Annotated in this window: 59 protein-coding genes and 1 riboswitch (2 of these 60 only partly in view); of the genes, 40 read left to right on the forward strand and 19 right to left on the reverse strand. The window is 68.3% G+C overall.

Translation table 11 applies throughout. The features are described 5' to 3' along the window. On the forward strand, positions 1-976 hold the 3' portion of the coding sequence (locus ACZYYX_RS06745) for an adenylate/guanylate cyclase domain-containing protein (protein ID WP_463813657.1). 533 nt of this gene lie to the left of the window's left edge; 976 of the gene's 1,509 nt are visible here — the last part of the coding sequence; the start codon falls outside the window, past its left edge; the stop codon is at positions 974-976. On the opposite strand, the gene ACZYYX_RS06750 is transcribed toward ACZYYX_RS06745, so the two are convergent. The 6 genes from ACZYYX_RS06750 to ACZYYX_RS06775 all read right to left on the reverse strand — a co-directional run bounded on the left by ACZYYX_RS06750 (position 973) and on the right by ACZYYX_RS06775 (position 5,926). Continuing rightward, the gene (locus ACZYYX_RS06750) at positions 973-1,869 is read right to left on the reverse strand and encodes a crotonase/enoyl-CoA hydratase family protein (RefSeq protein ID WP_463813658.1); all 897 of its coding nucleotides are present in this window, start codon (positions 1,867-1,869) and stop codon (positions 973-975) included. The genes ACZYYX_RS06745 and ACZYYX_RS06750 overlap by 4 nt on opposite strands. A gap of 10 nt (positions 1,870-1,879) precedes the next feature. Next, positions 1,880-2,122, reverse strand: coding sequence for an anti-sigma factor family protein (locus ACZYYX_RS06755; protein WP_463813659.1), 243 nt, complete (start codon positions 2,120-2,122; stop codon positions 1,880-1,882). Next, complete coding sequence (locus tag ACZYYX_RS06760) at positions 2,119-2,754, reverse strand: RNA polymerase sigma factor (protein WP_463813660.1); 636 nt, start codon at positions 2,752-2,754, stop codon at positions 2,119-2,121. The genes ACZYYX_RS06755 and ACZYYX_RS06760 overlap by 4 nt, the downstream gene beginning before the upstream one ends. Before the next feature lie 160 nt (positions 2,755-2,914). Beyond that, a complete protein-coding gene (locus ACZYYX_RS06765) occupies positions 2,915-3,220 on the reverse strand; it encodes a hypothetical protein (RefSeq protein WP_463813661.1) in 306 nt (101 codons plus the stop codon). Then, positions 3,217-3,894, reverse strand: coding sequence for an LpqN/LpqT family lipoprotein (locus tag ACZYYX_RS06770; protein ID WP_463813662.1), 678 nt, complete (start codon positions 3,892-3,894; stop codon positions 3,217-3,219). The genes ACZYYX_RS06765 and ACZYYX_RS06770 overlap by 4 nt, the downstream gene beginning before the upstream one ends. Position 3,895: 1 nt before the next feature. Continuing rightward, on the reverse strand, positions 3,896-5,926 hold the full coding sequence (locus ACZYYX_RS06775) for a prolyl oligopeptidase family serine peptidase (protein ID WP_463813663.1): 2,031 nt from the start codon (positions 5,924-5,926) through the stop codon (positions 3,896-3,898). Positions 5,927-6,019: 93 nt separating this feature from the next. Here ACZYYX_RS06775 and ACZYYX_RS06780 point away from each other — a divergent pair, with 93 nt between their 5' ends. After that, positions 6,020-7,087, forward strand: coding sequence for a GGDEF domain-containing protein (locus tag ACZYYX_RS06780; RefSeq protein ID WP_463813664.1), 1,068 nt, complete (start codon positions 6,020-6,022; stop codon positions 7,085-7,087). A gap of 1 nt (position 7,088) precedes the next feature. On the opposite strand, the gene ACZYYX_RS06785 is transcribed toward ACZYYX_RS06780, so the two are convergent. Together ACZYYX_RS06785 and ACZYYX_RS06790 are read right to left on the reverse strand one after the other, a co-directional pair. Beyond that, a complete protein-coding gene (locus ACZYYX_RS06785; protein ID WP_463813665.1) occupies positions 7,089-8,921 on the reverse strand; it encodes an NAD(P)-binding domain-containing protein in 1,833 nt (610 codons plus the stop codon). Positions 8,922-8,977: 56 nt separating this feature from the next. Then, positions 8,978-10,255 carry an NAD(P)/FAD-dependent oxidoreductase gene (locus ACZYYX_RS06790; protein ID WP_463813666.1) on the reverse strand — a complete coding sequence of 426 codons (1,278 nt, stop codon included), beginning with the start codon at positions 10,253-10,255 and terminating at the stop codon, positions 8,978-8,980. Between the two features lie 93 nt (positions 10,256-10,348). On the opposite strand from ACZYYX_RS06790, the gene ACZYYX_RS06795 reads away from it, so the two are divergent. From ACZYYX_RS06795 to ACZYYX_RS06880, 18 genes are all read left to right on the forward strand, one after another. Further along, positions 10,349-10,966 carry a TetR/AcrR family transcriptional regulator gene (locus ACZYYX_RS06795; protein ID WP_463813667.1) on the forward strand — a complete coding sequence of 206 codons (618 nt, stop codon included), beginning with the start codon at positions 10,349-10,351 and terminating at the stop codon, positions 10,964-10,966. Between the two features lie 59 nt (positions 10,967-11,025). After that, positions 11,026-12,078 carry a 2,3-butanediol dehydrogenase gene (locus ACZYYX_RS06800; RefSeq protein WP_463813668.1) on the forward strand — a complete coding sequence of 351 codons (1,053 nt, stop codon included), beginning with the start codon at positions 11,026-11,028 and terminating at the stop codon, positions 12,076-12,078. A gap of 1 nt (position 12,079) precedes the next feature. Beyond that, complete coding sequence (locus tag ACZYYX_RS06805; RefSeq protein ID WP_463813669.1) at positions 12,080-12,859, forward strand: acetoin reductase; 780 nt, start codon at positions 12,080-12,082, stop codon at positions 12,857-12,859. A gap of 23 nt (positions 12,860-12,882) precedes the next feature. Beyond that, on the forward strand, positions 12,883-14,166 hold the full coding sequence (locus ACZYYX_RS06810; RefSeq protein WP_463813670.1) for a GAF domain-containing protein: 1,284 nt from the start codon (positions 12,883-12,885) through the stop codon (positions 14,164-14,166). A 1-nt stretch (position 14,167) separates the two neighbouring features. Next, the gene (locus ACZYYX_RS06815; protein WP_463813671.1) at positions 14,168-14,653 is read left to right on the forward strand and encodes a DUF779 domain-containing protein; all 486 of its coding nucleotides are present in this window, start codon (positions 14,168-14,170) and stop codon (positions 14,651-14,653) included. Positions 14,654-14,728: 75 nt separating this feature from the next. Next, positions 14,729-15,964 (forward strand): acyl-CoA dehydrogenase family protein, encoded by a 1,236-nt coding sequence (locus tag ACZYYX_RS06820; protein WP_463813672.1) that lies wholly within the window; start codon positions 14,729-14,731, stop codon positions 15,962-15,964. Further along, the gene (locus tag ACZYYX_RS06825) at positions 15,964-17,178 is read left to right on the forward strand and encodes a GNAT family N-acetyltransferase (protein ID WP_463813673.1); all 1,215 of its coding nucleotides are present in this window, start codon (positions 15,964-15,966) and stop codon (positions 17,176-17,178) included. The genes ACZYYX_RS06820 and ACZYYX_RS06825 overlap by 1 nt, the downstream gene beginning before the upstream one ends. Before the next feature lie 178 nt (positions 17,179-17,356). Continuing rightward, entirely contained in the window at positions 17,357-18,076 is a 720-nt protein-coding gene (locus ACZYYX_RS06830; protein WP_463813674.1) for a sulfite exporter TauE/SafE family protein, read from the forward strand. 96 nt (positions 18,077-18,172) lie between these two features. After that, the gene (locus tag ACZYYX_RS06835) at positions 18,173-19,228 is read left to right on the forward strand and encodes an LLM class flavin-dependent oxidoreductase (RefSeq protein ID WP_463814830.1); all 1,056 of its coding nucleotides are present in this window, start codon (positions 18,173-18,175) and stop codon (positions 19,226-19,228) included. Further along, positions 19,225-20,619, forward strand: a complete 1,395-nt coding sequence (locus ACZYYX_RS06840) for an NtaA/DmoA family FMN-dependent monooxygenase (RefSeq protein WP_463813675.1) — start codon at positions 19,225-19,227, stop codon at positions 20,617-20,619. The genes ACZYYX_RS06835 and ACZYYX_RS06840 overlap by 4 nt, the downstream gene beginning before the upstream one ends. Beyond that, positions 20,616-21,383, forward strand: coding sequence for a DUF1684 domain-containing protein (locus ACZYYX_RS06845; RefSeq protein ID WP_463813676.1), 768 nt, complete (start codon positions 20,616-20,618; stop codon positions 21,381-21,383). The genes ACZYYX_RS06840 and ACZYYX_RS06845 overlap by 4 nt, the downstream gene beginning before the upstream one ends. Positions 21,384-21,463: 80 nt before the next feature. After that, positions 21,464-22,774 carry an NtaA/DmoA family FMN-dependent monooxygenase gene (locus ACZYYX_RS06850; protein WP_463813677.1) on the forward strand — a complete coding sequence of 437 codons (1,311 nt, stop codon included), beginning with the start codon at positions 21,464-21,466 and terminating at the stop codon, positions 22,772-22,774. A gap of 157 nt (positions 22,775-22,931) precedes the next feature. After that, positions 22,932-24,491: an APC family permease gene (locus ACZYYX_RS06855; RefSeq protein ID WP_463813678.1), complete on the forward strand. Its 1,560-nt coding sequence runs from the start codon at positions 22,932-22,934 to the stop codon at positions 24,489-24,491. A 49-nt stretch (positions 24,492-24,540) separates the two neighbouring features. Then, on the forward strand, positions 24,541-24,819 hold the full coding sequence (locus ACZYYX_RS06860; protein WP_463813679.1) for a putative holin: 279 nt from the start codon (positions 24,541-24,543) through the stop codon (positions 24,817-24,819). Beyond that, positions 24,812-25,189 (forward strand): hypothetical protein, encoded by a 378-nt coding sequence (locus tag ACZYYX_RS06865; RefSeq protein ID WP_463813680.1) that lies wholly within the window; start codon positions 24,812-24,814, stop codon positions 25,187-25,189. The genes ACZYYX_RS06860 and ACZYYX_RS06865 overlap by 8 nt, the downstream gene beginning before the upstream one ends. Before the next feature lie 43 nt (positions 25,190-25,232). Then, entirely contained in the window at positions 25,233-26,633 is a 1,401-nt protein-coding gene (gene lpdA, locus ACZYYX_RS06870) for a dihydrolipoyl dehydrogenase (RefSeq protein ID WP_463813681.1), read from the forward strand. Further along, a complete protein-coding gene (locus ACZYYX_RS06875) occupies positions 26,634-26,912 on the forward strand; it encodes a hypothetical protein (protein ID WP_463813682.1) in 279 nt (92 codons plus the stop codon). It abuts the gene before it with no gap. 25 nt (positions 26,913-26,937) lie between these two features. Beyond that, positions 26,938-28,035, forward strand: a complete 1,098-nt coding sequence (locus ACZYYX_RS06880; protein WP_463813683.1) for a GGDEF domain-containing protein — start codon at positions 26,938-26,940, stop codon at positions 28,033-28,035. Here ACZYYX_RS06880 and ACZYYX_RS06885 read toward each other — a convergent pair. Next, a complete protein-coding gene (locus ACZYYX_RS06885) occupies positions 28,018-29,130 on the reverse strand; it encodes an FAD-dependent oxidoreductase (protein WP_463813684.1) in 1,113 nt (370 codons plus the stop codon). The genes ACZYYX_RS06880 and ACZYYX_RS06885 overlap by 18 nt on opposite strands. 81 nt (positions 29,131-29,211) lie before the next feature. Between ACZYYX_RS06885 and ACZYYX_RS06890 the strand changes: the two genes are divergently transcribed. Then, positions 29,212-29,877 carry a TetR/AcrR family transcriptional regulator gene (locus ACZYYX_RS06890; RefSeq protein ID WP_463813685.1) on the forward strand — a complete coding sequence of 222 codons (666 nt, stop codon included), beginning with the start codon at positions 29,212-29,214 and terminating at the stop codon, positions 29,875-29,877. Here the strand turns inward: ACZYYX_RS06890 and ACZYYX_RS06895 are convergent. Together ACZYYX_RS06895 and ramB are read right to left on the reverse strand one after the other, a co-directional pair. Beyond that, a complete protein-coding gene (locus ACZYYX_RS06895; RefSeq protein ID WP_463813686.1) occupies positions 29,874-30,413 on the reverse strand; it encodes a carboxymuconolactone decarboxylase family protein in 540 nt (179 codons plus the stop codon). The two genes, ACZYYX_RS06890 and ACZYYX_RS06895, sit on opposite strands and share 4 nt — an antisense overlap. Next, positions 30,410-31,852, reverse strand: coding sequence for an acetate metabolism transcriptional regulator RamB (gene ramB / locus ACZYYX_RS06900; RefSeq protein WP_463813687.1), 1,443 nt, complete (start codon positions 31,850-31,852; stop codon positions 30,410-30,412). The genes ACZYYX_RS06895 and ramB overlap by 4 nt, the downstream gene beginning before the upstream one ends. Positions 31,853-31,933: 81 nt before the next feature. Between ramB and ACZYYX_RS06905 the strand changes: the two genes are divergently transcribed. The 3 genes from ACZYYX_RS06905 to ACZYYX_RS06915 all read left to right on the forward strand — a co-directional run bounded on the left by ACZYYX_RS06905 (position 31,934) and on the right by ACZYYX_RS06915 (position 35,194). Continuing rightward, on the forward strand, positions 31,934-32,728 hold the full coding sequence (locus ACZYYX_RS06905; RefSeq protein WP_463813688.1) for an acyl-ACP thioesterase domain-containing protein: 795 nt from the start codon (positions 31,934-31,936) through the stop codon (positions 32,726-32,728). 238 nt (positions 32,729-32,966) lie between these two features. Further along, positions 32,967-34,259: an isocitrate lyase gene (gene aceA, locus ACZYYX_RS06910; protein WP_046365109.1), complete on the forward strand. Its 1,293-nt coding sequence runs from the start codon at positions 32,967-32,969 to the stop codon at positions 34,257-34,259. A 71-nt stretch (positions 34,260-34,330) separates the two neighbouring features. Beyond that, complete coding sequence (locus tag ACZYYX_RS06915) at positions 34,331-35,194, forward strand: 3-hydroxybutyryl-CoA dehydrogenase (protein ID WP_463814831.1); 864 nt, start codon at positions 34,331-34,333, stop codon at positions 35,192-35,194. Between the two features lie 97 nt (positions 35,195-35,291). On the opposite strand, the gene ACZYYX_RS06920 is transcribed toward ACZYYX_RS06915, so the two are convergent. Together ACZYYX_RS06920 and ACZYYX_RS06925 are read right to left on the reverse strand one after the other, a co-directional pair. After that, complete coding sequence (locus ACZYYX_RS06920; RefSeq protein WP_463813689.1) at positions 35,292-36,158, reverse strand: polyphosphate kinase 2 family protein; 867 nt, start codon at positions 36,156-36,158, stop codon at positions 35,292-35,294. A 4-nt stretch (positions 36,159-36,162) separates the two neighbouring features. Continuing rightward, positions 36,163-36,867, reverse strand: coding sequence for a TetR/AcrR family transcriptional regulator (locus ACZYYX_RS06925; protein ID WP_463813690.1), 705 nt, complete (start codon positions 36,865-36,867; stop codon positions 36,163-36,165). Positions 36,868-36,950: 83 nt separating this feature from the next. On the opposite strand from ACZYYX_RS06925, the gene ACZYYX_RS06930 reads away from it, so the two are divergent. From ACZYYX_RS06930 to deoC, 6 genes are all read left to right on the forward strand, one after another. Beyond that, on the forward strand, positions 36,951-38,276 hold the full coding sequence (locus ACZYYX_RS06930) for a DUF445 domain-containing protein (protein ID WP_463813691.1): 1,326 nt from the start codon (positions 36,951-36,953) through the stop codon (positions 38,274-38,276). Positions 38,277-38,371: 95 nt separating this feature from the next. Then, complete coding sequence (locus tag ACZYYX_RS06935; protein ID WP_463813692.1) at positions 38,372-38,839, forward strand: helix-turn-helix domain-containing protein; 468 nt, start codon at positions 38,372-38,374, stop codon at positions 38,837-38,839. Positions 38,840-38,850: 11 nt separating this feature from the next. Then, complete coding sequence (locus ACZYYX_RS06940; protein ID WP_463813693.1) at positions 38,851-39,483, forward strand: heparin-binding hemagglutinin; 633 nt, start codon at positions 38,851-38,853, stop codon at positions 39,481-39,483. A gap of 70 nt (positions 39,484-39,553) precedes the next feature. Continuing rightward, positions 39,554-39,835, forward strand: coding sequence for a DUF2516 family protein (locus ACZYYX_RS06945; protein WP_463813694.1), 282 nt, complete (start codon positions 39,554-39,556; stop codon positions 39,833-39,835). A gap of 11 nt (positions 39,836-39,846) precedes the next feature. Next, positions 39,847-40,257 carry a DUF2599 domain-containing protein gene (locus ACZYYX_RS06950; protein ID WP_463814832.1) on the forward strand — a complete coding sequence of 137 codons (411 nt, stop codon included), beginning with the start codon at positions 39,847-39,849 and terminating at the stop codon, positions 40,255-40,257. After that, positions 40,257-40,928, forward strand: a complete 672-nt coding sequence (gene deoC, locus ACZYYX_RS06955; RefSeq protein WP_463813695.1) for a deoxyribose-phosphate aldolase — start codon at positions 40,257-40,259, stop codon at positions 40,926-40,928. Before ACZYYX_RS06950 ends, deoC begins: the two co-directional genes overlap by 1 nt. Before the next feature lie 12 nt (positions 40,929-40,940). Here the strand turns inward: deoC and ACZYYX_RS06960 are convergent, their stop codons facing one another. From ACZYYX_RS06960 to ACZYYX_RS06980, 5 genes are all read right to left on the reverse strand, one after another. Further along, positions 40,941-41,762 (reverse strand): LmeA family phospholipid-binding protein, encoded by an 822-nt coding sequence (locus ACZYYX_RS06960; protein ID WP_463813696.1) that lies wholly within the window; start codon positions 41,760-41,762, stop codon positions 40,941-40,943. Next, the gene (locus ACZYYX_RS06965) at positions 41,759-42,574 is read right to left on the reverse strand and encodes a carbon-nitrogen hydrolase family protein (protein WP_463813697.1); all 816 of its coding nucleotides are present in this window, start codon (positions 42,572-42,574) and stop codon (positions 41,759-41,761) included. Before ACZYYX_RS06965 ends, ACZYYX_RS06960 begins: the two co-directional genes overlap by 4 nt. A gap of 13 nt (positions 42,575-42,587) precedes the next feature. Continuing rightward, the gene (locus tag ACZYYX_RS06970; protein WP_463813698.1) at positions 42,588-43,751 is read right to left on the reverse strand and encodes an agmatinase family protein; all 1,164 of its coding nucleotides are present in this window, start codon (positions 43,749-43,751) and stop codon (positions 42,588-42,590) included. A 10-nt stretch (positions 43,752-43,761) separates the two neighbouring features. Further along, a riboswitch (guanidine-III (ykkC-III) riboswitch) is annotated at positions 43,762-43,825 on the reverse strand. 56 nt (positions 43,826-43,881) lie between these two features. Further along, positions 43,882-44,673: a class I SAM-dependent methyltransferase gene (locus ACZYYX_RS06975; RefSeq protein WP_463813699.1), complete on the reverse strand. Its 792-nt coding sequence runs from the start codon at positions 44,671-44,673 to the stop codon at positions 43,882-43,884. A gap of 8 nt (positions 44,674-44,681) precedes the next feature. Further along, complete coding sequence (locus ACZYYX_RS06980) at positions 44,682-45,188, reverse strand: DUF2505 domain-containing protein (protein WP_463813700.1); 507 nt, start codon at positions 45,186-45,188, stop codon at positions 44,682-44,684. On the opposite strand from ACZYYX_RS06980, the gene ACZYYX_RS06985 reads away from it, so the two are divergent. Beyond that, a complete protein-coding gene (locus ACZYYX_RS06985; RefSeq protein WP_463813701.1) occupies positions 45,176-46,276 on the forward strand; it encodes a UDP-N-acetylmuramate dehydrogenase in 1,101 nt (366 codons plus the stop codon). The two genes, ACZYYX_RS06980 and ACZYYX_RS06985, sit on opposite strands and share 13 nt — an antisense overlap. Before the next feature lie 15 nt (positions 46,277-46,291). After that, positions 46,292-47,584, forward strand: a complete 1,293-nt coding sequence (locus ACZYYX_RS06990; protein WP_463813702.1) for a L,D-transpeptidase — start codon at positions 46,292-46,294, stop codon at positions 47,582-47,584. Between the two features lie 9 nt (positions 47,585-47,593). Here ACZYYX_RS06990 and ACZYYX_RS06995 read toward each other — a convergent pair whose 3' ends face one another. Continuing rightward, positions 47,594-48,352 carry an SDR family oxidoreductase gene (locus ACZYYX_RS06995; RefSeq protein ID WP_463813703.1) on the reverse strand — a complete coding sequence of 253 codons (759 nt, stop codon included), beginning with the start codon at positions 48,350-48,352 and terminating at the stop codon, positions 47,594-47,596. Between the two features lie 192 nt (positions 48,353-48,544). Here ACZYYX_RS06995 and ACZYYX_RS07000 point away from each other — a divergent pair, with 192 nt between their 5' ends. From ACZYYX_RS07000 to ACZYYX_RS07035, 8 genes are all read left to right on the forward strand, one after another. Beyond that, positions 48,545-49,849, forward strand: a complete 1,305-nt coding sequence (locus ACZYYX_RS07000; protein ID WP_463813704.1) for an ROK family protein — start codon at positions 48,545-48,547, stop codon at positions 49,847-49,849. Between the two features lie 54 nt (positions 49,850-49,903). Beyond that, positions 49,904-51,208 (forward strand): D-inositol-3-phosphate glycosyltransferase, encoded by a 1,305-nt coding sequence (gene mshA, locus ACZYYX_RS07005; RefSeq protein WP_463813705.1) that lies wholly within the window; start codon positions 49,904-49,906, stop codon positions 51,206-51,208. Then, on the forward strand, positions 51,205-51,720 hold the full coding sequence (locus ACZYYX_RS07010) for a type III secretion system chaperone family protein (RefSeq protein ID WP_463813706.1): 516 nt from the start codon (positions 51,205-51,207) through the stop codon (positions 51,718-51,720). The genes mshA and ACZYYX_RS07010 overlap by 4 nt, the downstream gene beginning before the upstream one ends. 19 nt (positions 51,721-51,739) lie before the next feature. Next, positions 51,740-52,492: a phosphoglyceromutase gene (locus ACZYYX_RS07015; protein WP_463813707.1), complete on the forward strand. Its 753-nt coding sequence runs from the start codon at positions 51,740-51,742 to the stop codon at positions 52,490-52,492. 138 nt (positions 52,493-52,630) lie between these two features. Continuing rightward, the gene (locus tag ACZYYX_RS07020) at positions 52,631-53,824 is read left to right on the forward strand and encodes a sensor histidine kinase (RefSeq protein WP_463813708.1); all 1,194 of its coding nucleotides are present in this window, start codon (positions 52,631-52,633) and stop codon (positions 53,822-53,824) included. A 7-nt stretch (positions 53,825-53,831) separates the two neighbouring features. Continuing rightward, the gene (gene regX / locus ACZYYX_RS07025; RefSeq protein ID WP_463813709.1) at positions 53,832-54,518 is read left to right on the forward strand and encodes a two-component sensory transduction protein RegX; all 687 of its coding nucleotides are present in this window, start codon (positions 53,832-53,834) and stop codon (positions 54,516-54,518) included. 561 nt (positions 54,519-55,079) lie between these two features. Further along, a complete protein-coding gene (locus ACZYYX_RS07030) occupies positions 55,080-55,919 on the forward strand; it encodes a glycosyltransferase family 2 protein (RefSeq protein ID WP_463813710.1) in 840 nt (279 codons plus the stop codon). A 23-nt stretch (positions 55,920-55,942) separates the two neighbouring features. Further along, positions 55,943-56,095 carry the beginning of a glycosyltransferase family 2 protein gene (locus ACZYYX_RS07035; RefSeq protein ID WP_463813711.1) on the forward strand. Its footprint extends 834 nt past the window's final position, so the window shows 153 of its 987 coding nt (coding positions 1-153); it begins with the start codon at positions 55,943-55,945; the stop codon falls past the right edge of the window.

Here is a 56,095-nt window from a genome sequence, read left to right on the forward strand (position 1 = left end):
GTCGCGACCGACATTCGCGTCCTATGCCACCGTGAGCCTCGTTGCCGCGATATTCCAATTCACGATGGGCGGCGCGATGCTGGCCTCCGTCGTCTCGCGGGCTGCCGACGTCCCGGCCCTGTCCGCGGTGTTCGCGATGCTGATCGCGCTTCTCTACGGAATCCCCCTCGCGGTCGGCAGCGGACTGGCTCCGCGGTTGCGTCCGATCCGCGATCTCGCGCTCGGCGCGGATCGAGTGGCGGCCGGCGATTACAGCCGGCGGCTGCCGGTGGCCCAGGATGACGACCTCGGTGCGCTGGTGGGTTCGTTCAACCGCATGCAGGCGGGTCTGATCGAGCGGCAACGGCTTGCGGGTGCTTTCGGTGCTTATGTCGACCCGGCGTTGACCTCGCGGCTGCTCGAACAGGGCGACGACGTGTTCACCGGTGAGCGGCGCGTGGTAAGCGTGATGTTCCTCGACGTACGGGATTTCACCCCGTTCGCCGAGGCGAACAGCGCCGAGGACACAGTGGCCCGGCTCAACGATCTCTTCGGCATCGTAGTGCCCGAGGTGGTGGACGCCGGGGGGCACGTGAACAAGTTCATGGGCGACGGAGCCATGGCCGTCTTCGGCGCACCCAACATCCTCGACCACCATGCCGACGCCGCACTCGCTGCAGCTGTGTCGATCCAAGAGCGTGTCCATGCGCGCTTCGCCGGCGAGGTGCGCATCGGAATCGGCATCAACACCGGCGAGGTGATCGCCGGAACGATCGGTACAGCAGGTCATCTCGAGTTCGCGGTGATCGGTGACACGACGAACGTGGCCGCGCGGGTGGAACAGCTGACCAAGGCCACGGGGGACGCCATCTTGCTCACCGGGCATTGTGTCGAGGCGCTGAAGTCTCCACCGGAGGGTCTCAGGGACCGGGGTGAGCACGCCCTCAAAGGCAAATCCGCTGCGACTCGTGTCTACGGATTGTCGGAGCTCGACTAGGGCTCGATCACGTTGTCCGGATTGGGTTTCCGGTTATCGGGCGCCTGGCTGTAGTCGCCCCACGGCCCGTCGCGCTGCTCCACGGCGGCGCGCACGCCGTCGCGCTCGGCGGTGTCGACGAAACGCAGCGCATCGGGGGTGTTGCGCATCAGCCCGTCGAGGATGCCGCCGAGGGTCTGCGTCGACGCCAACCCCATGTTCTCGTAGGCCTGGTTGACGATCAGCTTCTGTGCCTGCAGCTGTGACAGCGGAATCGTCGCGAGCCGGGCCGCGATCTCGGCCACGCGCGCTTCGAGCCGCTCGAACGGCACCGACTCGTTGATCAATTCGACTGCCGCGGCTTCCTTTCCGGTCAGTGGCTCACCGGTGAGCGCATGCCACTTCACCTTCGCCAGACTCAGCCGGTAGAGCCACATCCCGGTCAGATACGCGCCCCACATCCGGGCGTACGGGGTCCCGATCACCGCGTCGTCGCTGGCGATCACCAGATCCGCGCACAGCGCGTAATCGCTCGCGCCTCCGACGCACCAGCCGTGCACCTGCGCGATCACCGGCTTGGATGCCCGCCAGATCGCCATGAACTTGTGTGTCGGGCCGGTCTCCCGGGAGCTGACCATCGCGAAGTCCTTGCCGGGGTCCCACCGCCCGTCGGTGTTCATCGCCTCGCCCCAGTGGTCGAATCCACCGCCGAAGTCGTAGCCGCCCGAGAACGCGCGCCCCGCCCCGCGCAGCACGATCACCTTGACGGCCGGATCCCGTTCAGCCAGGCCGATGGCGGCCTCGATCTCGTCGGGCATCGGCGGCACGATCGTGTTGAGCCGTTCAGGGCGGTTCAGCGTGATGGTCGCGACGGGCGGTTCGGCGCGGTAGAGGACCGTCTGGAACTGGCTCATCTGAGCAGTTCTAGCGCCAGTCGCGGAAGGCGTCCAGCAATCGGTCACGCAACGGCGGGTCGACGCCGTCGTCGCAGAGGACGCTCAGGGTGCGCACCGTGGTGCGGAACTGCTGCAGGTAGGTCAGGCAGCCGTCGCAGCCCGCGAGGTGCTGTTCGAATCGCGTCTGGGTGACGTCGTCGAGCGCGCCCTCGAAGTAGGCGGTGATCAAGTCGACGAGCTCGTAGCAGTCCATCGGTCCGTGCTGGCTCACGTCACGTCCCTCACGTAATCCTCGAGAACCTGCCGGATCGCCGTGCGCCCGCGGTGCAGCAGCACCCGCTGGTTGGCCAGCGTGATGCCGAGCAGCCGGCTCACCTCCGCGGAATCGACGTCGAGCACGTCGCGCAGCGTGACCACGAGCCGTTGCCGTTCGGGCAGCGTGTCGAGTGCCTCGCGGGTCAGGGCCAGCAACTCCGAACTCAGCACGGACCCCTCAGGTGATTCGGGGAACGGCACCGGTTCTTCGCCGTCGCGCCAATGGCCCGCCCAGCGGTCGTCGCCGTCGTGGAACCGTGCCGGGTGCACGGTGCCGCCGGTGTAGGCGGCGATCTGGGCGTCGGACTCCCGACGGTCCCGCATCCCGCGTTTCTTGGCGATGTTGATCAGCACCGTGAACAGCCATGTGCGCAAAGATGATCGACCCTCGAAGCTGTCGATGCCTTTGAGCAGCGCGATCCACGCCTCCTGCACGACGTCCTCGGCGACTTCCTTCGATGACACGTAGCCCTGCGCGATCCGCAGCATGGCGGGAGTGTGCTTGTCGACCAGCGCGGCGAACGTCGCCTCGTCGCGGGCTCGCAGCGCCGCGACGATGGCAGCCTCGTCCGCGGAAGTGGCGGTCATGTCCGCGAGATCGTAACTCACCTCGTCACACCGCGGCGCTTCGAAGCGCGTCAACCGACCCCTGCCGCGAGATGGCCGGCAAAGCATCATCTTTGATCACCGAAGCGCTCCCTTCGCACAGGTAGTGCCCGCCGGAGCCGCAGGCGTTACGCGTGGACTTTCATGGGCCGCCGTCGCGCATCGCCGGATCCGCCGACCGGACCCGGCCGCCGATCACGATGTTCGGCGTCCTGAAGTAGGCCCACCCCAGGGTCAGCACCGAGCCGGCGGCAGCCAGCGCCAGTGCACTCTGCAGGTCGGGAAGTCCGGAGAGGAACAGCACCACGATCCCAGCACCGGTGCCCGCCCAGTAGATGCGACGTTTGACCGCCCGGCGATCCAGGCGCGCGGTGTCCCAGCCGGGCGCGGCGATACCGGCCAGCACCAGCGCGGCGCCGACGATCAGCAGGATCTCCGGTGCCGTCACGGCAGCAGCAGCTGGAAGCCGTCGACGATCTCTCCTGAGTCGCGCACATAGGTGGGGTTCGTCGGATCGGTGGTCTGCACGGTCAGCGTCGCCAGGTACGTGGCCGACGGGCCCTGCGCGACGACGGCATGCATGATGATCGGCCGCTCCGGTGCCGGACCCATCGCCGGTGCGGTGTATGTCGTTGTTTCCGAAGGCAATCCGCAGGTGGTGTTGCTCTCGGTCTGCAGATCGAAGGCGCCCATCATCGTGGTCAGGTTGGACCGGTTCTGCTCGAAGACGGTGTCGGGATCGGCGCTGCCGCGCACCGACTCCAGGGTGACCACCGCATTGGGAGCGAACTGGTTGGCGATCAGATCCTGCGCCACGATCGCGAACCGGATGATCTCGTTGTCCATCATCGTGTTGCGTTCCCAGCCCTGCGGTTGGGGGACACGTAGCTGCGGCTCGCGAGGGTTCTTCTGCGGGATGTCGACCAGGGGTGCGGTGACGCTCGCGCATTGCGAGTCATCGACGCTGCCGCCCGGGGTGGTGCTGGGTGAGCTTCCGGTGGTGGGCGCGCGTCCGGCGGCCGTCACCGCCGTGCCCGTGATTTCCCGGCCGCAGCCGGTGAGCAGCCCCGGGATTGCCAAGGTCGCCAGCAGCACCGCACCGGCCGATCGGGCGATCGTCACGTCAGTTCCCTCCCAGGGTCTGTAACAAGAATTCGTAGATCATCGCGGCGCGGAACGCGATCTGCGGATTGTCCGCCGCGCCCGCGTGCCCACCCTCGGTGTTCTCGTAATACCGCACCGAGTGCCCGGCCGCCTCCAGCGCAGCGGTCATCTTCCGCGCGTGGCCGGGATGCACGCGGTCATCGCGCGTCGAGGTGGTGATCAGCACCGGCGGATAGCGGCGCTGCGCCGAGATGTTCTGATAGGGGGAGTATTTCGAGATGAACTCCCAGTCGTCCGGATCATCCGGATCGCCGTACTCAGCCACCCAGGAAGCGCCTGCGAGCAGCAGGTGGAACCGCTTCATGTCGAGTAGTGGCACGCTGCACACCAGCGCGCCGAACAGCTCCGGGTACTGCGTGAGCATGATGCCCATCAACAGCCCGCCGTTGCTGCCGCCCTGGGCGCCCAGCTGATCCACCGTGGTGATGCCGCGGGTGACGAGATCCCTTGCCACGGCGGCGAAGTCCTCGGCGACGAGATGGCGGCCCTCACGCATTGCCTGGGTGTGCCACGTCGGCCCGTACTCACCTCCGCCGCGGATGTTGGCCAGCACGTAGGTGCCACCCCGGGAGAGCCACAGTCTGCCCAGCACGCCGTCGTAGTACGGGGTGCGGGCCACCTCGAAACCGCCGTAGCCGCCGAGCAGCGTCGGCCCCGTGCTCTGCGTGTGACGGTGCCCCACCACGAAGTACGGCACCGCGGTGCCGTCGTCGGACGTCGCGAAGTACTGCTGCACCTCGAGGTCGGCCGCGTCGAAGAACGACGGCGCCCGCTTGATCTCGGTGAGGGCACCGCCCGCCGACCCGTGGAGCAACCGCGACGGTGTGATGAAATCCGAACAGTCGCAGAAGATCTCGTCACCGTGATGGTCGACGCCGACCAGTGACACGGTGGTGTTGTCCGGCAGTCCGGCCACCGGCTCGCTGGTCCACGAACCGGGTGTCACCACCTCGACGTGGCTGGCGACGTCGGCGAGCGTGACGAGCACCAGCCGGTCCCGGGTCCATCCGTAGTGGTGCAGGCTGGTGTGCCGGTCCGGGGTGAACACGCGGGTCAACTCGGCACTGCCGGAGAGGAATTGGTCGTAGTCGGCGGCCAACAGCGAACCGGCGGGATAATGCTGGGTGCCCGTTCCGTAACTGTAGTGCCAGTCGCTGCGCAGCTCGATCAACAGCCAGCTGCGGTGGATCGAGATGCTGGCGTCGGTCGGGGTGTCGATGCGGATCAACTCGGCACCGCGCAGCTCGTAGACCTCCTCGTTGAAGAAGTCGAGCGCGCGGCTGATCAACGTGCGTTCGAAGCCCGGGGTGCGGTCCACCGACGCCGCGACCAGTACATCGGCCGGGTCGCCCGCGAAGATCGTCTCGGCCTCCTCGAGCGGCGTGCCGCGCGACCAGCGTTTCACCACCCGCGGATAGCCCGACTCGGTGAGCGACCCGTCGCCGAAGTCGGTGCCGACCAGCAGGGTGTCCTCGTCGACCCAGCTGCTCTGCGACTTGGCTTCGGCCAATTCGAATCCGCCGTCGACGAACGAGCGCGTCGCCATGTCGAACTCCCGAACCACCGCCGCGTCCGACCCGCCCCGGGAGAGGCTGACCAGGGCGCGCCCGTGATCGGGTTCGATGACGTCGGCACCCGCCCACACCCAGTTCTGTCCGTCGGTGCGGGCGAGCTCGTCGACGTCGATGACGACGTCCCACTCCGGGGTTTCCGACCGGTAGCTCTCGAGCGTGGTGCGGCGCCACAGGCCTTTCGGATTCGTCGCGTCGCGCCAGAAGTTGTAGAGATACTCGCCGCGCCGGCGCACGTAGGGGATCCGGGTGTCGGTGTCGAGGACATCGAGGGCGTCGGCGCGCATCTGCTCGAAGCGTTCGCCACTGAGCTCGGCGATGGTCGGATCGTTGTGCGCACGCACCCAGGCGAGCGCGTCGTCGCCGGTGATCTCCTCGAGCCAGAGGAACGGATCGTCCGTCTGCGGGGGATTGGTCACGCCCCCATTCTGCGCACCTGCGTCGACGACGTTCGAATCGGTCGCGGCAACCGGCGTGCTCGGTACTATCGCCCCAGGTGAGAATCGGGGGCGGTGGTGGACCACATCCGACAGTGGTGGCGACAGCCCGACCGCTACGAGTGGCTGACGGGCTACCTCGCGTCGCGGCGGCTGTTGAGTCTCTCCTCGTCGATGATGGCCACGATCATGGCGGTGCTCGCCGTCGCCGTCGCGTTGACGACGATCAGTCCCGCCGGTCCGCACGGGGCCGCGCGCGGAATGGTGCTGGTGGCCGCCGCGGGATTCGCCGCAATCGCCATCGCCTACGCCCGGCGGTGGCCCACCCGACGCCAGTCGGCGGTGTACTCGGTGAGCGGCAGCGCCGCACTGGCTGTCGTCGCGCTGGCCCAGTCCGACCCGCACGCCGGGCTGCTGACCTGCTGGGCCTTCGTCGGGTTGGCGGCCTACGTGGCCTCGGCGCACAGCCCCCGCCTGCTCGTCGTCAGCGTCGGCGTCGCGCTCGGAACGGCCCTCATCTGTGCGGTGCGGATGGCGGTGGCGGGTGACGCGGCCCTCGGGGTGGCCACCCTGCTGATGTCCATCGGCGGGTTGCTGACGGTCCCTTTTGGCGGCCAGATCCTGACGCGGCTGCTGTGGAACGACGCCGTGTCGACCGATCCTTTGACCGGGCTGACCAATCGCCGGGGGTTCCGGCGGTCGGCGCGCGCCATGATCGCCGACGCGGCCCGCCGCGGCTCGGGCAGTTTCAGCGTGGTGATGATCGACCTGGACGGGTTCAAGCGCCTCAACGACACACTGGGCCACGCGATCGGTGACCGGGTCCTCGTCGACGTGGCCGGCAGACTGCGCGCCGCGTGCGGATCGGGCGCCCTCCCGGCCCGCGTGGGCGGTGAGGAATTCGTGGTCGCCCAGGCCTGCCCGCCCGGCGAGATGGACCTGCTGGCTCGGCGGTTGTGTTCGGCGATCGCGTCGAACCCGTGGCATGTGACCGCGAGCCTGGGTGTCGCCGGAGTCGCGGTAGGCGACCCGGCCGCCGACACCCGCACGGTGATCGAGCGGGTCATCGCCGCCGCCGACATGGCCATGTACGAGGCGAAACGGGCCGGCGGCAACCAGATCCGGCAGTCCGACGCTGCCTGACTCAGCTCAGGTGGTGCACCTCCTGCAGTCCGTACACCGGGGTGGGCATGCCCTCGTAGCGGGCCTTGAGCTGCAGCGCCAAATACAGCGAATAGTGCCGTGACTGGTGCAGGTTCCCGCCGTGGAACCACAGGTTGGGCTGCTGCGTGGGCTTCCACATGTTGCGCTGCTCGCCCTCCCACGGCCCGGGATCCTTCGGGGTGTCGCTGCCCAGACCCCACACCTTGCCGACCTTGTCGGCGACGTCCTGGCCGATCAGATCCGCCGCCCAGCCGTTCATCGAGCCGTATCCCGTCGCGTAGACCACCACGTCGGCGGGCAGCTCGGTGCCATCGGCGAGCAGCACCGAGTTCTCGGTCAGGCGGTCGACCTGGCCGTGGGCGAGCTTGATCCGACCGTCGGCGACCATGTCGCAGGCGCCGACGTCGATGTAGTAGCCCGACCCGCGGCGCAGGTACTTCATGAACAGCCCGGAACCGTCAGCGCCCCAATCCAATTCGAAGCCGGCGGCCGCCAGGCGGTCGTAGAACTCCTTGTCGCGCTCCCGCATCTGGTCGTACAGCGGGATCTGGAATTCGTGCATGATCCGGTACGGCAGTGAAGCGAACGTCAGGTCGGCCTTCTCGGTCGTCATGCCCGCGGCCACTGCCCGCTCCGAGTACAGGTCGCCCAGGCCGATGTCCATCAGGGTGTCGGATTTGACGATGTGGGTCGAGGACCGCTGCACCATCGTCACGTCGACGCCGTTCTCGTAGAGCGCCTTGCAGATGTCGTGAGCGGAGTTGTTCGACCCGATCACGACAGCCTTCTTGCCCGCGTAGGAGTCCGGGCCGGGGTGCTGCGACGAGTGGTGTTGCTCGCCGCGGAAGACGTCCTGCCCGGACAAGGTCGGCACGTAGGGTTTGCCGGACATGCCGGTCGCCAGCACCAGCTGGGTCGGGTGCAGCGTGAGGCGTTCGCCGTCGCGGTCCACCTCCACGGTCCACTTCTGGGAGTCCTCGTCGAAGGCCGCGGACAGGCACGTCGTCTTCGACCAGTACGGCACCTCCATGACGCGGGTGTAGAACTCCAGCCAATCGCCGATCTTGTCCTTGGGCGCGAACACCGGCCAGTTCTGCGGGAACGGCAGGTAGGGCAGGTGGTCGTACCAGACCGGATCGTGCAGGCACAGCGACTTGTAGCGCTTGCGCCACTGGTCGCCGGGCCGCTCGTGCTTGTCCACCACGATCGCGGGCACCCCGAGCTGGCGCAGGCGCGCGCCCAGCGCGATGCCGCCCTGCCCGCCGCCGATGACCAGCGTGTAGGGCTGGATGGTGCGGCCCAGCTCGGCGTCTTCAGCGGCCTTCTTCTCCGCCCACGACCGCGGGTCCGGGTCGTCGCCGTGCACGGCGCCCATGACGCGGCTGGCGCCCTTGCGCTCCTCGTGGCCCTTGAGCTCCTGCAGCGCGGTGAGCAGCGTCCAGGCCTGGTCGGTGCCGTCGTCGCTCTTGATCCTCAAGTGCCCGGTCCCGCGGCCTGCGGCCGTCTCGAACTCGATGAACGCGGAGACGACGTCGCCATCCTGGGTCGGTTCCTCCCGGGTGCTGAACCCCGACGGGTCGGTCTCGGCGAGCCGGGCGGTCAGCATGTCGGTGATCTGGTCACGGCCCTCGAGCGTCTTGAGGTTCCAGGTGAAGGAGACCAGGTCACGCCAGAAGCTGTCGACGGCGAACATGGCCGCGACGCGCTCGATGTCACGGACGGCCAGCGCCGCCTCGAAGTCGGCCAGCCAAGCGTCGACGCGCTGCGCAGGGGTGAGCTGTGTTGTGGTTTGCGGGTCGAGAGTGGAAGTCATGTGAGCCAGACCACACTGTGTTGGGCGGGGCTGACAAGAGTTGCGAAGCGTTGCAACTAACCCGGCGGCGTCCGCCGGGTGGAACGGGCGCGGCGCACCTCAGTACGGACCGTGGCCAAGACCTCGCGCGTCGTCTCGCAGGGCCGCTTGCGCATCGCGCGGGCCGTGGCGATCACGACGCGGCGCGGTGTGAGGAGCCGTTTCGGTGCGATCTCGTGGTTGAGCACCTGCATCAGGGTGCGGCGGGCGTCTGCATTGCCGGCGATGTCGCGCAGCACTTCGGTGAGCACTGCGGGGGGCGCGCCGGGCGCGCCCATGTCGGTGGCGAACCAGTGCATGGCGTACGCATCGCGGTCGCGCCACTGCCACCAGCGACGGGTGGCGGCGTCGATCAGACGCCCGTCGGTGAGGTCGGTCGGCAGGACGTCGGCGAGACGTTCGGCTTGGCACAACGCGTCCGCGATGCCCTGACCGGGGGTGAAGTCCTTGAAGTGGCCGGCGTCGCCGACCAGAACCCAGCCGGGGCCCGCCGACTGCCGGAAGTAGCCGTGCCACTTCGCCATCACCCGCAGCGGACCGGTGCGACGAGCGCCGGCCAGCAGTTCGGCGAGCTCGGGCCAGTCCGTGATCGCGGCGTCGAAGACCTGTGCACGGTCGATGTCGCTCTTGGCTCCGGTGGCGACGCACACCATGTACAAACCGCCGTCGGTGGGGCTGGCCAGGTAGCCGTTCTCGCCGATCCGCGCGATCCGGATGCGGTCCTCGGGGTCCTCGACTCCGTCGAAGTAACCCCAGATCGGCAATCTTCCCATCGGAGTCGTCGAATACTCCTGTGCACCAACACTTTTAGCAACCGTCGAATGGCGTCCATCGGCGCCCACCACGAGCCGTGCGCGGATCGGGCCCTGGTCGGTGCGGACCCCGACTGCCCTGTGCGCGGCGGTGATCACGCCGGTCACCTTCACGCCGGTGCGCACCTCGGCGCCTGCCCCCGCTGCGGTGTCGAGCAGTGCGGCATCCAACGTCACGCGGCGAACGCAGAGTCCCGGCAGCGGGAAGTGCGCGCGGTCGAACTCGTCGTTGATGTGGACGTCGTCGCTGACCATCGAGAACCGGGTGATCCGCGCTGCACCGGCTGCGAGGACGGCGTCCAGTGCGCCGAGCCGCTGCAGCGCAGCCGCCCCGCGCGGTTGGATGACGTGGGTCGACGGGGTCTCGGACGGAAAATGCGCCTTGTCCAATACGCAGACCCGTAGTCCCCGGCGTGCCAACGTGGCCGCCAGCGGAGAGCCGGCGCACCGCGCGCCGACGATGACGACGTCGTAGGTGTCCATTGGCTGCTCCCTGGCCGGTGAGAACTTACCACTGGCCAGTTTGCCTCAGTCCGGTGATCTTATCAATGGTCAGATGTGCGCTACGCTCGCCCGATGGCGACGAGTACGGGCTCTTATCACCACGGTCACCTGCGCGAAGCTTCGATCACCGCGGCTGTCGCCGAGGTGGAGCGGGTCGGCGCTGCCGGCGTCAGCATGCGGGCCATCGCCCGGGCGGCCGGGGTGACCCACGCGGCGCTGGCCTACCAGTTCGGAGACAAGGCGGGCTTGTTCACCGCCGTCGCGACCGAGGGGTTCCGCCTGGCCCGTGCTGCGATCGGCGCCGCTGCCGCGGGGTCGGACGGATTCTTCGCCGGCGGCGCGGCCTATGTCCTGTTCGCGCTCACGCATCCCGGTCACTACGAGGTGATGTTCCGGCCGGATCTCCACCGCGCCGACGACCCCGAGCTCCGGCAAGCGCGCGACGCGGCTTTCGAGCTTCTCTACGAGACGGCACGCTCCAGTGCGGGCGCCTCGCAGATCGACGATGTCACCGGGGTGGTGGTCGCGGGATGGGCGCTCTCGCACGGATTGGCCACCCTGTGGCGTACCGGCAATCTTCGCGGGCGTTTGCCCAGCGATCCCGGCCAGGTCGGGATGCAGATGGCGCGGGGCATCGTGGCGCTGGGCGAGATGGCCCGCCGCCACCTCGAGTCAGTTCACGAGGCCTGACAGCGCTGCAACCCCCTGCAACTCTTTCGCGTGTGGTCGCGGTCACATAGACATGCGACATGAAAGCAGCTGTGTACTACGGCCCGAACAAGCTCGAGATCGACGACGTCGCCGAACCCGACGTCCGCCCCGGCACCGTCAAGCTGCAGGTCGGCTTCAACGGCATCTGCGGCACCGATCTGCACGAGTACTACGCCGGCCCCATCTTCGTGCCGACTTCGCCGCACCCGCTGACCGGCGCGCAGCTGCCACTCACGATGGGTCACGAGTTCTCCGGCACCATCACCGCCGTCGGCGACGGCGTCACCGGGTGGAACGAAGGCGACCGCGTCGCCGTCGAACCGATCTACAAATGCGACCAGTGCGGGCCGTGTCGCGCCGGCAACTACAACGTCTGTCAGCAGATCGGCTTCCACGGACTCATGTCCGACGGCGGCATGGCCGAGTCCACGGTGGTGCCGACATCGATGCTGCACCGGCTGCCCGACAGCGTCTCGCTGGAGCTGGGCGCACTCGTCGAACCCATGTCGGTCGCCTATCACGCCGCCACCCTCGGTGACGTCAAAGACGGTGACACCGCGATGGTGTTCGGCGCCGGACCGATCGGCATCGGACTGTGGTTCGCGTTGCGCGGCAAGGGACTCGAGGACGTGTTCGTCGTCGAGCCGTCTCCCACCCGGCGTGCGGCCATCGAGGCGCTCGGCGCGCGGACACTCGACCCGACCGCCACCGACGTGCCCGCGTACATCGCCGACCACACCTCCGGCGCCGGTGCCGACGCGGTGTTCGACGCGGCGGGGGTGGCGCCTGCGGTGAGCACCGCACTGGCGTGCGTCGGCTCCCGGCGGCCGATGATCAGTGTGGCGATCTACGAAAAGCCCCTCGAGACACCGCTTCTCAACCTGGTGATGAACGAGTCCCGCATCCAGGGTTCGCTCTGCTACACCGGGGCGGACTTCGAAGCGGTGATTGCGCTGATGGCCGATGGCCGGTACGACACCACCGGCTGGGTGACCCGCATCCCGCTCGACGACGTCGTCGACGAGGGCTTCGAAGCGCTGCACGCCGGCACCAAAATGAAGGTTCTGGTCGATCCGAACGGAGCGAATTGACATGTCTCTCAACGGAAAGGTCGCACTGGTCACCGGAGCCGGCCGCGGCATCGGCCGAGGAATCGCGCTGAGGCTGGCACGCGAGGGCGCCGACGTGGCGCTGGTCGACGTGACGGCCGACGGCATCGCGACGGTCGCCGATGAAATCGCCGAGATCGGTTCCAAAGCAAGCACATTCGTCGCAGACGTCAGCGATCGCGACCAGGTGTTCGCGGCCGTCGATCACACGGCGAGTGCGCTCGGCGGCCTGGACATCATGGTCAACAACGCCGGCATCGCACTGGTCGGACCGATCACCGACGTCACGCCTGAGGAGCTGAAGAAGCTCTGGGCCATCAACGTCGACGGCGTGCTGTGGGGTATCCAAGCCGCGGTGGCGCACTTCACCGGCGCCAAGAAGCCGGGCAAGATCATCAACGCCTCGTCGATCGCCGGCCACGACGGCTTCGCGATGCTCGGGCCCTACAGCGCCACGAAGTTCGCCGTCCGCGCGCTGACCCAGGCCGCGGCCAAGGAGCACGCCGCCGACGGCATCACCGTCAACGCGTACTGCCCCGGGGTGGTCGGCACCGACATGTGGGTCGAGATCGACAAGCGCTTCGCCGAACTGACCGGTGCCGCCGAGGGCGAGACCTACGACAAATTCGTCGGCGGCATCGCGCTCGGGCGCGCCGAAACCCCCGACGACGTCGCCGGTTTCGTGTCCTATCTCGCCGGCCCCCACGCCGACTACATGACCGGCCAGGCCGGGCTGATCGACGGCGGCCTGGTCTACCGCTGAGATGGAGAGCACAATCGCAGGTGATGCAGTCCGTGCCTGAACCCGCCGTCGCCGTCGGAGAGGATCCGCGCAGCTATGCGCGGCTGATGTCGGCTGTCTACGACGCGACGATGGCCGGGCATCGCGCACCTGCCCGTCCCCGCGAGGTCATCGGCGACTCGTGGCAGCGCCTGCTGGCCAGCGGTGTCGAACCCAGCGACACCCCGGTGGTCGAAACCGGCGGCCTGGAGGCACTGCGCCGCGCGTCGGGCCTGATGGAGGTGCTCGGCGAGATCTCCCACGGGCTGGAGTCGCTGGTCGCCGACGGCGAGAACATCCTCGTCGTCGCCGACGCGACCGGGCGGGTGCTGTGGCGCTCGGGATCACCGTCGGTGCTCAGCAACGCCGACCGGCTCGGCTTCGTCGAGGGCGCGCACTGGGGCGAAGGTGCCGTGGGCACCAACGCGATCGGCACCGCGCTGGCCGCGCAGCGCGCCGTCCAGGTGTTCTCCGCCGAACATTTCCTGCGCAGCCACCACGCGTGGACGTGCGCCGGTGCCCCGATCCGGGACCCCCGGACCGGTCAGGTGCTCGGTGTCGTCGACGTCTCCGGGCCGGCGGCCACCGTCCACCCGACCACGATCGCGCTCGTCGACGCCGTCGCCCGGCTCGCCGAATCGCACCTGCGCTCCGAGCACGACCGCACGCTGAACCGCCTGCGCTCAGTTGCCGCGCCGATCCTCGCCCGCATGGGCACGCCGGCACTGGCCGTGGACACCGAGGGCTGGGTGGCCGCGGTCGACGCGATGCCGCTGCACAACCGCATCCTGCTGCCGGACCAGATGGGGCCGGGCCGGGTGTGGCTGGCCACGCTGGGACTCTGCGCGGTCGAGCCGCTGCCCGGCGGCTGGCTGGTGCGGCTGGCCGACAACGACGACGACGCGACGGCCGCCCAGGTGTCGCAGGTGACACTGGACTTCGCCGATCCGGACAAACCGGCGCTGCGGCTGGTGGGGGAGTTCGGCAGCTGGCGCCACGACCTGTCGCTGCGGCACGCAGAGATCCTGTGCGCGCTGGCGCACTCGCCGCAGGGACGCACGGCGCCGGAACTCGCCGAGGACCTCTACGGCGACCGCACCCGCGTGGTCACGGTGCGAGCCGAGATGTCGCGGCTGCGCAAGCAGTTCTCGGGGTTGCTCGCCGCGCAGCCCTACCGCTTCGCGTCGTCGGTCGGGCTGACGGTCCGCTATCCGACGGACCGGCGGACGTTGCTGCCGCCGTCGACCGCGCCGGCCATCCGGGCCGCGCGACTGGGGAAAGATGGTTAGCGTGCCCGCACCGAATCGAGCCCTCATCACCGCCGCCGCGGCTGACCTGCTGCGGACCCTGCAGGAACGCCACGGCGCGTTGATGTTCCACCAATCCGGCGGCTGCTGCGACGGGTCGTCGCCGATGTGCTACCCCGACGGCGACTTCGTCGTCGGTGACCGCGACGTGCTGCTGGCGATCTTCGACGTCGGTGACGGCGTGCCGGTGTGGATCTCCGGCCCGCAGTTCGACGCGTGGAAACACACCCAGCTGGTGATCGACGTGGTGCCCGGCCGGGGCGGCGGGTTCAGCCTCGAAGCACCCGAGGGGATGCGGTTCCTGACGCGCGGCCGCGCGTTCACCGAACACGAGCTGTCGGCGCTCGCGGACGAGCCGCTGGTCACCGGGGCGGCCTACGAGCGTGGCGAACGGCCCGCGGCTTCTGTCTCGACGGGCACGCACATCGTGGCCGAAGCTGCCGACGCCTGCCCGGTGCCGTTGCGCTAGAGGGTCCGGGTCGAAATCCGATCGCGTGGATTCTGAGTACTGACGAGGACTCCGGCCTGCGGCACTGTCGACGACATGTCCGATCACGGCACCTATCTGCAGCACCCCACGGCCGACACCGGCGCGTTGCGGGCGCAGTTCCGCCCCGTCCTCGACAAGATCGCCGAAGACTCCGTCGCCAGGGAACGGCACCGGGTCTTCCCCCACGAGCAGGTGGGGTGGCTCAAGGAAGCGGCATTCGGCACGCTGCGCATCCCCGTCGACCGCGGTGGTTTCGGCGCCTCTCTGGAGCAGACGTTCCTGCTGCTCGCCGACCTCGGCGAGGCTGACGCGAACGTCGCGCACATCTGGCGCAATCACCTGGCGTTCGTGGAGGACCGCCTCAACGCGGCCGTGTCACCCGGCAACGACATCTGGCTGCGCCGCTTCCTCGCGGGCGAGTTCGTCGGAGGAGGATGGACCGAGGCGAACAACGTCACACTGGCGAACATGACCAGCACCGTGACCGCCGCCGATGGCCACTTCGTCGTCAACGGCGAGAAGTATTACGCCACAGGCAGTCTCTACGCCGACTGGCTCGACGTGATAGGCCGCGACGAGGACGGCGAACTGCGGACTGCGCTCGTGCGCGCCACCGACGAGGGCGTCACGCTGGTCGACGACTGGCGCGGCTTCGGCCAGCGCACCACCGCGAGCGGCTCGGCCCGCTACACGGACGTGCCCGCTGCGATCGGCGACGTCTTCCCCGCCACCGAGCGATTCGGGTACCAGGCGCATTTCTACCAGATCGCGATGCTGGCCGTGCTGACCGGCATCACCCGCGCCGTGCGGCGCGACGGAACGGCCGCGCTGATCGCCCGCCGCCGCAACTACCCGCAGGGCTTGACCGAATCACCCTCTGCCGACGCGCAATTGCTCGCAATTCTCGGCGAGGTGTCGGCCGACGGCTTCGGCGCGGAGGCGGCCCTCGGTGCGGCGGCGCGGTCGCTCGACGACGTGGTCGCCGGACGCATCGTCGGCGCCGACCACGACCACCACCAGCGGCTGATCGACGCCGAGGTCGCCGTCACCCAGGCTCAGCTCGTCATCATCGACGCCGCGCTGCGCGCCACCACCCGGGTCTTCGACGCGCTCGGGGCATCGGGGGTCTCCGAGGAACTCGCCCTGGACCGGCACTGGCGCAACGCCCGCACGCTCGCGTCCCACAACCCGCGGGTGTACAAGGCGCGCATCCTCGGCGACTGGTTCGTCAACGGCACCGAACCGCTGTCGAACATCGCTGCCCTCGGCCGCGGCGGGCAGGGCAACTGATGGGCATCGACGTCCGTGTGCTCGACGGCGAGGACGACCTGTTGGCCGCCGCCAACCTGTTCCGCGAGGCCATGATCGGCTTCCCGCCACTGACCGGTCTCGCACCGGGAGAGATCAGCACCCTGCTCGAGCCCGGGCGGACACTGGGTGCTTTCCTCGACGGCGATCTGGTGGGTACCGCCGACTCGACCACCAACACCCTGACCGTGCCCGGGGGCGCCCGCATCGGACACGGCGCGGTCACCCACGTCGGAGTCGCGGCGTCGGCCACCCGTCGCGGCGTCGCCACCGCGCTGCTGACCCACCAGCTGCACGACATCCGCGGCCGCGGCGAGGCCGTGGCCTCCCTGCGAGCGTCTGAGGCCACCATCTACGAGCGGTTCGGGTACGGGGTGGCCACGACGTCGCAGTCCGTCGAGGTGTCGACGCAGCGCGCAACGGTCCGTGCCGGGGTCGCGCACGGTGGTTCCGTCCGATTACTCCGTCCCGAGGAGGTCTGGTCGGTTCCGGCGCAGATCGCCGAGCGGCACCGGCCGGAGCGCGCCGGCACGATCGACCGCACCCCGCTGTGGTGGAACGGAGCGCGCCGCCACGGCGCGCCGGCCGGGCCCGCCTACGTGGCCGTGCACGGAAACCAAGGGGCCGAAGACGGATTCGCCCGCTACCACCCGATCGGGACCGACAACTGGTTCGTCTCCGACGATCACGCGATCGTCGTCACCGACCTCTTCGCCCCGACGCCCGAGGCGTACGCCGGGCTGATCCAGTTCCTGCTCGGGCTCGACCTCGTCGACCGGATCGTCTTCGCCTCGTTGCCACTCGACGATCCGCTGCACTGGCTGCTCACCGACCGCCGCGCCGTGCGTGTGACCGGCACCCGCGACGAGACGTGGCTGCGCGTGGTCGACGCCCACGCCGCTCTGGCGGCACGGTCCTTTCGGCGTGCAGGCTTCGTCGTCGTCGGCGTGGAAGACGCTGTGCTGCCCGACAACTCGCAGGTACTGCGCATCTCGGCGACCGGCGTGGAACCGGTCTCCTCGGCGCCGCAGCTCGTTCTCGGGCCCGCCGCGCTGGGTGCGCTCCTGCTGGGCGGCACCCGCTGGGAGACGCTCGCCCAGACCGGTCTCGTGACCGTCAAGGACGAGGCGGCGATCGCCGTCGCCGACGACCTCTTCGCCACCGGCGAGGCCCCGTACGCCGGCATCTACTTCTGAGCTCACCCGCGCGACACGGGGTAGCGTGAAGTCCGACAGCGCCTAGGGTTCCGGTGCCGGCCGGCACGACTGGTCCGAGCGGCGCCACCGCGGCCACCGGACGGCCGCGGTCATCTGAACGGACAAAAGCCTGGAGGATCTCCGACGGCCGCGCCCCGCGGCCGTCGAGAAGGTCCGCATGTCCGCTTTCGCGTTGCTCGCCATCGTCGCACTCGCCGCCGGCCTGCTCGGCGGCCTGGTCGGCACTGGGTCGTCGCTGATCCTGCTGCCCCTGCTGGTCGCCTCCTACGGACCGCGCGAGGCGGTTCCGATCATGGCGATCGGCGCCGTCCTGGCCAACGTCGGGCGGGTCGCCGCCTGGTGGACCCGCGTCGACTGGCGGGCCACCCTGCTCTACGCGGTGCCGGGGGCACCGGCGGCGGCTCTGGGTGCGCACACGCTGCTGACCGTTCCGCAGACGGCGGTCGAGGCGTTTCTCGCCGTCTTTTTCCTCGCGATGATTCCAGGGCGCCGCCTGCTGGCGCGAGCCCGCGTGCGGGGCTGGCTGCTGAGTATCGCTGGCGCGGCGGTCGGCTTCCTCACCGGTGTGGTCCTGTCCACGGGTCCGTTGAGCGTGCCCGTCTTCACCGGTTACGGGCTCGTCGGTCCCGCGTTTCTGGGCACCGAGGCGGCGAGCGCACTGGTGCTGTACGCAGCGAAGATGCTCGTGTTCGGGCAGTTCGGCGTCCTCGACACGGCCGTCGTGGCGCGCGGGCTGATGCTCGGCGTCTGCCTGGCGATCGGGCCCTTCCTGGCGCGTCCCGTCGTCCGGCGTCTCGACCGCCGCACCTTCGATGTGGCAATCGATGCCGTGCTGGCGGTGGCGGGTGTCGCGATGGCGGTGGTGACTCTGCGCTGACACGGCGATGCCGGGGAATGATCAGGTCCGGCGCACGGTTCGTGGTGACACAGCAGGGTCCGGCGCGCCGACCCGCGATCGAGAAGAGGTGTGATCATCGGCGTCTTCGCACTCGGTATCGAGTTGGACGGAGCGGGAACCCATCCGGCAGCGTGGCGGCGGGCCACGAATCCGCCGTCAGAATCCCTGACCGGTGCGACACTCCTGCGCAACGTGCGCGCCGCTGAGAACGCGGGGTTCACGTTCGCGACGTTCGAGGACTCCCTGCTGCCGCCGACAGGGCAGCCCATGGGCCGCCTCGACGCGGTCACCCGTGCCTGCTTCGTCGCGGCGGCCACCTCGACACTGGGCCTGGTGCCGGTGACCGAGACGACGTATGCCGAACCGTTCCACCTCTCATCGCAACTGGCCACCCTCGACTACGCCAGCCGGGGACGCGGCGGCTGGCTCCCCACCCGTGCTCCCGACCCCGCGACGGCACATGCCTGGGGGAGACCGGCGGTAGCCGGTGCCGACCTGGACGTCGAGCAGCGCGACGCCATCGATGTCGTTCGGCGACTGTGGGATTCGTGGGAGGACGACGCGGTGATCCGTGACTACGCCACCGGCCGCTTCCTGGACCGCGACAAGCTCCACTACGTCGATTTCGTCGGGGCGACGTACTCGGTCAAGGGGCCCGCCATCGTGCCGCGGCCGCCGCAGGGCCAGCTCGTCGTGTTCGGGACGGACGCCGAGCGGGACCTGGTCGACGTCGTGCTCATCCGCGAGTCCGAACTGAGCGCGGCGAACGACGCCGCGCGGCACAGCCCGGGGCCCGCGGTCATCGAGCTGACGATCACCCTCGACACCCCGCAGATGCCCGGCGCAGATCGGCGGGCCTGGCTCGACGGACACCGGCACCACCACGCTGGCGCGCTCGAATTTGTGGGTGCAGCAGATGGATTGGTTGAACTCCTCATCGAGATGTCCCGTCATGCCGACGGCGTCCGAATTCAACCCACGGTGCTCCACGAGGACCTGCCCGTCCTCGGCCGCCTCGTCCTGCCTGCGTTGTTCGCCGCCGGGGTGGCCCACCGCCCCGTCCCCGGCTCGACCTTGCGCGCCAATTTGGGTTTCGGCCGACCCGCCAACCGGTTCGAGGTGAGCCGATGAACGCAGCCGACACACCGCGGCCGAGTGCCATGCTGCATCTCGGGGTCTTCTTCCAGGGCGTCAACCACACCACCATCTGGTCGGACCCGCAGAGCGGCTCACAGATCGACTTCGAGACGTTCCGTCGCATCGTCACCACCGCCGAGCGGGGCCTGTTCGACGCCTTCTTCCTCGGTGAAGGGCTGCGGTTGCGCGAACAGCAGGACAAGATCCTCGATCTCGACATCGCAGGACGACCCGACGCGATCTCCCAACTGGCGGCGCTGGCCGGCATCACCGAACGCATCGGCCTGGTCGCCACGCAGAACACCACGTACAACGAACCCGCCGATCTGGCACGGCGATTGGCGGGTCTGGACCTGCTGTCAGGAGGGCGCGCCGGCTGGAACGCGGTGACCACCGACAACGCGTGGACGGGGGAGAACTTCCGGCGCGGCGGCTTCCTCGACCATGCGCTGCGCTACGAACGCGCCGGGCAGTTCCTGTCGGCCGCCCGGGCGATCTGGGATGCGTGGCCCGACGACGGTCCGGCGCGCTCGGTCGACGCACCGGCCTGGTCGACCGCGGCACGCCCGGCACCGGTGGAGATCTTGACATCTCAATTCGACATCTCTGTGCCGCCCACCGTGCCCCGCAGCCCCCAGATCCACCCGATCATCTTCCAGGCGGGAGACTCATCGGCCGGGCGCGACTTCGCCGCCGCCCACGCCGACGTCATCTTCTCGAGGCACGGAACACGTTTCGACGACGCGCTGGCCTTCGCGGACGACATCCGTGCCCGCCTGCGCACAGCAGGTCGGCCCATCGACGACGTCCTCGTCCTCCCCGGCACGCAGATCGTCCTCGCCGAACATCCCGCCGAGGTCGAAGAGAAGGTCCGCTGGGTGCTCGACGGCCAGTACACGGGCCAGACCGCGCTGTCGCTCGTCGGTCAGGTGTGGGGCCGCGACCTGTCCCACCTCGACCCCGACGGCCCGCTGCCCGCCGACGACCCCGTGGCCGCGCCGATCTCGGCGGCCCGCGGTGCGGCGCGGGACGGCAAGGACCCGATCGCCATTGCTCGCGAATGGCGCGCACTGGCCGAGGCCAAGCACCTGTCCCTGCGCGAGGTGGCGATCGAGACCTCGCAACGCTCCGGATTCGCCGGAACGCCCGGCCAGGTCGCCGATGAGCTGACCCGGTGGGTGCGACACGGCGCCAGCGACGGCTTCAACATCTCGCCCTACCTGGTGCCCGGCGGGCTCGACGAGATCGTCGACTGGCTGATCCCTGAACTGCAGGACCGCGGCGTCTATCGCACCGAGTACACCGATACGACCCTGCGCGGCCATCTCGGGCTGCGTGAACCGCTGACCCACCGCATCACCCACACGACAGGAGAGCGACCATGACGACGCCCACCACCGAGACGCCCGCCGAGTTCCACGCGGACTGGCATGCCTGGCACACCGAGCGGGAGCGCTACTACGCCGATCCGCTCGGTTGGGTGGCGATTACCGCCATCCACTGGTTGAGCGAGGAGTTCGAGACCGTCGGCGATCTCCCCGGCCGATGGCGCGCCGATGCCGCGGGCGTCGACGTCGAGGACATCCCCGGGGTCTCGCGGCTCGAGCCCGTCGAAGGTGCCCCCGGACTGCTGGTCGACGACGGTCCCCGCCGGATCGAGGTCATCCGCCGGACCGGTGCCGTCGCCTTGCGGGTGCACGATCCCGCCGCGCCCACCCTCGCGGCGTTCCGCGGCATCCCGACCTACTCGCCCGACCCGCAGTGGCGCCGCATCGGCCACTTCACGCCCGACGACGAGCCACGCACGGTCACCACGGGAGCTGTCGTCGAGGGCCTCGAACACCACCACACCGTCGCAGGGATCATCGACCTCGAGGTGGCCGGAGTTCCGCTGCGGCTCACCGCGTTCGCGCGCCCGGACGGGTCCCTGCATGTGCTGTTCACCGACGCCACGAGTGGCGTCACCACCTATCCGGCCGCCCGGTCGCTGACGCTTCCCTCACCTGATCCCGACGGGACCGTGATCGTCGACTTCAACCGGGCCGCCAACTTGCCGTGCTCGTTCACCGACTTTGCCACCTGCCCGGTGGCTCCGGCCGAGAACCGCCTGCCGGTGGCCGTCGAAGCGGGCGAGAAGAACCCCCGCTGAGCCGGCTGCTGCCTCGCCGATTGCGTTCTGGCGGAGTTTAATCGGCGGCTGCCGCGGTCCGCCTCGATAACGTCACGGGGGTGCCGAGAGAACTGCATCTACTGGCCTTCGGGAACACTCGGTCGGCCGGCCCGTGGCGCCACCCCGACGCCGACAACACCCCCGCCGGGGTGCGGCGCCGTCTCGTCGAGCGGGCCCGCACCGCGGAGCGCGGCGGTTTCGACGCGCTGTTCTTCGCCGACGGGCTGAACTACGGGCCGCCGGCCACCTGGCCGTACAAGACGACCGAGGACTTCGAACCCCTCACGACGACGGCGGCCCTGTCGTCGGTGACCGAACGGATCGGACTCGTGGTGACGGGGTCGGCCACGTTGGCCCACCCCTATCACCTTGCGCGCCAACTCCTCTCACTCGACCACCTCAGCGACGGCCGAGCCGGCTGGAACCTGGTCACCAGCTTCGCCGAAGCCGCCGCCAACAATTTCAGCGCACGCGGCGTCGTCGACCACGATGAGCGCTACGCCATCGCCGAAGAGGCTCTCGCGGTGGTGCAATCCCTCTGGGACGGCTGGGGGGAGGAGACCGTCCTCGACGACCGCGCGGCCGGCATCTTCAACGACGTCAACGCCATCCACGTCGCCGATCACCACGGCCGCTACTTCGACGTCCGTGGCCCCATCGGCTCCGCCCGGTCTCCGCAGGGGCGCCCGGTGCTGTTCCAGGCCGGCTCGTCGGACACCGGCCGGGGTTTCGCCGCCCGGCATGCCGAAGTCATCTTCACCGGCCAGGGCACGCTCGCGCGGGCTCAGGACTTCTTCCGGCAGATCGATCGTGAGGCCCGTGCCGTGGGCCGCGCCACGGCACCGCTGATCACCCCGTCGCTGCGCTTCCTGCTGGGCTCCACCGAGGACGAGGTCGCCCGCAACGAGCGCGCTGCATACGAGTATTTCAGCCCTGAATACCAGGCGGGGTGGCTACTCGAAGTCGACGTCGACGTCACCGGGGCCGATCTGGACGGCCCCGTTCCCGCCTCGGCGTTCCCGGCGAGCACGCAGACCCACCAGACGGCGCTGGCCGGGTACCGTGCCCTGGCCGCCGACAGCCCCACCGTGCGCGAGTTCCTCTACCGTACCGTGAACGGTTGGGGTGCAAGCGTTCTCGGTACTCCCGAGCGGGTGGCCGATGAGATCGAGCACTGGTTTCTCGCATCGGCGTGCGACGGCTTCGTCCTGCAGGACAGTGGCCTGCCCGGGCAACTGGAGGACTTCGTCGAGCAGGTGGTCCCCATCCTGCGCAAACGCGGGCTGTTCCGCCACGAGTACCGCGGGGCGACACTTCGCGACCACCTCGATCTCTCTGTCCCGCAACGGTTCCAGACCGTTCCATCCTGACGGGACACAACGCGGCCGCCGAAAGAATCTCGGCGATCCGATGCCTGCCGCCTGCCGCCGCGCTGCGGCATCGTCATCACCACGTCATGAAAACCGTTTCCCGCCAGCATCAGTCACGCCGGAACGGTTCTGCGGATACGCACGAAAGGGTGACAGCATGACCACGACCACACCGGCAGATGATGGGGTGACCGTCGATGTCGACGGCCGCGCGCTGACCACTACCGACACCACCGGCCTCGAGCGAGATGCGTTGGGGCCCTGGGGTGTGTTCGCGCAAGGCCTGGCGGCCGCGGCGCCGAGCGTTGCACTCGCGGTCGTACCGTTCTCGCTGTTCGTCGCTGCCGGCAAGGGTGCGGCCTGGGCCGCCGTCATCGGGTTGGTCATCGTGGTCCTCATCGCGACGACCATCAGCTTCCAGGCCAAGCGCACGGTGTCCTCCGGCTCGCTCGGCACCTACACCGGCAACGGGCTGGGTCCTGGATTCGCGTTCGCGGCCGGCTTCAGCCTGCTGTTCGGGTACATCGGGTTCGCCGTCACCGGCACCCTCGGCGGTGTGCTGTACCTCGACTCGTTCCTCGAATCCGTCGGCGTGGGTTCGCAATCGGCGTGGTTCAGGCTGCTCCTCGTGCTCGTGGTGGTGGCCGTCGCGGTCTACCTGCCCTACCGCGGAGTATCGGTCACCGCGCGCTACGAGCTGGCGTTCGAGGTGCTGGCGATCGCGAGCATCCTCGTCATCATCGTCGCGTCCTACATCGCGTACGGGCTGCGCATCGACTGGGAACAGTGGAATCCCGCACACCTGGGCAGCGGCGGCACGTTCATCGCCGCGGTGACAGCCGTGGGCTCCTACGCGGGCTTCGAGAGCGTGGCATCGCTGGGGGCCGAGGCCAAGGACCCGCACCGCACCATCGCCCGCTCGCTGCTGCGGGTGGTGATCCTCATCGGGGTGCTCTACATCCTGGCGACCTACCCGCAGATCCTGCATTTCGGCGCCATCGACGGTGACAAGGCGGTTCTCCCGCAGCTCGCCGACACGGTCGGGGTGTCATGGGTGAACTATGTCGTGAGCGCCGCGGTGGGTGTCGCATTCATCGTCTTCGTGACCGCGGTGACCACGGCGGCGGCACGATCGCTGTTCACGTTCGGACACGAGGGAGCGCTGCCTGCCGTGTTCGGCCGCGTCCACCCCACGCACCGGACGCCCTGGGTCGGTGTGGTGTTCGTCGGTGCGCTCGCCGCGGTCTTCGCGATCGTCGCCACCTTCAGCTCGGCCGGTCGGCTCGTGTTCGACGTCTACGGCGGCTACGTCGCGAACTGGGGCTTCCTCATCAGCTACCTGCTGGTCGTGATCGCGACGCCGATCTGGTTGCGCCGCATCAAAGCGCTGACTCCCACGCGGCTCGCGGTGTCGCTCGCCGCGGCGCTCGGTCTGCTCTACGTGATAGTCAGCAACTTCTATCCCGTGCCCGAATTCCCGTTCAACGTGCTGCCCTTCGTGTTCGCCGGCTTCCTGGTGCTCGCCGTCGGGTGGTACGGATACCTGAAACGCCGCCGGCCGGAGATCGCTGCCCGGGTCGGGACCATCCAGACACTGTCCGATGCCGAGCAGCGTCGGCTCGCCGACGAGGGGATCGCCGATGTGCTCTCGCACCGGCATTCGGTTCTGCGCGACGAGCAGCCGACGCCGGATCGAGACCGACCGGTGACCGACTGACCGGGCGCGCCGCCAAGGACTTTGCAGGTCACGGCGTTACCGTCGAACGATGATCCCGCTGCCCCGCGCATCGGTATTGGCCGCAGTGATGATCGTCGGTGTCGCCCTCGGCATGATGGGTGCCCTCTTCCTCACTGTTGACCTCACCGCGACGGACCGGCCTGCCCTCGACATCGGTCTGATCCTCGGTGTTCCCGGTGTCGTCGGCCTGCTGATGATCCTGGCGTCGGGCACGCGCTGGGTCACCGGGTTGGGTGCGATGACCCTGGCCGTCGGTCCCGGGTGCTTCGGTGCGCTCACCGCGATCCAGGTGGCCACCGGTGGCTGACCCCTTATCCGTCGTCGACCAGGCGACCCCCGAGGCCGTCCCCCCACATTCGGCACCGCTCGTCGACATCCCGCAGTTCCTCGGGCGGGGTCGGTTCATGCTGATCGTCGCCGGCACCTGGCTGCTCGCCGGCGCCGCAGGCCTGGGTCACTACTTCTGGTGGTTCCATGCGATCGACAAGGCGATGCCCACTTTCGCCGTGCTGTTCGCCGTCGTCGCATGCAGCGTCGGCAGCCTCCTCGCCGCGCTGGTGCAGAACCGGCCGGCCGTCTCCGCGCTCGCGATGGCGATGATGTCCGCGCCACTGGCGTCGGCCGTCGGTGCCGCCGTCCTCCACAGCGGTTACGCGTTCGGTTGGGTGGCGCCCTGATGCCTATGCGGCGACCTTGCCGCGGCTACTAGGGTGGTAAGGCGTGACCCACTATGACGTCGTCGTTCTCGGAGCAGGCCCCGGCGGGTACGTGGCGGCCATTCGCGCCGCCCAGCTCGGGCTGAACACTGCCATCATCGAACCCAAGTACTGGGGCGGCGTCTGCCTCAACGTCGGGTGCATCCCGTCCAAGGCGCTGTTGCGCAACGCTGAGATCGCGCACATGTTCACCAAGGAAGCCAAGACGTTCGGCATCAGCGGTGACGTCAGCTTCGACTACGGCGCGGCGTTCGACCGCAGCCGCAAGGTCGCCGACGGTCGCGTCGCCGGTGTGCACTTCCTGATGAAGAAGAACAAGATCACCGAGATCCACGGGTACGGCAAGTTCACCGACGACCACACGATCGTCGTCGACCTGAACGAGGGCGACACCGAGAAGGTCACCTTCGACAACGCGATCATCGCGACCGGCGCGCACACCAAGCTGGTGCCCGGCACCAAGCTCTCCAAGAACGTCATCACCTACGAAGAGCAGATCATGGAGCGCGATCTGCCCGGCTCGATCGTCATCGCCGGCGCGGGCGCGATCGGCATGGAGTTCGCGTACGTGATGAAGAACTACGGCGTCGACGTCACGATCGTCGAGTTCCTGCCCCGCGCGCTGCCCAACGAGGACGCCGAGGTCTCCAAGGAGATCGAGAAGCAGTACAAGAAGCTTGGCGTCAAGATCCTCACCGGCACCAAGGTGGAGTCGATCACTGACCATGAAGCCGACGGGACCGTTGTCGTCAAGATCAGCAAGGACGGCAAAGACGACGAGCTCAAGGCCGACAAGGTCATGCAGGCCATCGGCTTCGTGCCCAACGTCGACGGCTACGACCTGAAGAAGGCCGGCGTCGAGCTGACGGACCGCGGCGGCATCGGCATCGACGACTACATGCGCACCAACAAGCCGCACATCTATGCGATCGGTGATGTCACCGGCAAGCTTCAGCTCGCCCACGTGGCCGAGGCGATGGGGGTCGTCGCCGCCGAGACCATCGCCGGCGCCGAGACGCTGGCCCTCGGCGACTACCGGATGATGCCGCGCGCGACGTTCTGTCAGCCGCAGGTCGCCAGCTTCGGTCTGACCGAGCAACAGGCCAAGGACGAGGGCCATGACATCGTCGTCGCCAAGTTCCCTTTCACCGCCAATGGCAAGGCCCACGGCCTGGCCGATCCGACCGGTTTCGTGAAGCTGATCGCTGACAAGAAGTACGGCGAACTGCTCGGCGGCCACCTGATCGGACCTGACGTCGCCGAGCTGCTGCCCGAGCTCACCCTGGCGCAGAAGTGGGATCTGACCGCCAACGAGCTGGCCCGTAACGTGCACACCCACCCGACCCTGTCCGAGGCGCTGCAAGAGTGCTTCCACGGCCTGGTCGGCCACATGATCAACTTCTAATTGAGGGCGATCTGGGTCGCCGGTATCGGCGGGTTGGTGGTCGGCCACATGCTGTGGCTGGCCGGCATCTCAGCGGCCATCGCGTCGACCGACATCCCGACCTGGGTGCTCGTCGTCGCGGCGGTGTCGTTTCTCGTCGCGATCGTGTCGGGTTACCTCGGGTGGCGGCAGTGGAAGCAGAAGTCGCGCACCGCTGAGGCGTGGGCGGTGTTCTGCTGGGCGCTGCCGGTGTCACCGGTGCTGTTTTCCTTGGCCGTCGTGGGAGTCACGTACCTGTAGGCGGGCGCGGTGCCATGATGTGCCGATGGGGGACGGTGGCGTCAGGGCTTTGCTGCGCCAGTGGTGGCATCAGCGTGATGACTACGGCTGGCGCATCGAGTTCCTGCGCAGCCGCGGCCTGCTGCCGGTCCTGCGCTACCTGATTGCAGGCATCGGCGCTGTTCTCGGTCTTCTCGGCGCGATCAACGCGGTGGCGCCGCCGATGGCCGACGGCGCCCTGGTGCGGGTGGGCTGGGCGGCGGTCTCGCTGGGATCGCTGGTCTGGGCGGTGCGCTGGGCGCTGTGGCCCTGGCCGCCGCTGCGCGAATCGACCGCCCTGCTGATCTACGTCGACGTGCTGATCACGTTGTCGACGCTGCTGTTCGGCGATCCGAACCTGGCGATGTCGGGCATGCCGCTGTTGCTGTGCGCCGGCGCGTACGTGGTGTTCTTCCACGGCCCGCGGCTCCACCTGGTGCACATCGGCTGGTGTGTGCTGGCGGTCGGCGGCGTCGCGGTATGGCTGGCCGCGGTCACTCCGGTCGGGGGTCTGCAGGTGGCGGTGTCGCGGGCCGTCATCGCGCTGGTCGTGACCGCGTGCATCCTGCCGGCGCTGCAATTCGGTTTCTGGTTGCTGCAGGGCAGCTCCAAGCAGTCGCTGACCGATCCGCTGACCGAGCTGACGAACCGGCGCGGGCTGTCCGTGTCGATGAAGCGGCTCAACGAGCGGGCGCCGGCCAACGCTGACCTGTGTGCATTGCTGATCGACGTCGACGGATTCAAGGCGGTCAACGACACCCTCGGTCACGCCGTGGGTGACGAGGTGCTGATCCGCACGGCCCGCAGGATCCGCGAGAGTGTGCGCAGTGACGCGGTGGTGGTCCGGTGGGGCGGGGAGGAGTTCCTGGTGGTGGACCGGATACCGGCGACTCAAGCAGGCACAGTGGCCGAGCGGGTTCGCGCCGCGGTGGCGTTGCCTGCGCAGCCGACAGTGACCGCGAGCATCGGGGTTGCGGCCACCACCGCCTCGGGCACCGATCTGATCGACGTCATCTCTGCTGCCGATGCCGCGATGTACGAGGCCAAGGCTTGCGGCGGTGACCGGGTCGCGATCGCCGCCGCGGTCTCAGGCCCGCACCGTTGAGGTGAAGAACTCCACCAGTCCCTGCGGTGCGTGTGCGTCGAAGAAGATGTCCAGCGTCGCCCACGATTCTCGCGCCGATTCCTCGCTGCGCGAGAACATCTCGGCTTCGTAGGCCGCGACGGTCGCGGTGACGTCGCTGGGCCGCTCGGCCAGCGCCATGCCGAGTACGGCGGCGTCGTACATTGCGGTGTTCGCGCCTTCCCCGCCCGGAACCGTCAGATGCGCCGCGTCGCCGAGCAGCGTCACACCGGGCGACGGCGCCCAGCGGTGGTCGTCAGGCAGCGCATAGATGGGGCGGGTGACGGGCGCGGTGTCGGCCTCGGTGATCAGCGCGCGCAATGGTGTTGTCCAACCGTCGAATTCGTCAGCGACACGGGCAGTGAGCCGTTCGGTGTCGAACCACTCGACCGGTCGCTGCACCGCGACGTAGACGTGCAGCACGCCGCCGGCCTCCCGGTGGGCGATCATGCCCCGCTGGGGTTCCACCGCATACATTGCTCCTGGCCCCACCAGCGCCGCCGCGGCGGGGTGGCGGGCATCGACGTCGTGCAGGTAGGTCTCGACGAAGGTGGTGCCCGAATACCTCGGCGTCGCGTCCGACAGCAGCGGTCGAACCTTCGACCATGCACCGTCAGCGCCCACGAGAAGTGTTGTGGTGAAATGCTTTCCGTTGGTGAACACCACGTCGTGTCGGCCGTCGCCGCGTGCGTGGACATGAGCCACCTTGTGGCCCCACCGCACAGAGTGCTCGGGCAGTGACTCGAGCAGGATGCGTCGCAGATCGCCACGCAGCACCTCGGGGCGACCGCCGGTGCCGTCGTCGGCCTGCTCGAAGAGCGCGGACCCGTAGCGATCCACGACCTTTGCCGCCTGCGCGCCCTCGTGGATGATCGAGCGGAACTCCTGCGTCAGGCCGGCCACCTCGAGAGCGAACTGCCCGGTGCTCGGGTGCAGATCGAGTTGGCCGCCCTGCGTGCGGCTCTGGGGCGCCGGGTCGGCTTCGTACACCGTGGCGGTGATGCCGTGTACGTGCAGCACGCGGGCGAGCGTGAGGCCGCCGACGCCCGCGCCGATGATCGTGACCGGGGTGTCCATGGAATCTCCTCTGTCGTGGAACAGTGTTCCAACTGTTGAGCGTCAGTTTGGAACACCGTTCCAAGGATGTCAAGATGAGTCATGGCTCCCCGCACGTCACGCCGGCATGAGGCGCTGTCGACCGATCGCATCGTGGCCGCCGCCGTCGAGATCCTCGACGGCGAGGGGGAGTCCGCGCTCACCTTCCGCGCACTCGCCGCGCGTTTGGCGACCGGTCCCGGCGCGATCTACTGGCACGTCGCCGACAAAGACGCTCTCCTCAGTGCCGCGTCCGAGCACGTCGTCTTCCGGGCGCTCCCCGGTGACGAGCCTGCAGACGCACCGGACGCGGCGATCTGCGCTGTCGCCCTCGCCATCTTCGACGCCGTCGACGCTCATCCCTGGGCCGGTGCGCACCTGGTGCGCCAGCCCTGGCAGCCCGCGATGGTGGAGATCTTCGAACGGGTGGGCCGGCGCCTCACGGCCCTCGGCGTGGCCGACGACGCCCTGTTCTACGCGGGCTCGACCCTGGTGAGCTTCATCCTCGGCGTCGCCGGGCAGAACGCCGCCAACGCCCGTCTACGCCCGCCCGGCGCCGACCGTGCCACGCTTCTCGACGATGTCGCCGGCCGGTGGCGGCAGTACGACGCCCAGCGGTATCCGATCGTGCATCAGATGGCCGCGCAGCTGCGTGACCACGACGACCGCGAGCAGTTCCTCGCGGGCATCGACATCCTGCTCGCAGGCCTCGCGCCGCCCGAGCGCTAGTCCGGGAAGTCCAGCGGCACCTGCAGTGTGCTGATGGTTGCCGCCAGGCCATCGTATTGTGCTGTGAGTAAACAGAATTCGATGAGCTGGGCCGGTGAGTAGAAGCGGGCGAGCGCCTGCCACGTCTGCGGGGAGACGCCGCGGGTGACGACGAACTCGTCGGTGGCGGTGAGCAGCGTGCGCTCCCGGTCGGTCAGGCCCTCGGCGTCGGGCCCGGCGAAGATCGCGTCCTGCGTCGCGGCGTCCACACCGCGGGTGCGCGCCAGGCGGCGATGCTGCTGCAGCTCGTACTCGCAGTCGCGCAGGTGCCCCACGCGCAGGATCACGAACTCGGCGTCGCGCCGCGAGAGCTTGCCGGCCCCCAGGAGGTACAGCGACTGCGGCAGCCACGCCAGGAACAGCACTCGGTGCCTGCCCAGCACGTTCACGAGGCTGAACCGGGGACGGCGGATGCCGCGTGCGCCGACCTTGGCGATCGCCCAGTTGACCGGGCCGAGCTCCTTGAAGCCGCCGGGTGCAATGCGTTCAGTGCTCATGACTGCCTCACCAGGTACGGGGACACCGTCGAGCGGTGTTCGTCGATGTCGAGTGCGCGGCCGAGCGCGGGGAAGGCCCGCTGAGGGCAATTGTCCCTCTCGCAGACACGGCATCCGGCGCCGATGGGCGTCGCTGAAACCTTGGGGTCACCACTGAGGTCGAGGCCTTCCGAGTAGACCAGCCGATGCGCGTGCCGTAGTTCGCAGCCCAGGCCGATCGCGAACGTCTTACCCGGCTGACCATAGCGCGAGGCACGTCGCTCCACCGTGCGCGCCACCCACATGTACGCCCGACCGTCAGGCATCTCCGCGATCTGCACGCTGATCTTGCCGGGGTAGGCGAACGTCTCGTAGACGTTCCACAGCGGGCAGGTGCCGCCACTGGACGAGAAGTGAAACCCTGTGGCGGACTGGCGTTTCGACATGTTGCCCGCGCGATCGACCCGGACGAACGAGAACGGGACGCCGCGCATCGACGGCCGCTGCAGCGTGGAAAGCCGGTGGCAGATCGTCTCGTAACTCGTCGAGTAGTAGGCAGACAGTCTCTCGACGTCGTAACGGAAGCTCTCGGCGACGTCGTGGAACTGGGCATAGGGGAGCACGGTCGCGGCGGCGAAGTAGTTGGCCAGGCCGAGGCGGGCCAGCCTGCGCGACTCGTCGCTGGTGAAGTGGCCCTCTTCGGTGAGCTTGTCGATCAGGTCGCCGTATTCGAGGTAGGCGAGTTCGGCAGCCATTCGGAACACCCGCTGCCCCATCGACAGATGGGCGGTGATCTCGAGGGTCTTGGTGGCGGGATCGAAGCGGTGCAGCACGCCCTCGCCGAGATCCTGGCGACGGATGATGCGCACCCCATGGACGAAGCGCAGCCGGTCAGACAGGTCGCCGGCCAGTTCGCCGCGCTGGACCCGCATCCCTGCCGTCAGCTCCTCGGCGGCGGTGTCGAGGTCGTGGAGGTAGTTCTGCCGCTGGTAGAAGTAGTCGCGCACCTCTTCGTGCGGCATCGAGATCGATCCGGTGCCACTTTCCCCCGGGTTGACGGTGGCGACGTTGAACCGTCCCTCGGTGGCAGCGGCCAGCTGGGTCGTGGTCAATTGGTAACGGCGGTGCAGATTCACCATCGCGCGGGCGAGATCGGGGTGCGCCCCGACCATCTCTGCGACTTCGGTCGCACCCACGTCGACGTCGAGGTCGCGGTCCATCAGGACTTCGCGCAGCTCGGCGATCAGGCGGGTGTCGTCCTGGGAGGCGAAGAACGTGGCGTCGACGCCGAACACCTCTGTGATGCGCAGCAGCACCGCCACCGTCAGCGGCCGCACGTCGTGCTCGATCTGGTTCAGATAGCTGGGGGAGATGTCGAGCATCTGAGCCAATGCCGCCTGACTGAAACCGCGCTCGCTGCGCAGCTGGCGCACCCGCGCTCCGACGTATGTCTTGGCCACGTCGAACCAGCGTAGCCGCCACTTGCTAATTGCGTATTCGCAGAATTCGCATTGCGCACCTGTGTGGCATCATCAGGTTTCGTGAGTCTGGCCAAGACGATGATGCCGGTGCCCGATCCGCACCCTGACGTCTTCGACGTTCAGTGGCCGCTACGCGTCGCCGACGTCGATCGTGAAGGCCGACTGAAGTTCGATGCGGCGACCAGGCACATCCAGGACATCGGCACCGATCAGTTACGCGAGATGGGCTTCGAAGAGACCCATCCGCTGTGGATCGTGCGCCGCACCATGATCGACATGATCGAACCGATCGTGTTCAAGGACATCCTGCGACTGCGCCGCTGGTGCTCGGGCACCTCGAACCGCTGGTGTGAGATGCGGGTGCGCATCGATGGACGCAAGGGCGGTCTCGTCGAATCCGAGGCGTTCTGGATCAACATCAACCGGGAGACCCAGGGGCCGGCCCGGATCGCCGACGACTTCATCGAAGGGCTTCGCCGCACCACCAGCGAGGGCCGGCTGCGGTGGAAGGCCTATCTCAGCGCAGGGTGGCGTGAGGACGCTGAGCGCATCCGCGACTTCCCGGTTCGGGTCAGCGACATCGACATCTTCGACCACATGAACAACTCCGTGTACTGGGCGGTCGTCGAGGACTATCTGCAGTCCCATCCCGAGCTGATGTCGGTGCCGTTGCGGGTGACGATCGAACACGATCTGCCGGTCGCGCTCGGCGACAAGCTGGAGATCCTGCAGCACACGCATCCCGCCGGATCGACCGAGATGTTCGGCGCGGAGCTCACCGATCGGAGTGTTACAACGCTCACATATGTGGTCGGCGATGAGGTCAAAGCGGTCGCGGCGATCTTCCCTCTCTGAATCGCTTCACCAAACAGTACGGGCGTACTGACCTGCGACGATCGTTTACCGGCCGGTAACTTCTGAACCGGTTCAGGGCAAGAGGATCTTCGCAATCTTTGCAAGATCCGACCATGCGTTGGCGAAAGTTTACAAGCGAAAGTGGTGGACCTGCGGTTATGCCGTGATGCATCCTCGTCTTAGCAGTCCGGTGAAGACGCTGGAACGTTAACAACCGTTTGAAGGAGTGGGTCACCTCATGACCAAGTCGACCGTGGGCACGCCGAAGTCCCCCGAACAGATCCAGCACGACTGGGACCACAACCCCCGCTGGAAGGGCATCACCCGGACCTACACCCCCAAGGACGTCGTCGCCTTGCAGGGCACCGTCGTCGAGGAGGCGACGCTGGCCCGCCGCGGCGCCGAGGTGCTGTGGGAGCAGCTGCACGAGATGGACTTCGTCAACTCGCTCGGCGCCCTGACCGGCAACATGGCCGTGCAGCAGGTGCGCGCCGGCCTGAAAGCCATCTACCTGTCCGGGTGGCAGGTCGCCGGTGACGCCAACCTCTCGGGTCACACCTACCCCGACCAGAGCCTCTACCCGGCCAACTCGGTGCCTCAGGTCATCCGCCGCATCAACAACGCGCTGCTGCGCGCCGACGAGATCGCCAAGGTCGAGGGTGACACCTCGGTCGAGAACTGGCTGGCCCCGATCGTCGCCGACGGCGAAGCCGGCTTCGGTGGCGCACTGAACGTCTACGAGCTGCAGAAGGCCATGATCGCCGCCGGTGTCGCCGGATCGCACTGGGAAGACCAGCTGGCTTCGGAGAAGAAGTGTGGCCACCTCGGTGGCAAGGTGCTGATCCCGACCCAGCAGCACATCCGCACGCTGACCTCGGCCCGTCTCGCGGCCGACGTCGCCGACGTCCCGACCGTCGTCATCGCCCGCACCGATGCCGAGGCCGCGACGCTGATCACCTCCGACGTCGACGAGCGCGACCAGCCATTCATCACCGGCGACCGCACCGCCGAGGGCTTCTACCGGGTCAAGAACGGCCTCGAGCCCTGCATCGCCCGCGCCAAGGCCTATGCGCCGTACTCCGATCTGATCTGGATGGAGACCGGCACCCCGGACCTGGAGCTGGCCAAGAAGTTCGCCGAGGGCGTCAAGAGCGAGTTCCCGGACCAGATGCTGGCCTACAACTGCTCGCCGTCGTTCAACTGGAAGCAGCACCTCGACGACGACACGATCGCCAAGTTCCAGCGTGAGCTGGGCGCGATGGGCTTCAAGTTCCAGTTCATCACCCTCGCCGGCTTCCACGCCCTGAACTACTCGATGTTCGATCTGGCTTACGGCTACGCCCGCAACCAGATGAGCGCCTACGTCGAGCTGCAGGAGCGCGAGTTCGCCGCCGAGGAGCGCGGCTACACCGCCACGAAGCACCAGCGCGAGGTCGGCGCCGGCTACTTCGACCGGATCGCCACCACCGTGGACCCCACCTCGTCGACCACCGCGCTCGCGGGTTCGACCGAAGAGGGCCAGTTCCACTAAGGGTTGATAGCGTCAGGCCCCGTCCGTGTCATGCGGCCGGGGCCTGATCGCTGTGAGGAGATCGTGTGAGCATTGAACGCGTTGGCATCGAGCGTGTCGGAATCGTCGGCGCCGGACAGATGGGCGGCGGTATCGCCGAGGTGTGCGCCAAAGCCGGCGCCCAGGTCGTCGTCTACGAACCCAGCCAGGAGCTCGTCGAGGCCGGCCGCGCCCGCATCACCGCGTCGCTGGAACGCGCCAAGGCCAAGGGCAAGCTGGCGGCCGACGAATTCGAGATCACGCAGGCGCGGCTCGTCTACACCAGCGACCTCGCCGACCTGGCCGACCGCCAGCTGGTGATCGAGGCGATCGTCGAGAACGAGGCCGTCAAGGCGAAGGTCTTCGCCCAGCTCGACGAGCTCGTCACCGACCCCGACGCCGTCCTCGCGTCGAACACCTCCAGCATTCCGATCATGAAAATCGCTGCGGCGACCAAGAATCCGAGCCGGGTACTGGGGCTGCACTTCTTCAACCCGGTGCCCGTGCTACCGCTGGTCGAGGTGATCAACACGCTGGTGACCTCCGACGAGGCGATCGCGCGGGTCGAGAAGTTCGCCGGAGAGGCGCTGGGCAAGAAGGTGGTTCGCTGTGGCGACCGCTCGGGCTTCATTGTCAACGCGCTGCTGGTGCCCTATCTGCTGTCGGCGATCCGGATGGCCGAGGCCGGCGTGGCGAGCGTCGAGGACATCGACACGGCCGTGGTTGCAGGGCTCTCGCATCCGATGGGTCCGCTGCGGCTCTCGGACCTGATCGGCCTGGACACCATGAAGCTGATCGCGGACTCGATGTACGACGAGTACAAGGACGCGCACTACGCACCGCCGCCGCTGCTTCAGCGGATGGTCGAGGCCGGACAGCTGGGCAAGAAGACGGGGCAGGGCTTCTACACGTACTGAACTCGGGGTGCGCCGATCGGCGGCCCAATGCGCCCAAGACGGTGTGGGGAACATCATCGTGGGCTCGGAAGCACTTGCTGCCGGCCAGAAGCGACGCTCAGGCCTTCGCCAGCCGCTTCTTCTCCGCCTTGACGTCGAAGTCCGGTGGCGGCCACGACATGTTCAGGCCCTTGAGAGCCTCGATCATCAGCTCGGTGACGGCAAGCCGGCTGTACCACTTCTTGTTGCACGGCACGACATGCCAGGGCGCGTACTCGGTCGATGTTCGCTCGAGCATCGCCTGGTAGGCCTCCTGGTAGGCCGGCCATTTCAGCCGCTCGTCGATGTCCGCGGGGTTGTATTTCCAGTACTTGTCCGGCCGTTCGAGGCGTTTCGTCAGCCGCTTCTTCTGCTCGTCGAGCGAGACGAACATCGCGATCTTCACCACTGTGGTCCCACGGTCGACCAGCTCGCGCTCGAACGCGTTGATCTCGTCGTAGCGGGGCTCCCACACCTCGGCCGGCACCAGGTTGTGCACGCGCACGATCAGCACGTCCTCGTAATGCGACCGGTCGAAGACACCGATGTGGCCTGCTGTCGGTAGTGCCTTGCGGATGCGCCACAGGAAATGGTGGGACAGCTCTTCCGGCGTCGGCTTGCCGAAGTTGTGGTACTCGACGCCTTGCGGATTACACCCGCCCACAACATGTTTGACGATCCCGCCCTTACCTGCGGTGTCCATGCCCTGCAACACCAGCAGTACCGACCGGGTGTCGTCGACCCGGCTGCGGGCATACAGCATCTCCTGCAGCTCACCGAATCGGACATTGCGCTCCTCCTGCAAGGTGGGCGCATGAGACTTCGAGCCGTTGAATCCCGGTGTCGCGTCGGGGTCGATGTCGGCGACCTGATCGCCGGGCTTGAAACGCAACAGGGAGTGCGGCTCGTGCGACCACAGCGACGGGAGATCCAGAGACTCGCTCACCGATCTAGTCAAGCAGTTGGGCCGGCAGTTCGGGGGAGGGATGATCCTCGGACCGGAATCTCTGCAGCGACCCGCCGACCTCGACGATGCCGCACAGCGCGCTCCACGAGAGCATCGTCAGGTAGTCGATCAGCTCGTCGGAGCTCATCCGCGGATGCGACATCCACGAGTGCGTGGCCAGCTGCACCCCGCCGACGATGTGATACGCCCACGGGTCGACGCCGCCCGTGTCCATGCCGACCGACACCATCCGCCGACGGAGCATCACCGCGAGCATGCGCGCAATGATGGCCTCGGAGTTCGCGACGGCCTTGCTCTTGCTCGCCGAGTTGTTCGCCATCACGAACCGGTAGGGCTCCGGCTCGTTGGCGACCGTTTCGACGTAGACGCGAATGACCTCCCGTGTCAGTGCGTATCCGTCCAGGTTCGACGACAGCGCGGCGGCCATGTTCGGGATCAGCGTCACCTGCGCGAAGCGCATCATCACCGCGGTGGTCAGGTCGTTCTTGTCGACGAAGTAGCGGTACAGCACCGTCTTGGACACACCGATGTCCGCGGCGATCTCGTCCATGCTGACGTCGCTGCCGAGGCGGCGAATGGCATCCAGCGTGCCATCCACCAGTTCGTTGCGGCGCTCGACCTTGTGCCGATGCCAGCGCCGTTTACGCCCATCGGTCTTGATCGCCACCTGCGGAGAATGTTGTGCCACGTTCGCGGTGATCCGTTCCGTCGTCCTCGTCGATAATACGGTGGTCGGCGGTTCGGAGTTGCCCGCGCAGGGAAGATGGAGGCGTGGCTCATCGAGTGAACGTCCCCGACGCCGGGCAGCGGCCCCGTGCGAGCTTTGCCGAGAAACTCGCCGGCGCGGATTCGGCGGCCGACGCGGAACGTCGGCGTGCGCTCCGGCGCATGAAGGCCGTCGCGCTCAGTTTCCTGATCGGCGCCTCGGTGATCTTCCTCGTGTGCACGTGGGCGCAGACCCAGGGCGCGCCGGCGTGGGTGGGTTATGTCCGGGCGGCCGCCGAAGCCGGCATGGTCGGGGCGCTGGCGGACTGGTTCGCCGTCACGGCTCTGTTCAAGCACCCGCTCGGCCTGCCGATCCCACACACCGCGATCATCAAACGCAAGAAAGACCAGCTCGGCGAGGGTCTGTCCGCCTTCGTCCGGGAGAACTTCCTGTCGCCGGAGAACGTCGAGACCAAGCTGCGCGACGCCGATGTCGCCAGCCGAACCGGCAAATGGCTGGCGGAGCCGGTGAACGCCGAGCGGGTCGCCGCGGAGGCGTCGACAGTGGCCCGGGTGCTGGTGGAGATGCTGCGCGACGAGGACGTGCAGCAGGTGCTGGACCGGATGATCGTCAAGCGCATCGCCGAGCCGCAGTGGGGGCCGCCCGTCGGTCGAGTGCTGTCCTCGCTGTTGGAGGAGGGGCGCCAGGAGGCGCTGCTGCAGTTGCTCGCAGATCGCGCGTTCCAGTGGTCCCTGGGGGCCGGCGAGGTCATCGAGCGGGTCATCGAACGCGATTCGCCGACGTGGTCGCCGCGCTGGGTGGATCACGTGGTCGGGGACCGCATCCATCGGGAGCTGATGGATTTCACCGACAAGGTGCGTCGCAACCCCGATCACGAGCTGCGCCGGTCGGCCACGAAGTTCCTCTTCGAGTTCGCGGGTGACCTGCAGAATGACGAGGCGACGATCCAGAAGGCCGAGAACGTCAAAGAGCAGATCATGGCCCGCGACGAGGTGGCCAGGGCGGCCGAGACCGCGTGGACGGCGGCCAAGCGGATCATCCTGGAGTCCGTCGACGACCCGTCCTCGGCGTTGCGGGCCCGCATCGCCGACACCGTCGTCCGGATCGGTGAGTCCCTGCGCGACGACGCCGCATTGCGCGACAAGGTCGACAACTGGGTGGTGCGCGGGGCGCAGCATCTGGTGAGTCAATACGGCGCCGAGATCACCACGATCATCACCGACACGATCGAACGCTGGGACGCCGACGAGGCCAGCAGCCGCATCGAATTGCACGTCGGCCGTGACCTGCAATTCATCCGTATCAACGGCACGGTGGTGGGCTCGCTCGCCGGCCTGGCCATCTACACGATCGCGCAGCTACTGTTCTGACCTGCGCTAACTGAGTGCTTGCAAAAGTTAGCACTCCGTCGTACCGTGGAAATCGTCGGTCATTCGGATACCCACGGCAGCGAAGGAGGCGAACCATGGCACAGGACGAGAACCTCGCCGCGGTTGTCACCAACGCCGCTTCGGACATCGGCAGCTTCATCCGATCCCAGCGGGAGGCCGCGCACGTGTCAGTGCGGCAGCTCGCCGAGAAAGCCGGTGTCAGCAATCCCTACCTCAGCCAGATCGAGCGGGGATTGCGCAAGCCCTCGGCGGACGTGCTGAACCAGATCGCCAAAGCGCTGAGGGTGTCGGCGGAGGTGCTCTACATCCGGGCAGGGATCCTCGAGCCCAGCGAGACGAACCAGGTGCGCGACGCCATCATCACCGACACGGCGATCAATGAGCGGCAGAAGCAGGTGCTGCTCGACATCTACTCCTCGTTCTGTCAGCAGAACGAGGCGGCACTGCTCGAGGCTGCCGCCGAGGCGGATCAGCAACCATCCGAAGACGATCAGAGCCTTCTGCAGATCACGCAATCACCCGAGACCTCTGTCCCCCAGTGAAAGGAAGCACCATGGCTGAGAAGAATCAGCTCGACATCGACGACCTGAAGGCCCCGCTGCTCGCCGCCGTCGGCGCCGCCGACCTCGCGCTCGAGCGCGTCAACGAGATCGTCGCGACGCTGCGTGAGCGCGCCGGCGACGCCCGCTCCGACGCCGAGACCCGCGTCGAGGAGAGCCGCGCCCGCATCACCAAGCTCCAGGAAGAGCTGCCGGCTCAGTTCGAGGACATCCGCGAGAAGCTGAACTCCGACGAGCTGCGTAAGTTCGCCGAGAGCTATGCCGAGAACGCACAGACGGCCTACACCAAGCTGATCGAGCGCGGCGAGGCCGCCCTCGAGCGTCTGCGCAGCCAGCCGGCTCTGGAGACCGCCGCCACCCGCGTCGAGGAGTACACCGACCAGGCCGTGGAGCTGACCCAGGAAGCGCTGGGTAACGTCGCCACGCAGACCCGCGCCGTGGGTGAGCGTGCCGCCAAGCTGGTCGGCGTCGAGCTGCCCAAGCGTGCGGAATCGGCCGCCGAGCCGGTCAAGGCCGCCGCCAAGAAGGCTCCGGCGAAGGCCCCCGCCAAGAAGGCGCCGGCCAAGGCCGCCGCCAAGAAGGCCCCGGCCAAGAAGGCCCCGGCCAAGAAGGTCACCCAGAAGTAAGCCCAGAAGTACGCCCGACTCCCCACCCGGGAAGTCGAAAAGGGGACGTAAGCCGCCTAGGCTGTCGAGCGTGGAGCTCCAAGGCCTTGTGGTTTACGTCCTCTTCGCGTTGAAGATCGCGGTGTTGGTGACGACGGCGTATGCCTTTGTCCATGCGGCGATCCAGCGGACCGACGCCTACCCCGCGGCCGACAAGCTGACCAAGCCGGTCTGGCTGGTGATCCTCGGCGTGGCCGGTCTGCTCGCCCTGGTGCTCGGAATCACCGGAGTCGCGATCGCCGCGGTCGCCGCCGGTGTGTACCTCGTCGACGTCCGTCCGAAAATCCTCGAGGTGCAAGGAAAGTCGCGCTAGTGCGGCGCAGCCTGATCGCCGCGGGATGCCTCGCTGCATCAGCACTCGGCCTCGCGCCGACTGCCCCACACGCCTCGGCGACGCCGAGTCTCCAACCGCCGCCGTACATCGATCACGTGACGTGGGCCAAGTGGGGCGACCTCTCGAGCCTGCGGGTGTATCCCACGCCGGCCGGGCGCGACACCTCGGGCCGGCCCGGCACCGCGGCGCAAGCCGACGAGGCCTGGGGTGAGGTGCTCGCCCTGTCGCCTGACGCCGCGATCGCCGGGATGAAAGAGCAGTTCGTCTGTCACTGGCGGTTCGCCGAGATCGCCGAGCCGGGCAAGGTGAGCTGGAACCTCGAGCCGTGGCGCCCGGAGGTCACCCCGGATCAGATGATGGCCGCCCGGTGCAATCCCGGCGGCACCGAAGAACCGTTCTGATGGGTTACACGCGCGCTGACGTCGCGGCCGTCGTCGACCACACGCTGCTCAAACCAGAAGCGACGGAAGCCGACATCGTCGCGTTGCTCGCCGAGGCCGCCGAGCTCGGGGTGTACGCGGTGTGCGTGTCGCCGCCGTTCGTGGCGACGGCGGTGGCGCTGGCCGCCGGCCGGACCGTGGCTGCCGTGGTGGGTTTCCCTTCAGGGAAACATCTTTCGGTGATCAAGGCGCACGAGGCTGCGGTCGCGCTCGAGAGCGGCGCGGCGGAGATCGACATGGTCATCGACGTCGGCGCAGCGATCGGCGGTGAGCTCGACGTCGTGCGCGCCGATGTCGCCGCTGTCCGAGACGCCACTCCGGGCGCGGTGCTGAAGGTGATCGTCGAATCCTCGGCCCTGGTGGAGTTCGGGGGCTGGCCGCTGCTGACCGACGTGTGTCAGGTCGCCGAGGACGCCGGCGCGGATTTCGTCAAGACGTCCACCGGTTTCCACCCCTCCGGTGGTGCCTCGGTGCGTGCCGTCGAGGTGATGGCCACTGCCGTCGGAGGCAGGCTCGGCGTCAAAGCCAGCGGCGGCATCCGGTCGGCCACCGATGCCGCGGCCATGCTGGATGCCGGCGCGACGCGCCTCGGACTGTCCGGCACACGGGCCGTCCTCGACGGCTTGGGTTAGAAACGGCCTGGCCTAGAACTTCCCGAAGCAGGGGTCGTCGGTCTGCTTGGGCATCGATGCGTTCTGAGTGGACAGGCGGCTCTGCACACCGCTGTCGGTGACCGACACCGAGTCGGCCTTGATGTTCAGCGGATAATTCTGGGTCAGCGTCGAGGTGAATGCGTCCAGTGCCGGCTGCACCGACTCGCGGGGCAGTGTGAAGCCCAGCCCCGTCACCTGCTGCACCGCCAGCGAGATGGAGCCGTCGACGACCTGAGGCTTGGCGGTGATGCTGCCCAGCGGACCTTCGAGCTCGATCGTGCCGTCATTGGCGTTGGTGGTCACGCCGGAGACGAAGCTGCCGATCAGCGGGACCGCGCCCTGGATCGTCTGTTTGATGCCGTCGGCCGACCAGTCGATGGTCGCCACGAGCGAGCCGATCGTCCCGCTCGAGTTCGCGCTGTCCTGCAGGCGCACGTCGTTGATGTCCAGGTTGAGCTTCATGCCCTTGGCGTCGCGCACCTGGTTGCCCGCGGTTTCGATGTGGATGTTCGTGTAGTGCCCGGACATGTGCTGCATCAGGAACGGCGGCAGCACCCCGAACGACGCGGTGGCCTTGTCCTGCACCACGCACTCGACGGTGGACGCGACGACGGTGTCGGCGCGGTTGCGCGCGTACAGCTCGCCGCCCAGCAGGCCGGCCAGCACCAGAGCGACGACGATCACCGCCACCAGCACGATGGACAGCGGATCGCTGAAGAACTTCTTGGCCTTCGACGGCAACGCCGAACCTTTCTGCGGGGGTGCGGGCGGTGGGCCGGGCTGCGGTTGCGGACGGGCCCAGGGATCGGTCATTGCAGGGATTCTGCCCTACTCAGGTGAGCTGAACCTGAGCGGTTGTCCATGACCGCGACGGCGGCGCGGGCGGCCCGGGCGGCCTCGACGTCGACGTCGTGGAGCAGCAGCGCGGGCTCGGGACCGGCTGAGGTCAAGACCTCACCCAGTGCCGATGTCACCACACTGCCGCCGACGCCGGTGGGTCCAAGTGCAGCGATCTCGTCGCCCGGGTAGGCCTGGCCGACGGCGGCGACCACGGTGGAGGTGTCGATCGCTCTGGCGCGCGCCAGCAACGTCCACTGGTCGAGCTTGCCCGGCCCGGTGCCCCACGAGGCGTGCACGGTGATGACGTCAGCGCCGCGGTTGGCGAGCTCGACGTACAACTCGGGAAAACGGATGTCGTAACACAGCGTCAGTCCGACCGTCAGCCCGGCGACGGCGATCGTCACCGGCTCGGTGCCCGGCGCGACGGTCTTCGACTCGGCGAAGCCGAACGCGTCGTACAGGTGGATCTTGTCGTAGCGGGCGTCGACGTCCGGGCCGGTGGCGATCAACGTGTTGGTCACGCGTCCGTCCCCGGACGGCACGAACATGCCGGCGACGACGACGATGCCGGCCCGCTCGGCGAGGCGGCGGACCCCGTCGGCCCACGGCCCGTCGAACGGTTCGGCGATCGGCGCCAACGGCACCCCGAAGCGGCACATCGTGGCCTCGGGGAACAGCACCAGATCCGCCCCGGCGTCGGCGGCCAGGCGCGCCTGCTCATCGACCACCGCGAGATTGGCGGCCGGCTCGGCGGTGCTGCGGATCTGGGCCAGCGCGATACGCATTCCGCCAGCCTAGTTACGGACCCCAGGCGGGGCGGTTCGCCTTGGCGGCCTTCTTGCCGAGTTTCCCGGAGTTGATCTGGGCGGCCAGGCTGTCGAGGATCACCCGCGAGCTCAGCAGCGCGGTCTGCTCGGCCCAGTCATAGGGCGGCGAGCACTCGACGACCTCGATGCCGGCCAGGCCCGGTTCGGAGATCATCTTGACCAGGTTGAGCGCCTCGCGGGGCAGCAGGCCGCCCGGCTCCGGCCAGCCGGTGCCCGGCACGAACCCGGCGTCGATGACGTCGATGTCGAACGACAGGTAGACCGCCTTGGCGTCCTTCCATGCGATCTCGAGGGCCATCTCCGCGATCTTCTCGATACCCACCCGCTCCACATCGCCGACGGTCATCACGGTCGACTTGCGTTGACGGCCCACCTGCACGCCCTCGCGAGGGCTCTGCCAACCGCCGATCCCGATCTGCACCAGGTTGGTCGCGGGGGCGTTCTTGATGTTGGTGGCGTGGAACCACGGCGTGGTGTGCATCCGCTCGTCGAGGTCGGTTTCCTGGGTGTCGACGTGACGGTCGAAGTGGATGATCCCGATGTTGCCGTCCATGTAGGGCGCAAGACCGCGGATGGTGGGGAAGCCGATGGAGTGGTCGCCGCCGAGCACGATCGGCATCACGCCCTTGCTCGCGACGTGGGCCATCGCCTGGCTGATCTGGTCGAAAGACTTCTCCAGATTGCCGGGGATCGTGAAGACGTCGCCGATGTCGACGATGTTGAGCTGCTCTCGCAGATCTACGCCGGTCTCGTAGTTGTAGGTGCCGAACAGGTTGGTGGAGCGGCGGATGCCCTGCGGGCCGAACCGGGTACCGGGACGGTAGGTCGCGCCGGCGTCCAGGGGCACGCCGAACACGGCGACCTCGGCGTCGTCGACCTCGTTGACGTCTTCGATGAACGGGCACTTGAGGAAGGTGCCGCGCTCGCCGGCGAAGTGCGGCTTCTCGCCGCGCACGAAGGTGGAGATGGTCCGGTCGTTGATCGTCGGCGCGGCCTCGAGGCCGTAGCTCAGCCCGCGGTCGATCTCCTCCCGCAGACGCCGGTCACCCAGGCGCGCCTCGGCCTGCTGGGCCCACGCGCCTTCGGCGTTGGTCAGGCTGGGATCGGGGCCTGGGAAATCAGATGTCTCGGACATGAGTTCTCCTCACGCGTCGTCTTGTCGCTGACCGGGTACGACGCACCTCGTCCGGGGAGTGGGGTCACCGACTCCTGCACGTCATTGTCAGCACGCTCGCGAGAGCCTGTCCACTCGAAAAGCCGACATCTCATCCCAGCGGTGCCACAGCCGACCACGGCACCGTCAGCACCCCGTCGCGCAGCGGCCGCCGCGGGGTCGTCACTGGAAACCCTTGAGCGGCAAGCATGTCCATCATCGCCCGCCACCGCATGCGGGGGCCGAACACGCCGTGGGCAGCGCTACTGGCCCATGCCCGGTCGGCGGCGGTGAGCAGGGTGTGGATGGGCTGGCCGGCCACGTTGTGGTGGATCAGCACCTTGGGCAGGCGCTCGGCGAGGTCGGAGGGCTTCTCGATCGCGAACGGGTCGCAGGCCAGGGTCAGGCTCACCGCCGCGGTCGCGTCGAGCAGCACCCAGCAGCAGCGCCGCCCCAGCTCGTCGCAGGTGCCATCGATGATCAGCCCACCCGCAGCCAGCCCGCTCCGCATCGCCGCCCACGCATCGGGGACCGCGTCAAGCGGGTACTGACGCAGCACATTGAACGCGCGCACCAGCACCGGCCGGTGCCCTGCGAGTTCGAAGCCGCCGAGGGCGAAGTCGACCCCAGGCCTGGTCGCGGCGCGGGCCACGTCCACCCGGTGGGGGTCGATCTCCAGGCCCAGCACACGCACGTCGGCACGCACCTGGCGCAGCCGCACCGCGAGCTCCAACGTCGTCACCGGCAGCGCGCCGTAACCCAGGTCGACGACGAGCGGGTCGGCGGCGCTCTGCAGGGCGGTGCGCACCCGGGCCGAGTGCACCAGCCACCGGTCGCTGCGCCGCAACCGGTTGTGCCCGGTCGTGCCCCGTGTCACCGCGCCGAGCGGACGGGAGCCGGTCACGGTCGGGCTCAGCTGTTCTCGGCGATCCACACGGTGGTGAACCGTTGTTCGGCGATCAGCAGCTCGACCAGTTGCTGGCCGATGAAGTTCTCGATCTTGCCGCCCACCAGGGGCACCCGGACTTCGACGGTCGCCCGGAACGCCAGCCGCGAACCGGATCCGGCGGGCTCCAGCACCGCGTTGCCCGACAGTCCGGCCGGCGCGCGAGGGATGGCACCGGACACCGCGGCCGAGGTCCGGCCCTCGACGACGGGGGCCCAGCGTTCCTCGCGGACGAAGCTGAGGTCCCCGCGATGGAACTGGGTAACGACGGCGGGCAGCCGGTCGGCGCGCAGCGTCTGCGTGGTCTTGATCCGCAGGCCGCCGTCGTCGCCGACGGTCATCTCGTCGAGGGTGGCGTGATCGGCGCCGGAGTCGCCGAGCCGGACCAGCCAGTACTTCTCGTCGCCGAAGGCGCGGTGCACCTGTTCGACGGTTCCCCCGTACTCGGCGGTCATGTCGAATGAACGCGGCATGGCAAACCACGCTACCGTTACCGCCCGTGGTCACTTCGTCTATCGCGGGCGTGGCGGTCGCCGAGAATGTGCCGCTCGCGCCGCTGACCACGCTGCGCGTCGGGCCTGTCGCGGACCGCCTGATCACCTGCGCCACCACCGAGGGCCTGATCGAAGTGCTGCGCGAGGTCGGACCGGACGCCCTGATCCTGGCAGGCGGGTCCAACGTGGTCCTCGCCGACGACCTGCGCGCGCCGACGGTGGTGCGGATCGCCACCCGTGGTGTCACGGTCGACGGGCCGCTGTTGCGCGCAGAGGCAGGCGCGGTGTGGGACGAGGTCGTCGCGGCGTCGCTGGCCCACGGGCTGGGCGGGCTCGAGTGCCTGTCCGGGATCCCGGGATCGACGGGTGCGACGCCCGTGCAGAACGTCGGCGCGTACGGCGCCGAGGTCGCCGACACGATCAGCCGGGTGCGCCTGCTGGAGTGGGAAACCGGCCAGGACCGTTGGGTGACCCCGGACCATCTCCGATTCGGTTATCGCACAAGCATTCTCAAGGGCGCCCCGGTGGCGGTGGTGCTCGAGGTGGAGTTCCGGCTCGACGCGCACGGCCGCAGCGCGCCGCTGCGGTACGGCGAGCTGGCCGCCGCGCTGGGTGTGCAGGCGGGGGAGCGCGCCGAGCCCGCTCGCGTGCGCGAGACGGTGCTCGGTCTGCGGGCCGGCAAAGGCATGGTGCTCGACGGCGCCGACCACGACACCTGGAGCGTCGGCTCGTTCTTCACCAACCCGGTCGTCACCGAGAAGCAGTATCAGCGCATCGCCGACCAGGTCGGCGGCAGGGGATGGGGCGGGGTTCCGCGCTACCCGGCCCCGGGCGGGGTGAAGATGGCCGCGGGATGGCTCGTCGAGCGGGCCGGCTTCGGCAAGGGCTATCCCGGGCCGGACGCCCCCGCGCGCCTGTCGACCAAGCATGCGCTGGCCCTGACCAACCGCGGTGGCGCGACGAGCGCGGACGTGATTGCGCTGGCCAGAACGATTCGCGATGGCGTCGCGGCGCGGTTCGGGATCGATCTCACACCCGAACCGATTCTGCTCGGGTGCGTTCTCTAGGTACGCTGGCAACACGTGAGCCCTGCCAGACCGATCAACAGGCGGCGAGCGCTTGCCGCTTTGGCGGTCGGCGTCGCCGCGCCGGGCATTCTCGCGGCCTGCCGGAACGAGAACGGTACCGCCGCCTCCGGGCAGGCGACAGAGGACGCGCCGTCCGCGCCGGTCCTGAGTTACGAGCCCAAGAATGCGGCGGAGGACGTCGCTCCCACCGCGCGCGTCGCTGCCAAGGTCGAGAACGGCTGGTTCCAGAAGATCAGCCTCGCCAACACCGACGGCAAGGTCGTGGCGGGTGCGCTCAATCGCGACCGCACCGAGTTCACCGCGTCCGAACCGCTGGGCTACGGCGTCGAGTACCGCTGGGCGGGCACGGTCGTCGGGCAGGACGGCAAGTCGGTTCCGGTGAAGGCGTCGTTCACCACCGTGAACCCGAGCACTCAGGTCAACGGACAGTTCCAGCTCTCGGATGGTCAGACGGTGGGTGTCGCCGCTCCGATCATCCTGCAGTTCGACGCGGCGATCGCCGACGAGGATCGCGCCACGGTCGAGAAGGCCGTCAAGGTGACCACGACCCCGCAGGTCGAGGGAAGCTGGGCGTGGCTGCCCGACGAGGTCGGCGGCTCCCGTATGCACTGGCGGACCAAGGAGTACTACCCGTCCGGCACCACGGTCCACGTCGACGCGAAGCTCTACGGCGTGCCGTTCGGGCAGGACGCCTACGGCGCCACCGACTCGACGTTGGACTTCACGATCGGCCGGCGTCAGGTCGTCAAGGCCGAGGCGTCGAGCCATCGCATCCAGGTGCTCGACGAATCGGGTGCGGTGATCATGGACTTCCCGTGCAGCTACGGCGAGGGCGATCTGGACCGCAACGTGACGCGTAGCGGCATCCACGTGGTGACCGAGAAGTACGAAGACTTCTACATGACCAACCCCGCGGCCGGCTACGCCAACGTGCACGAGCGCTTCGCGGTGCGGATCTCCAACAACGGCGAGTTCATTCACTGCAACCCCAACAGCATCGGGGCGCAGGGCAATACGAACGTCACCAACGGGTGCATCAACCTGAATCTGGAGAATTCGCAGGAGTACTTCAACTCGGCGCTGTACGGCGACCCGGTCGAGGTCAGCGGCACCCGCATCGACCTGTCCTACGCCGACGGCGACATCTGGGACTGGGCGGTGTCGTGGGACGAGTGGACGTCGATGTCGGCGCTGTCGAAGGAGAAGCGGACCGCCGAGATCCCGAGCACCGCGCCGGCGACGCCGTCCGACGCGCCGCAGCCAGTCAGCGGCCGCCCCGGCGGCTGAGCCGGCGGGTCAGGGGCGGCGGTTGAAGCGTGAGCCCGCGGCTCCGCTGACCTGGTCACGCGGTCGCACCACGATCAGATCCAGGTCGACGTGCGACGGGCGGCCGGCCACGAACCCGATCACCTCGGCGATGTCCTCGGCCACCAGCGGCGTGACACCCTCGTAGACCTTGGCGGCCCGTTCGTCGTCGCCCTCGAAGCGGTTGAGCGAGAACTCCGTCTTCACCATGCCGGGCGCGACCTCGGTGAGCCGCACCGGTTGCCCGAGCAGCTCGCTGCGCAGGGTGCGGTGCAGCACGCCCTGGGCATGCTTGGCCGACGTGTAACCGGCGCCGTTGTCGTAGATCTCCACCGCGGCGATCGACGTGACGGTGATGATCAGCCCGTCGCCGGAGGCGATGAGCTTGGGCAGCAGCGCACGGGTGACGTGCAGGGTGCCCATCACGTTGGCTTCCCACATCCACCGCCAGTGCTCGATGTCGGCGTCGGCCACCGACTCCAGCCCCCGCGCTCCGCCGGCGTTGTTCACCAGGACGTCGACCCGGTCGAGCCGGCCGGCCATCGCTGCCACCGCCTCAGGATCCGTGACGTCCGCCACAATCGCGGTGCCGTCCAGCTCGGCGGCCAGTGCCGTGATCGGCCCCTCGCGGCGAGCCACGCAGACCACGTGAAAGCCTTGTGCGGCAAGGGTTCTGGCGGTTGCTTCCCCGATTCCTGCGCTCGCGCCGGTGACCACGGCGACCCGGCGGGCATCTGATGGCGTCGTCATGATCCCAACCCTAGGCCCCGTGCTACATTGACGGCGTGTTCGGTACCAGTCAGGCAGTGAATGCTGCCCCGCGGCGTGCGTGTTGTTGTTGCGCACCCTGCCGCGCCTGACTGCAGACGGACGCCAGACAGCGTCCCATCGCGTCGCAGGGTGTGGCCCCGCCCCCTGACAGACCGATCCGGAGACGATTCGATGACCAGCTCGATCCCCGCCCGCTCGCACCGCACTCAGACGGCCAAGACGGCTGGGCCCACCCGCATCGCCGCTGCGACGCGCTACCCCCAGGCCCTGGTGCACCAGATCCTGCCACCCGCGCTCCGGATGCCCGAAGCCGCGGCCGCGACGGTTTTCGCGGCGGCGCGGCCGCGCGGACCGATCGCGCGCGACGCCATTGCCGGTGTCACCGATCTCTCGATCGCCACGGTGAATCGCCAGGTCACCGCGCTGCTCGACGTCGGTCTGCTGCGCGAGCGCGCTGATCTGTCGGTCTCGGGCGCCATCGGCAGGCCGCGGGTGCCCGTCGAGGTCAACCACGAACCGTTCCTCGCGCTCGGCGTGCACATCGGCGCGCGGACCACCAGCATCGTCGCGACCGATCTCCTCGGCCGCACCCTCGACGTGGTCGAAACCCCGACCCCGCATGGCACCCAGTCCGCGGCGCTCGCGTCGATCGCGGCCAGTGCGCAGCGCTACCTGAGCCGGTGGCACCGCAGGCGCCCGCTGTGGGTCGGGGTCGCCGCAGGCGGCGTGGTCGACAGCGCCACCGGTTACCTCGACCATCCGCGGCTCGGCTGGTCGGACGCGCCGGTGGGCCCGGTGCTGGCCGAGGCGCTCGGTTTGCCGGTGTCGCTCGCTGCCCACGTCGACGCGATGGCCGGTGCCGAATTGCTGCTGGGGCCGCGCCGGGCGCCCGGGCGCGCGACGACCAGCCTCTACGTCTACGCGCGGGAGACCGTCGGCTACGCCTTGGCCATCGGTGGGCAGGTGCATTCGCCGGCCAGCGGGCCCGGCACGATCGCCGCGCTGCCGGCACACTCCGAATTGCTCGGTGGCAGTGGTGAATTGGAGTCGACGGTCAGCGACGAAGCCGTGCTCGTGGCCGCGCGAAAGGCCCGCATCGTGCCGGCTGAGGGCCCCGGATCGACGATGACCGCGGTGCTGCGCGCCGCCCGCGCGGGAGACGAGGCGGCCGTTGCGCTGGTCACCGAACGCGCCCGCGTCCTCGGCGAGGCCGTCGCACTGCTGCGGGACATGCTCAATCCTGACGACCTCGTGGTCGGGGGGCAGGCGTTCACCGAGTACGCCGACGCGATGGGTGTCGTCGAAGAGGCGTTCGCGAGGCGTTCGGTGCTCCCACACCGTGACATCCGCGTGACGGCCTTCGGCAACCGCGTGCAGGAGGCGGGAGCGGGCATCGTGTCGCTCGGCGGCATCTTCGCAGACCCGGTCGGTGCCATGCGCCGCGCGCAGGCCCGTCGCCCCGAGGTGAGTGCCTGAGCGGGTGGTGCACCGCAGCGGTGTGGACATGACGCGCGGTGTAGACATGACGGTGTGCGTCTGACGACCGACCCCCTGCCTCTGCCGCGCCGGGTGGCGGTGTTGTCCGTGCACACCTCCCCGCTCGCGCAGCCCGGCACCGGTGATGCCGGCGGCATGAACGTCTACGTCCTGCAGACCGCCCTGGAGATGGCGAAGCGCGGTGTCGACGTGGAGATCTTCACCAGGGCGACGTCATCGACGGATGCGCCGGTGGTGCCGGTGGCGCCCGGTGTGCTGGTCCGCAATGTGGCCGCCGGCCCGTTCGAGGGGCTGGAGAAAAACGACCTACCCACGCAGCTGTGTGCGTTCACCGCGGGCGTGCTGCGCGCCGAGGCCACCCACGAGCCCGGCTACTACGACATCGTGCACTCGCACTACTGGCTCTCCGGACAGGTCGGCTGGTTGGCTGCCGACCGGTGGGCGGTGCCCCTCGTGCACACCGCGCACACGCTGGCCGCGGTCAAGAACGCCGCGCTCGCCGACGGCGACACCCCCGAACCGCCGATGCGCTCGATCGGCGAGCAGCAAGTGGTCGACGCCGCCGACCGTCTCATCGTCAACACCGAACATGAAGCAGCGCAACTGGTTTCGCTGCACCACGCCGATCCGGACCACATCGACGTGGTGTATCCGGGCGTCGATCTGGCCACGTTCACGCCAGGCGATGCAGCCGCCGCCCGCGCCGAGCTGGGCTTGGCGCAGGGTGTGCCGATCGTGGCGTTCGTCGGCCGCATCCAACCGTTGAAGGCGCCCGACGTGTTGCTGCGCGCGGCGGCTCTGCTGCCCGCAGTGCACGTCGTCATCGCGGGCGGGCCGTCCGGATCGGGTTTGGCGCAACCCGACGGCCTGGTTCGGCTGGCCGCAGAACTCGGCATCGCCGAGCGCGTGACGTTCCTGCCGCCGCAGTCCCAGGCGGGTCTGGTTGCGGTCTATCGCGCTGCCGACGTCGTCGCTGTGCCCAGCTACTCGGAATCGTTCGGTCTGGTCGCCGTTGAGGCGCAGGCGTGCGGAACGCCCGTCGTCGCCGCATCGGTCGGTGGTCTTCCGGTCGCGGTGCGCGACGGGGTCAGCGGCGCACTGGTCGACGGGCACGATCCGGCCGACTGGGCCGCCACGATCTCCCGCGTCCTGGCCGACGATGCCGACGTGCTCGGGCGCGCTGCCGTCGAGCACGCCGCGGGATTCTCCTGGGGCCACACGGTCGATGCGCTGCTGGGCAGCTACGGACGCGCGATCGCCGAGCACCGCGGCCGCCACCTGCCATCCGTCCGCAGAGGCGGGCGCCGATTCTCGATGAGAAGGGGAGTACGGGCATGACGCAGAAGAATGTGCACGACGTCATCGAGCGCACGTTGGCCGAACACGACCTGCCCTACACCCTCCACAAGGGCGCGGCGGGCGGTCTGCCCGGGCTGGTGGTCGCGCTACCCGGTGAGCGCAGGCTCACCACCAACACGATCCTGACGGTCGGCGAGCACTCGGTGCGAATCGAGGCGTTCGTCTGCCGCAAGCCCGACGAGAACTTCGAGGGCGTGTACAGGTTCCTGCTCAAGCGCAACCGCCGGCTCTACGGCGTCGCCTACACCATCGACAACGTCGGTGACATCTACCTGGTCGGCCGGATGTCTCTCGCATCGGTCACCCCCGACGAGATCGACAGGGTCCTCGGCCAGGTCCTCGAAGCCGTCGACAACGACTTCAACACGCTGCTGGAGTTGGGTTTCCGCACGTCCATCCAGAAGGAGTGGGAGTGGCGGGTGTCGCGGGGCGAGTCGCTGAAGAACCTCGAGGCGTTCTCCCACCTCATCGAGGACCACGACAAGAACTGACCCGTGAGAAGATCGGCGCATGGCAGACACCGCGACGCTGATCCTCGTTCGCCACGGCGAGAGCGAATGGAATGCGCTGAACCTGTTCACCGGATGGGTCGACGTCGATCTGACCGACAAGGGTCGCGCCGAGGCGGTCCGGGCGGGCGAGATGATCGCCGGGCAGGACCGGCTGCCCGACGTTCTCTACACCTCGCTGCTGCGGCGCGCGATCACGACGGCGAACATCGCGTTGGACAAGGCCGACCGGCACTGGATTCCCGTGCACCGCGACTGGCGGCTCAACGAGCGGCACTACGGCGCGCTGCAGGGTCTGGACAAGGCCGAGACGAAGGCGAAGTACGGCGACGAGCAGTTCATGGCGTGGCGGCGCAGTTACGACACGCCGCCGCCGCCGATCGAGCCGGGCAGCACCTACAGCCAGGATGCGGATCCCCGGTATGCCGACGTGCCGGGCGGGGCACCGCTGACCGAGTGCCTCAAGGACGTGGTCGAGCGCTTCGTGCCGTACTTCACCGACGTCATCGTGCCCGACTTGCGCAGCGGCAAAACCGTGATGATCGCCGCGCACGGCAACTCACTGCGCGCGCTGGTCAAATACCTCGACGGGATGTCCGACGACGACGTGGTGGGGCTGAACATCCCGACCGGAATCCCGCTGCGCTACGACCTGGACGGCGACCTCAAGCCTACCGTCGCCGGTGGGACGTATCTGGATCCGGAGGCCGCCGCGGCCGGCGCCGCGGCGGTGGCCGCCCAGGGCGCCAAGTAAGTCGCGCGCAGGCGCCCGGCTAACAGAAGGTGAACGGCGGTGGGCGCCGGGCCGAACTTCGGTCTCTGAGTGTGTGACTTGTTCGATTTTCGCCGCACGCTGCTGGGATGACGTTCACCGAATGCGTACGCTTTTCGCGTGAGTGTCTCCTCGGCGCTGCTGCTCGCGGCGGTCGTGGCACTGCTCGCCCTGGCGATCGGTGTGGTCTTCGGCGTTGAGGCAGCCCCGCGGCTGCGCGAACGTCGTGAGCGCCGGGCGGTCGAACAGACCGGGATCACCGTATCGCAGATGCTGCGCCACGCTGTCGCCCAATCTCCGGTCGGGATCGCGGTCGTCGACACCTACCGCGACGTGGTCTACACCAATGAAAGAGCCACCGAACTCGGGTTGGTTCGTGACCGGTTGCTCGACGACAGAGCGTGGCAGGCAGCCCAGCGGACCTTGGCCAGTGGCGAGGATGTCGAGTTCGACCTGTCGCCACGCAAGCGAGAGCGGCCGGGGCGATCCGGGCTCTCGGTCCGCGGTCACGTGCGGTTGCTGACCGAGGACGACCGCCGGTTCGCGGTGCTCTACGTCGACGATCAGTCCGAGCATGCGCGGATGGAGGCGACGCGCAGGGATTTCGTCGCCAACGTCAGTCACGAACTCAAGACGCCGGTCGGGGCGATGGGTGTGCTCGCCGAAGCCGTGCTCGCATCCGCCGATGATCCCGAGACGGTCCGGCACTTCGCCGAGAAGATGGTCACGGAGTCGCACCGCCTGGCCAACATGGTCGGCGAGCTGATCGAACTGTCCCGTCTGCAGGGCGGCGAGAGGCTGCCGGATCTGGATGCGGTCGACGTCGACACCGTGGTCGCCGAGGCGCTGTCGCGGCACAAGGTCGCCGCCGACAACGCAGACATCGCGATCACGACGGATGCTCCCACCGGTTTCCAGGTGCTCGGCGACGAGACGCTGCTGGTGACCGCGATCGCGAACCTGGTGTCCAACGCCATCGCGTACTCGCCGAACGGCTCCTCGGTGTCCATCAGCCGCCGCCGGCGCGGGGACACCATCGAGATCGCGGTCACCGACCGCGGCATCGGTATCGCGCCTGCCGACCAGGAGCGGGTGTTCGAACGGTTCTTCCGTGTCGACAAGGCGCGATCCCGGGCCACCGGAGGCACCGGCCTCGGCCTCGCGATCGTCAAGCACGTCGCCGCCAACCACAACGGCTCGATCCGGCTGTGGAGCCAGCCGGGCACGGGCTCCACGTTCACGCTGTCGGTTCCCGCCCATCTGCGCGGCAGTGATCCCGATGACCATGACGAAGAAGACGACCGAGAGGACTAGGACTGCGATGACCAGTGTGCTGATCGTGGAGGACGAGGAGTCCTTGGCCGATCCCCTGGCCTTCCTCCTGCGCAAGGAGGGCTTCGAGGCCACCGTGGTGGCCGACGGACCGTCTGCGCTGGCCGAATTCGAGCGGTCCGGCGCCGACATCGTGCTGCTGGACCTCATGTTGCCCGGGATGAGTGGCACCGATGTGTGTAAGCAGCTGCGGTCGCGCTCGAGCGTGCCGGTGATCATGGTGACGGCCCGAGACAGCGAGATCGACAAGGTCGTGGGCCTGGAGTTGGGTGCCGACGACTACGTGACCAAGCCGTATTCGGCGCGCGAGCTGATCGCCCGAATCCGCGCGGTGCTGCGCCGCGGTGCTGACACCGACGACGCGGGCATCGACGACGGTGTGCTGGAGGCGGGCCCGGTGCGCATGGATGTCGAGCGCCACGTGGTCAGCGTCAACGGCGCTCCTATCACGCTGCCGCTCAAAGAGTTCGATCTGCTCGAGTACCTGATGCGCAACAGCGGGCGCGTCCTGACCCGCGGGCAGTTGATCGACCGCGTGTGGGGTGCCGACTACGTCGGGGACACCAAGACGCTCGACGTGCACGTCAAGCGGCTGCGCAGCAAGATCGAGGCCGATCCGGCCAATCCGGTGCATCTGGTCACGGTGCGCGGGCTGGGCTACAAGCTCGAGGGCTGACCCCAGCAATCACACAGCCGACGCCCCGAATCCGTGGGCGTCGGTTTTGTCGACCCGTCATCACCCCCCGGGGTCTGCCGTCGGGTGTCCTGTGGATCGGCATGGACACGGCTGAACATTTGCTCAGTGTTAACAGGCGATCTCCAATGCCACTATCACGACGTGTACTTCTGTGAAATGCGTCACGATACAAACGTATGGTGCCCCCGCTTTTTCGTTTGCTAACTATGCATAGCTGTGAACGTTTTATTACGTGATTATGACCGTGCACGGGGATAGAAGCCCCAACGCAGGGTATATATTGCCTGTTGCAGGGTTGATTCTGACGCCAATGACGATTCGGACCACGTGGGCGTCCGATGGTTAGCTGAGACCGCGATTTCTTTGCCTAGACGGCTGAAAGGGTCGATGCTAGCGTTCTGTCCAGACGTCTCCTGAATTATCTGTGGCCAGTGCAGCGAACATCGCGTTCTTTGCACCGATTGCAAGTTTCCGAAGTGTGGGCGACTGCAAAAGGAACACCGGAGAGCGTCGCCAACGTCGAACAGAACGGGAGTCAGGGTGACTGAAGTGGTAGCCCAGAACGGACACGACGCGACTGCGCCGCGCGCGGCCAGTCTGCTCAACGGCAACCACGGTGGCGGCCTCAGCGCCGCTACCGTCGGAGGCCTACGTGCCACGGGGCGATCGACGATGACGGTGAGCCTCGTCATCCCGGTCCGCAACGAAGCGCGCAACGTCGCGTGGGTGCTCGAGCAGATCACCGATGACGTGGACGAGATCGTGCTGGTGGACGGCAACTCGACCGACGCCACCGTGATCACCGCGCAGAGCTGCCGGCCCGACATCCGCGTGGTGTCCCAGCAGGGCTCGGGCAAGGGTGACGCACTGCGGACCGGGTTCCGCGCCGCCACCGGCGACGTGATCGTGATGATGGACGCGGACGGCAGCATGGCGCCGCAGGAGATCAAGCACTTCCTGCATTTCCTGTCGAGCGGCTACGACTTCGTCAAGGGCTCGCGCTTCATCGCCGGGGGTGGGTCGTCCGACATCACGCCTCTGCGCCGGCTGGGCAACAAGTTCCTGCTGAGGGTCTTCAACTCCGCGTTCGACGCCGAGCTGACCGACCTCTGCTACGGCTTCTGCGCCTTCCATCGCCGCTACCTCGAGGTGATGTCGTTGCAGGCCACCGGTTTCGAGATCGAAGCCGAGATGACCGTGCGCGCCATGCAGGCCGGGCTGCGGGTCGCCGAAGTGCCGAGCATGGAGATGCCGCGCCGCTACGGGACGTCGAACCTGAACGCCTTCCGGGACGGGATCCGAGTGCTGCGCACTGTCCTACGCGACCACAAATCGGGTGTCTCCGGTCGGGTGTTACAGGCCCTGGCAGCCGAGAAGTAAGAGTCGACCGGGGGGAAGACGACATGGCTGGAATCACTTCAACGACGACGATCACGTCACTGTCGGCGAGCACCCCGTTGACTGCTCCGGCGCACGACACCCGCGATCGGGCTCCGCGTCCGCAGGTCTCGATCTGCATCCCGGCCTACCAGGCCGGGCGTCACCTGACGGCAACG

Source organism: Mycobacterium sp. IDUB_1, assembly GCF_055419625.1.

What these genes read in the sequence shown, in the direction of transcription:
- ACZYYX_RS06810 (WP_463813670.1), top strand. Translation starts at nt 12,883, where the DNA reads ATGCAGTCCGTGCCTGAACCCGCCGTCGCCGTCGGAGAGGATCCGCGC.
- ACZYYX_RS07010 (WP_463813706.1), top strand. Translation starts at nt 51,205, where the DNA reads ATGACGCAGAAGAATGTGCACGACGTCATCGAGCGCACGTTGGCCGAA.
- aceA (WP_046365109.1), top strand. Translation starts at nt 32,967, where the DNA reads ATGACCAAGTCGACCGTGGGCACGCCGAAGTCCCCCGAACAGATCCAG.
- ACZYYX_RS06890 (WP_463813685.1), top strand. Translation starts at nt 29,212, where the DNA reads ATGGCTCCCCGCACGTCACGCCGGCATGAGGCGCTGTCGACCGATCGC.
- ACZYYX_RS06750 (WP_463813658.1), bottom strand. Translation starts at nt 1,869, where the DNA reads ATGAGCCAGTTCCAGACGGTCCTCTACCGCGCCGAACCGCCCGTCGCG.
- ACZYYX_RS06760 (WP_463813660.1), bottom strand. Translation starts at nt 2,754, where the DNA reads ATGACCGCCACTTCCGCGGACGAGGCTGCCATCGTCGCGGCGCTGCGA.
- ACZYYX_RS06895 (WP_463813686.1), bottom strand. Translation starts at nt 30,413, where the DNA reads ATGAGCACTGAACGCATTGCACCCGGCGGCTTCAAGGAGCTCGGCCCG.
- ACZYYX_RS06965 (WP_463813697.1), bottom strand. Translation starts at nt 42,574, where the DNA reads ATGCGTATCGCGCTGGCCCAGATCCGCAGCACCGCCGAGCCGGCCGCC.
- ACZYYX_RS06800 (WP_463813668.1), top strand. Translation starts at nt 11,026, where the DNA reads ATGAAAGCAGCTGTGTACTACGGCCCGAACAAGCTCGAGATCGACGAC.
- ACZYYX_RS06935 (WP_463813692.1), top strand. Translation starts at nt 38,372, where the DNA reads ATGGCACAGGACGAGAACCTCGCCGCGGTTGTCACCAACGCCGCTTCG.
- ACZYYX_RS06845 (WP_463813676.1), top strand. Translation starts at nt 20,616, where the DNA reads ATGACGACGCCCACCACCGAGACGCCCGCCGAGTTCCACGCGGACTGG.
- ACZYYX_RS06825 (WP_463813673.1), top strand. Translation starts at nt 15,964, where the DNA reads ATGGGCATCGACGTCCGTGTGCTCGACGGCGAGGACGACCTGTTGGCC.
- ACZYYX_RS06805 (WP_463813669.1), top strand. Translation starts at nt 12,080, where the DNA reads ATGTCTCTCAACGGAAAGGTCGCACTGGTCACCGGAGCCGGCCGCGGC.
- ACZYYX_RS06970 (WP_463813698.1), bottom strand. Translation starts at nt 43,751, where the DNA reads ATGTCCGAGACATCTGATTTCCCAGGCCCCGATCCCAGCCTGACCAAC.
- ACZYYX_RS06880 (WP_463813683.1), top strand. Translation starts at nt 26,938, where the DNA reads ATGGGGGACGGTGGCGTCAGGGCTTTGCTGCGCCAGTGGTGGCATCAG.
- ACZYYX_RS06860 (WP_463813679.1), top strand. Translation starts at nt 24,541, where the DNA reads ATGATCCCGCTGCCCCGCGCATCGGTATTGGCCGCAGTGATGATCGTC.
- ACZYYX_RS06840 (WP_463813675.1), top strand. Translation starts at nt 19,225, where the DNA reads ATGAACGCAGCCGACACACCGCGGCCGAGTGCCATGCTGCATCTCGGG.
- ACZYYX_RS06940 (WP_463813693.1), top strand. Translation starts at nt 38,851, where the DNA reads ATGGCTGAGAAGAATCAGCTCGACATCGACGACCTGAAGGCCCCGCTG.
- ACZYYX_RS06885 (WP_463813684.1), bottom strand. Translation starts at nt 29,130, where the DNA reads ATGGACACCCCGGTCACGATCATCGGCGCGGGCGTCGGCGGCCTCACG.
- ACZYYX_RS06795 (WP_463813667.1), top strand. Translation starts at nt 10,349, where the DNA reads ATGGCGACGAGTACGGGCTCTTATCACCACGGTCACCTGCGCGAAGCT.
- ACZYYX_RS06820 (WP_463813672.1), top strand. Translation starts at nt 14,729, where the DNA reads ATGTCCGATCACGGCACCTATCTGCAGCACCCCACGGCCGACACCGGC.
- ACZYYX_RS06985 (WP_463813701.1), top strand. Translation starts at nt 45,176, where the DNA reads ATGAACGCGGCATGGCAAACCACGCTACCGTTACCGCCCGTGGTCACT.
- ACZYYX_RS06960 (WP_463813696.1), bottom strand. Translation starts at nt 41,762, where the DNA reads ATGACCGATCCCTGGGCCCGTCCGCAACCGCAGCCCGGCCCACCGCCC.
- ACZYYX_RS06830 (WP_463813674.1), top strand. Translation starts at nt 17,357, where the DNA reads ATGTCCGCTTTCGCGTTGCTCGCCATCGTCGCACTCGCCGCCGGCCTG.
- ACZYYX_RS07015 (WP_463813707.1), top strand. Translation starts at nt 51,740, where the DNA reads ATGGCAGACACCGCGACGCTGATCCTCGTTCGCCACGGCGAGAGCGAA.
- ACZYYX_RS07000 (WP_463813704.1), top strand. Translation starts at nt 48,545, where the DNA reads ATGACCAGCTCGATCCCCGCCCGCTCGCACCGCACTCAGACGGCCAAG.
- ACZYYX_RS06980 (WP_463813700.1), bottom strand. Translation starts at nt 45,188, where the DNA reads ATGCCGCGTTCATTCGACATGACCGCCGAGTACGGGGGAACCGTCGAA.
- regX (WP_463813709.1), top strand. Translation starts at nt 53,832, where the DNA reads ATGACCAGTGTGCTGATCGTGGAGGACGAGGAGTCCTTGGCCGATCCC.
- ACZYYX_RS06995 (WP_463813703.1), bottom strand. Translation starts at nt 48,352, where the DNA reads ATGACGACGCCATCAGATGCCCGCCGGGTCGCCGTGGTCACCGGCGCG.
- ACZYYX_RS06855 (WP_463813678.1), top strand. Translation starts at nt 22,932, where the DNA reads ATGACCACGACCACACCGGCAGATGATGGGGTGACCGTCGATGTCGAC.
- deoC (WP_463813695.1), top strand. Translation starts at nt 40,257, where the DNA reads ATGGGTTACACGCGCGCTGACGTCGCGGCCGTCGTCGACCACACGCTG.
- ACZYYX_RS06785 (WP_463813665.1), bottom strand. Translation starts at nt 8,921, where the DNA reads ATGACTTCCACTCTCGACCCGCAAACCACAACACAGCTCACCCCTGCG.
- ACZYYX_RS06790 (WP_463813666.1), bottom strand. Translation starts at nt 10,255, where the DNA reads ATGGACACCTACGACGTCGTCATCGTCGGCGCGCGGTGCGCCGGCTCT.